The sequence below is a fragment of the Bacteroides sp. 214 genome (genome assembly GCF_010501015.1).
Classification (GTDB): Bacteria; Bacteroidota; Bacteroidia; order Bacteroidales; family Bacteroidaceae; genus Bacteroides.
The window spans coordinates 57,672-115,342 of sequence record NZ_QVML01000006.1 but is presented as its reverse complement, the minus strand read 5'-3'; the positions used below and the strand labels follow the sequence as shown (position 1 = coordinate 115,342).

Here is a 57,671-nt window from a genome sequence, read left to right as displayed (position 1 = left end):
CGTTGTACAGGAATAAGATCAATAATATCGCCAAAATCAATGTCCGAACGTGATAGTGCCAGCTCAGAAAGTTCCTTTTGTCCATATTCTACTTTCCAACGGTAGAAATGAGTTGTTTCCTGATCATAGTTATTCAATACTTGCGAAAGCGTTTTCTTATCAGTGGTATTGCAAAATGCTTCGGGCGAAGTTCTTATCCATTTATCAGCAGTAGCCTCGTCGGTTAAGTCGGGAATATCAGTGATAGATTTACTATCGCGTTGTTTTGCCAAATAAGGATATCTGATCTCTTCCCAGCAATTCTGAAACTCTTCAAACACACCCCCGCAACATTTAGAGAAGCGAGCATCACAGATTTTCCCGCTGTGGCTAAGCACCTGACCAGAAGTTGCTTTCACTGCTTGTTGTACAATCTCCGTAGAAGCGCGTGTAATACCTTGATAACGTTGGCAATGGTCATCTGCACATACATCAAAGTTAGTGTGGGCATCACGCTCATACCAGCGAATAAACTCAGCCTCACCCCGACCCTCTCCAAAGGAGAGGGAGTTGGAGATAGTTTGAGTATCATTATCAATGTTCAAATTGGCATCTTTGAACTCTTTTTGGGAGAGAGAGGTGGAGATGGATTGAATAACACTATCAGTGTTGGCAATTACTTCATCATTAGTAAAACGCAGGACTTTGAACCCTAACTGATTGAGTTTATGGGTTCTTTCATTATCTTTCTCAACCTGTAAAGAGTCATCATGATATTTGCCATCTATTTCTACTATAATCTTTAAGGAAAGGCAAACAAAGTCAACAATATAATCATCAATGATATGCTGTCTTCTAAATTTATAACCTAGTTGATTATTCCTAATAAGATTCCACACAATGGTCTCCGCCTCAGTTGGCTCCCTTCTTAGCTCCTTTTGATTTTCTTTTAAAACCCCATAACTTGCACAGTTAGCAGTATGATAATGCTGATTGTCAGTCGAGCTATCTTCATCCCCCTCTCCTTTGGAGAGGGCTGGGGTGAGGCTCTTTGGGGTAAGTCCCGCCAACAACCAACTCCTCGAAATAACCGCATGTGCTTTCAGCAGTTCAAGCGAAGCAGTTGCACTCATCTCGGAAGATATTACACTTGTCAGGTAGTCTTCTACTCCAATAATGTTGATACCTGTTAACTTCTTATCTTCAACAATTATTTTCAGAGATCCCTTAAAGCGTTGGTCTTCTTTGCGTTCCCAGTGGAAATTGATACCAATTGTTACATCCAATATTTCAAATCCACCGGCTGTATCATCTACCGGTTCAAAATAGAGCTCTTTATACGTTTCTCCACGCCACAATACGTTCCCGTTACTATAGCTAACTTTGTGTTCTCCGGTAACTTCCTCACCATTCATTAAGAAAGGTGCATGCAACACGAAAATAATTTCCGGTTCAAACAAAATACCAACATCTACTTTAGGTTCTTTCATAACTGTTCTTTTATTTTTCGTCTGAGTTCTTTAAATGCAATTGCTCCAAGGCAAACCTCGTCCAATATCAGAGCGACATCGGTAGCTGTTATTTTTAGAAAATCTTTCTCAACCGGCATGATAAACACGCCACCCAAATCTACCGAAGCCGGACTGCTCAACAAGTTCTTTTCACCTTCTGCAAAGAAACAGTCAGGTCTATGCTTTTCACGGGGAAACACACAAACCATCCATTTACCCGTTTCATACCATGCCAATACATTCATCATCGGTTCATAGGAATCGGAGGGTATTGTCATGGCGTTGTAAACCACTTGAAACAAGGAAACAGCGTCTTGCTTATCAGCAGATTCAATAAATAACATGGAGCGTGGGTCATTAGTCAGGTAGTATAAGGATGCCTTACCATGCGATATTATTTCTTCTTTTTTAGCATGTTTCAATTCTTCTTCCACTGGTAAAAAGCCTTTATTGCCTGCCTGAAAGTGCATATGATCGGGAGCAGAAGCGCCACATTTTGGTCCATTGTAGAATAGTATATATTCGTTTAATTCCTCCGCCAAGTCCAACATATCTTCCATGCGGTTTGCGCCTATACACTGTTGGGTATGGTTTACATCAGGAATGGTTAGATGCCTTGGGAAAATCGGGAATGGATTAACCAATAACTGATAATGCTCTTTGAATGGAATAGCTTTCTGTTGTTCCGGCAAATTTGCTCCACACAAGAAACATTTGCGCTCCTGAATACTCTTCGTATCAATCTTAGCTGCCGAAGAGGTAATACGTGCCGGATTAAACTGCACCCTAAACAAGTAGCCGCCTATCTGAAGCGATTTCTCTTTCACTTGAGAGAGGGCAGCATAGTTAACCCTTGCCTGCTCCCATGATGTGAGTTGCTCCTCAAACAACCGATTTATTTGACTGTTCAGATTCAATGTGTTCTCTCCTATTTTTTATTTAGAGCAATACGTGCCTGCAACTCCCATGTACGGATTCTATCTTTATATGTATTGTGGTTGTTCATTTTTACCACATCGAGCGAAGCATCCGAGTTATCGTCCCAACGGCGACACATATACACCACATCGTACACACGACCAATCTGATATTGACGCGAGAAGTTCAATCCTAACGCATAATCTTCTCCATAGCTTGTATTGGGTACTTTTACCTCACGAAGTACAGGAGTATAGAAAGCACGGGGCGCTCCCAAACCATTGATGCGCAGCGCATTGTTTCTACCATTCTCCGGAGTCCATTCTTTATGATCAATAATACCGGGAGGTATCATCTCCAAGTCAAAGTTTGTCATCATGTAGGTACCTACCACCATAGCGCAGTTTTGCTCGTAGAATGCGTTCACCATTGTTTGCAACGTATTTTCGTCTTTATAGATATCATCGCTATCCAACTGCACAGCAAATTTACCACACTTTGCATGATGAACACCCATATTCCAACAGCCGCCAATGCCAAGATCGCCACGTTCGGGGATAATATGAATAAGACGCTCGTCGTGCGCATATTTCTGAATAGCTTCGGTTGTGCCATCAGTAGAATGATTATCAATCACAATCAAATTAAATTTGAATTGAGTTTTCTGTGTCAATACCGAGCGAATAGCATCTTCAATCGTACAAATACGGTTACGTACCGGAATTATTACCGAAGCCTCAAACTCGAAATTTCCTGCGCTAAATTCTATTTTTTTGAACTTAGGCTCAAGATAGCCTCCTATTTCTTTCAAATGCTCGGTACAAGCTTTCTCCATCTCTATTTGTACACCTCTGTTCTTGGGGTCTACATAATCGAATATCTTTTCGCCACTCTTGCGAGTATCCAATTCCACTTCCGAGTAGAGATACTCATTGATGTGTACTAATGACTCTTTCTGCGAAAGTTTAAGACGCAAGTCATATAAGCCTGCAAATTGATAATCGGCTTTCATTTTACTTACAGCCTCCTTGAAAGCAGCCGCTTTATACAACAATACAGAGCCGAAGTTAAAATCATCGCGCAAACTACCAAATTGGTAATCAATAACAGGGGCGTTTTTCTTTTCGTCGCCAACGATTTGATAATGGTCGGCATATACCATTCCCGAAGCGCCATCTTCCAACAGTTGAACCATGCGTTCCAAAGCGAAATAGCCTAATTCCAATGTAGAATATTTCGTATACAACAAAATATATTCATCCGTTGCCTTTTCGGCTATGGCTTTCATTGTAGTACTTGCGTTCAGACTTTGTATGTTTATAACCTCATATCCGTCAACGCTTTTCTCTTTACTTTCGGTTGCCAATAAATAGACTTTATTAACCAACCCTGCACTCTTCAATCCAATCAATGTTTGTTCAGCTTGTGCCATTTCTGTGAATGGAATGAAGCAACTTATTTTCTTTTCCATATTCTATTTTTTATTTATTTCAAATTATCTGTTATTCGCAACAATCCAACTTCGCCCCCTGTTGCCGTATAGAGAACCTCAGTACTACTTAACGGCACAACGGTGCTAATGAGCGAGTTGCCTACTTTATACTTCCACAACACTTTCCCGCTAAGTGCATCCAGTCCAAACATTAATCCATTTTTGGTGCTACCAAACACTACCCCATCTTTTTCTTGCGGCATGGAGGGTGCGTGCTCATAACCAAAACCAACATTTGAATTCCACACTTGCTTGGGTTCGTTGGTTCGCGCATCAAAACAAACAACACTGTCGTTCATTGTTTTGCTATAAATACGTTCTTTATCTTCGGAAAGGCCAATCGTTTCGCGCACAACAGATTGGAACGTGCGGTATATTGTTTCACCGGTATTAATATCAATGGCAGTCAATGCCCGTTGCGGATCGGCAATAAACACCTTACCGTGTGCAACTACCGGCCATACCTGTGCCGGTGAGTAGTGCATCCGTGTTAAACCACCTGTCCACTTCCAACAAGGAATACCGGTTGTTTTATTCAAACAATATAGCGTATTGCCCCACGAACCAAAGATTACTTTATCACCTTCAATCAATGGTTTGGTCACGATGTATCCTTTTACATCACTGTATTCCCAAACAATGGCTCCTGTATGAATATTTATAGCGCGGAATGTCTGGTCGCTTGCACCCACATAGGCTATTCCATCACTAATTGAGACAGCACCCAATACCGGTTCATTGGCTGCAACCTGCCATAACAATTTACCATTTATGGCATCCAAGCCATAGATATATTTGTCGGCAGATCCAAAAACAACAACGCCATCCGCAACAGCGGGAGTCCCTACAATTCGGTGGTTTGCTTTGTATTGCCACTGCTTTTTTCCATTCTTACTATTGTAGCAAGTTAAGTAGCCCATATCGTCACCTACATAGACACTCTCATTGTAATAAACCGGTGAAGAATAAATGCCTACACCTGTTTGCAACGTCCATGCTTCTTTTACTTGGGGATACTCTTTGTTCACAGAAAAATCCGGGTATTTATCTTTAGCACCTTCTTTGGCATCGTAGTATTTCTTTGTGAGCGACAAAGAAGCCCATTGTTCACGTTCGCCTCCTATTTTTTGTTCGCATACCAAGATAGAATCCGGGGTAACAGTATATACACAGTATCCACCTACCGCGTCTTTTGCCCGAAGCGTGGAACGATTCAGGAAACCGGGTATGCCGTCGTATTCATAAGAGCGATTGGAGTGATAATGCCCACCCACAAACATGCGGATGTTATACGGACGAACAGCATCGGTCACATCGTACCAGTTATCCACATCGCCATCTTTGAGTGGGTAGTGCGTTACAAGGATTACCGGTTTCTTTTTGCCATATTCTTTTAGTTCTTTCTTCAACCAGGCAATGTCTTGCGGCACCACATGCCCATCTGCCATGCGAATAAACGGGCCGGTGTTGAATCCTAAAAACAAGAAGCCGTTGTACTCAAATTGAACACGTTCACTACCAAAAACATCACCAAAGGCAGTCATACCCGACTCGCTCCAGGTTGTTTCATGATTACCCAATACGGCATAGTACTTCACGTTCAATTTATCCAAAACATTCTTGGCTTTCTGCAAAGATCCCCTATCGCCTTCTTCGGTAATATCGCCGGTAACCAAAACAAAATCAATGTCTTTACTCGCGTTTATTTGTTCTACCGCACGTAGTAAATCTTCTTCTGCCGTTCCTGCATGGGTTACATGCAAATCGGTCAGTAATGCAAACTTAAACTCCTGAGCATACAGCCAGGAAGCAAAGCAAAGTAAAACAACAATTACAGACAGTCTCTTCATGTTCTAAATTAGATCAGGTTACAAATCTAAGCTATTCTTTTGTTATCTTGTTTCAAAGAAAGTTAGTATGGCTTTCATTAGGTTTTCTTTCTCTTTTTTTGTTTTTACCGTTTCAAAAGGAAAACCTAATATACATGTTTTATAACTACCTTTATGAGCAACTCCCGCACTTAGATTATTCTCGCTGTAGCGAAACACAGTGAAGCTATTCTCACCCACAGGTTCTATTGCATCGGGCGATTCAACTACATAAGAGTCTGCATTCAGCTCATCATAATAAGAATAATTACCGGTCAAAGCTGTAAAAGGTGAAGGTACACTTTTCACCGCTCCATTACGAGCTGCCTGATTAACACGCCATTTGTACTTCAACACATTCATGGCAAAGTCTTTATCTTCCTGCTTAGGTTCATCGGCATCCCACAAATCTGTCCCTACAAAAGCACCCGACACGAATATGTTGCCACCAGCTTCGCAATAGGCGGCAATGGCTGTTTGCATGGCATCTGTGAAAGTTTTATATTGTAACGGCATCACTCCGCCTCTACCCATCTTGGTCTGACGTTCTTTACCAAGTATCAGGTCAACTATTTTATATTGTTTCAGGTCGACCAAGCTCTGTTCTACCGCCTCATCGCTACATGATGTAAAGGAATATCCTGCCTTTAGAATCGCTTCGCCATGCACAGCAGGATAATCGAACGAATTACCCGCAATCACCATCGTTTCATAGTCGCCATAACTGTCGCCAAAACCCGATGCGTCATCGTCCATCCATGGAACGGAACGGCGAAACTCTTTCATGCTTCCAATGAAACTAATATCTTCTTTATAAGGAACACCATGATCGAGCATATCTAAGAACCCTGCTACGCCATCGCTAACAAAATCGGCAGGGGCACTAATACGGTCAAATCCATTTACAACCAACACGGTACCTTTTTCATTGAGAGCGCTACCAGCCGATAAAATCTCGGATGGGAAACTCTCGCCACCTTCGTTCAAGGCAGTTACCTTATAGCTATATACAAGTCCAGGCGATTGTACGACACGGTATTTGTTTTCTTTCACCACTACCCCATGATTAAAATCAGCATCGCCAATACGGGTATAAACAATGTATCGTTCTGCTTGTGCAGTAGGTTCAAGCGGGTCTTCCACTGGTTGCCAGGTTAGTTCTACCTCGTTGGCTTTAGTAAAACGCAACGCCATGTGGTCTACCGGTAAGGGTTGTACTACATATTTTTGATTGTGCTGCGCACAAATAAACTGTAGCATCCCTTTATAAATAGCACGGCTTACCGTAAAGCGGAAACGTGGATCAAGTCCGTATCGCATATCGGCAAAGTTCTGATGCGAAAGGAGTTCGAGTAGTAACGCCGGTACTTGAGGCACACGTGCCTCAAAATATGATTGATTCCACATACCTCGTCTACTCCAATTGGGCTCATATAGAGCACGAATATCATTTACAATATGCGAATCGACCATGTCGGTAAGATCGCGTGCCAAATAACGAGAAGCCCCGTTGGCATACTGTCCCTCTTTTCCATTGGTAAAATAGATACCCAGCGTACCTATAATGGAGTCGTTCTGTGTGGTGCCTGCATCAGTATGAAATGCCAGCGACAAGTCAATCGGTATATGCAAACCTTCGGCACCTGGATTTACTTCCGAACCACCGGCAAGGTAATTCACCCAAAGACCTCTCGATTTATAATCGTCGGTATAGTCATTTACTCCCTTACTCTCCGAGTAGACACTATCGGGTATTCCTGCCCACTGCATCCAGTAACGGGCTCCTTCGGTAAAACGAGGATAACCACTCACTTCATAAGGGTAGTCTATTGGGGGAAGCTCACGAACTACAGTAGCTTGTTGCTCAGAGCTTTTCATGTTTTCGGTTACAACGCCACCGCGGATAATGCCACGTGCTATATTTCCATAGCCACCACCTATTTTTACCGCATCGGCAGTAACGATACGTCCCGCCTTTGCCGATTTGTTACTCAAAACCACCTTAGCTGTTTCGCGTTTGCCGGCATCAAAATTGAAATGCCCCAGATAAATCCACGTGCCACTGCCCATTTGCTGGTTGACCAGAAATTGCGACATACCACCTTTATGATACACGGTGTATAGTGCATCGGTAGTGCTATTTTGTACTGTTTTGTAAGATACATACACAGCATACTTTCCGCTTTGTGGAATATCGGGCACCCATTGGGCAAAACTCTCGTTACCTTTCTTTATAGTCTCGGTCAGACGGTAGGTTCCTTCGCGAAAAGGATTCTCAAAATCAACATATTGGTCGCGTAAATGAGCAAATCCTTCATCTGTTCCTGTACTCCATGCTTTTTCCGCAGTTATTTCGGTATAGTAAGATTCATTACGACAACCGTCGTTATCAATCACCACTTCATGGATTTGGGTATCCCTTTCGCGTGGCATTAATACGTTAGCACCTGCATTTTCGAGCATGGGCACCAAGAAGGGCAATACATAACTCTGGGTATATAAATCTTCTACCGTTTGAAAGATTCGTGCCCGTTGCCATTCCCAACGCGTTAGTTTGGGTTCGTAATAATAACCGTGACTTTGCCACATGGCAATATGCTTGTTGCTTAACCCATATTTGAGCGAATAAGGGGTAGAGAGGTTAGTTACCAACGGAGCTTCTGCCTTAGGGGTAAAGGTTTTGAATTTCTTATCACGCTTAGTGCGCATACCGAAAGGTATCAATTCTTCAATCGGGTGATTGTCGGTTAATAAAGCAACCTTGTATTGCTTAAACTCATAGGGAAGAAGTTCCTGAATGTTTGCATAAATCGCAGCTACATTCTCTTCTCTGAAAGGAATATATGCGCAATTCCGATTGGCAAATAGTTGTAGTTCATTCCCCACCACCGCAACGGAATCAATGCGTATCCGCCCAACGGCAATCTCTTGCCGTGCAAGCTCGGTAAGCATTGTACCGAGTTTCTCTCTGTCCTCGGGAGAGAGGTCTTGTGCCATTGCAGCCTGTGGGGGCAGGCTGAACAATGTCACAATCAAGCATAGACGAAAGAATTTAATCATGATGTGTTAAGTTATGATTTCTTTTTTACTATCAACATAGAAAGCCCCACAAAGGTAAAGAAGGCATTCAGCAACAATAATTCATAGCCCAGCTGGTAACCATTGAACCATGCTTCCGAATTCTTTTGCAGAATGAAACAAAGTATGGGCGACATCAATGCCACATAGGGCACATACTTATCGCGCACTTGCTGTTTCATCGTAATACCAAATACAAACATTCCCAATATAGGTCCGTAGGAGTAGCTGGCTATGATATACACCGCGTCAATTACACTGGTGTTGTTCAACGCCTTAAACACGAAGATGAGCAGACCCATACAAACAGCCATACCAATATGTACACGTTTGCGAATTTTCACCACTTCTTCTTCTTTTTTCTTCTTGGCATCCAATATGTCCAACGTGAACGAGGTGGTAAGCGCTGTCATAGCCGAACCGGCTGCCGAGTAGGACGACGAAACGAGCCCAATGACAAACAGTATACCTACTATAACAGGGAAATAACCACCCGTTGCAATGTCCGAGAATACCTTGTCACTTTGCTGAGTTCCATTAATTACATCTTGTGGAGTAAATAGCCCATTCTGCGCGGCAAATGTATAAAGCAATACACCCAGCATAAGGAACATCATGATAATTACAATCTGCATCACCCCACTGGTAATCATATTTTTTTGCGCATCCTTAGGGTTCTTACAGCTCAGGTTGCGTTGCATAAAATCTTGATCAAGTCCGGTCATGGCAATTACGGTAAACACACCCGCCAGAAATTGCTTGAAGAAGAAACGCTTATCATTGGCATCATCAAAGTAGAAAGCCCGGGATAAGTCGCTATCAGTAATGGTAGCAACCATCCCGGAGAAATTTAGATTGAGGTTTGAAGCAATATAATATATACATAATACAACGGAAGATATCAGACAGAAAGTCTTGAACGAGTCTGTCCAAATCAACGTTTTAACTCCCCCCTGAAAGGTATAGAGCCATACCAACAGCATGGTGATAATCGCATTCAGGATAAAGGGAACACCCAGTGGGTCGAAAACAAGCCACTGAAGGATGATAGCTACCAGAAATACACGCACCGACGCGCCAAGTATTTTTGAGATAAAGAAGAACCAAGCACCCGTGCGGTAGGAGGATAGCCCGAAACGGTTTTCCAAATACTCATAGATAGATACCACATTCATCCGGTAGAAGAGTGGAATCAACACAAAGGCAATGAGAACTTGTCCTACGGCAAAACCAATCACCATCTGTATATACGAAAAACCACTTACTGCCACCATACCGGGAACAGAAACGAACGTTACCCCCGATATACTGGAACCTATCATGGCAAAAGCAACCACATACCAAGCAGATTTGCGGTTTCCAACAAAAAACCCTTGGTTGTCTGCTTTACGACCGGCAAGGTATGAGATAAAAAACAAGACAGCAAAATAGATGGCTATCGTTATAATTACGGCTACTGGACTCATTGTATTATTTTATTAAATGATTGTTATATCTATTCTTATTCTTCGTACAGCAAATAGGGTCTGCGCTGCACCTTGAACTTTTCCACGTCTTCTTTCCACATTTCTTTGATTTCATCGGCACTTTTACCCTCCTTGATCATCTTGCGCACGTAGTCGGTACCCATTAAAAGCTCAAAGAACGAACGGAAGAAGTGATCGCCCATATTGAGATTGCGGTAGGCATCTATCACATATTCCAGATTGATTCCCTTTCGCCAGATTTCTTCATCGCTCAGGTGACTAAGGTCTACACCGTAGCATTTTTTATTAAGTTGTGGAGGATTCTTCGCGCCGGGAATGCTGCGAGGAGTAAAGTCGAAGCTATAACCCGTCATATTAGGATGCCCGTATACCTGGAAAGGCAAGGAAGTACCACGCCCCAAGCTCACCGGAGTTGCCTCAAAGTAGCAGGTAGAGGGATAAAGATAGACGGATGTCATGTTGGGTAAGTTGGGCGAAGGAGGAATGGGCAAGCGATAAAGTGTCTGGTGGGTATAGTTCTTACACTTAATAACGGTAAGATCGCACACGCGGGAGGCAGGTAGCCACCGTTCGCCATTTACCATTAATGCCAGTTCGCCCAGCGTCATGCCATGTACCACAGGAATAGGCAACCAACCCACACCCGATTTATATTTCATATCCAAAATAGGACCATCTACATAATGTCCGTTAGGATTGGGGCGATCCAGAATTAAAACCTTACGATTAAATTCGGCACAGGCATCCATCAGCCGCACCATCGACGCGTAATAGGTATAAAAACGCAAACCCACGTCTTGTATGTCAACAACAAGAATGTCGAATTTACGCATATTGGCTTCGCTGGGTCTGCCCAAATTACCGTCATACAGAGAAAGGATGGGCACACCGGTTTTCTCATCTACCGAGCTCGACACGTGTTCGCCTGCATCGGCACTACCACGGAATCCATGCTCCGGCGAGAAAATCGCGACTACATTCAGTTTGTTCTCCACCAGCACATCCAATAAATGCTTATCGCCTACCATACCTGTATGGTTAGAGAAAATAGCAATACGTTTGTTCTTTAAGATAGAGAAATACTCATTTGTTTGCTCGGCACCAACCACAACATGGTTTTGCCCGTAGGATAAGGTTGTCAGAAATGCGATTACCAACAGAAAGATCGTTTTTTTCATTATTTCTTAGCTATTTATTTCACAAAACACTCAAACAAGGGTTCCGCAGGGGGCTACCCAACAGGGGTACGGATTATGTACTACAAATATAGTATTTGTTTTTATATCAAAAACATATTTTTTGTTTTGTTTTGTTTTATATTTAATTTTTCACTTGAAGCTATTTTAGCAAGCACTAAGCAAAGAACAACCCCGCAAAGCATATAATCTTTTAAGAACCAGCGAATAAGTAGCAATAAGATGTATAAAAAGAGAATGAAAATGTAAAAAAGACTTCTTTTTTCTTCTAAAAATGTGTTACTCTTACAAAATAATTATATATTTGTAGAACAAACAATCGACTAATAGAATGAAACTTATAGCAGAAAGCGGTTCAACAAGAACAGAATGGGCTTTAGTAGAAGATAGCCACCTCATACAGCGTGTATTTACCGAAGGGTTAAATCCATTCTTCCAAACACGAAGAGAGATTAGTAGGAATGTGCGCCTAGGGCTACCCGAGACCTTCTTCAGGCGTAAGTTGGAGCAAGTTTATTTCTATGGAGCCGGTTGCTCATCCAACGAAAAGAAAAACATTGTAGGTGCTTCCCTGGTTGCTCAATTCAAAACCCCCATTCAGGTAGAAAGCGATTTGCTGGCAGCAGCTCGCGGATTGTTTAAAACCGAAGAGGGAATTGCGTGCATTCTTGGCACAGGTTCCAACTCTTGTTTCTATAATGGCAAAATCATTGTACGCAATGTTCGCCCCGGCGGATATATATTGGGCGACGAAGGTAGTGGTGCCGCACTGGGTAAGTTCTTCCTTTCGGATATACTGAAGGGGTTGGCTCCGAAGAGCCTTACAGAGGCTTTCCTCGAAAAATTCCGCATTACACCCAATGAGATCATGGAGTCGGTTTATAACCATCCATTTCCCAATCGTTTCCTCGCCACAACGTCGTACTTCCTTGCCGATTACATGAACAATGATTACGCCATGAATCTGGTAACGAATAACTTCCGCAACTTCTTCAAGCGCAATGTATGCCAATACGATTATCAGAACCACCCCATCCGGTTTGTAGGTTCGGTAGCACACCATTTTTCGCCCACATTATGCGAAATAGGAAAAGAGTTTGGCATAACCATTGATTCCATCGAAGAAACACCTATGTCGGGGCTGATTGAGTTCCATGCACTCCCCATAATAGAAGAGAACTAACTACAAGGGATATTCATAACATACCCTTCACCCTTCATTTTTTAAGTTACCCGGCTCATTCTCAAGTGAGTTGGGGTGATTGCTAGTAGGGTTCACCGCCCTATAGCCCAACTACACACGTTCATTTACCCCAAATCATGAAACAGTGCAATCTTACCTTTATTTCACTGCAATGTTTGTTGTTTTGTTGTGTCATTATTATCTCTTCACATATGTGATGATATATCTTCACAATTGTGACGAGATATCTTCACAGCTGTGAAGAGATATCATCACAGTTGTGAAGAGGTATAAGAGAAACTGCAAAACACATTACTTTGCACTGCAAAAATGGTAAGAACACACTGTCTTTTCATTACCCTCAAATAATCTCATTTTCGTTGCCATAATAGTTGCAAAGGGGTATTTCGGCATGGTACATTTGCTCAAAACAACATCAAAATTATACGTATGTACAACAAAAACATTTTATCAAAAATCATCGAATGGGTAGTGCGAAGAGTGACGAAACCCCAAGTTAGCAATCGACTAAAACAGTACTCAGCAGTAACAAACAGAACTGGTAACCAGACAGTTAGTATGCAGAAATATTTAGCAAAAACGTACGAATTCCGATTTAACAAGCTGACGGACGAAAATGAGTTCAGGCGTCGTACAGATGAAGATTTCCAAAACACGAAACAACAAGAGAACCTGCGCCCGTTTATTCCGCTTAACACGCGGGAGACGAACAGTATTTGCATGGAGCTCCACGAGAAAGGGATAAACTGCTGGGACAGGGATTTATCGCGCTACCTCAACTCCACCTTTATAGAAAGCTATCATCCTTTTCTGCAATACTTAGAAAACTTACCCGTATGGGACGGAGAAGACCGGGTGACAAGCCTTGCCCAACGGGTATCCACCAACGCACTATGGGTAAGATGTTTTCATACGTGGATGCTGGGGATGGTAAACCAGTGGCGGGGCACAGCAAACCAGCATGCCAACAGTCTCGCACCGATTCTTATCAGCGCAGAACAGGGCAAGCAAAAATCCACCTTCTGCAAATCGCTCATTCCGCCTGCGCTGCAACACTACTACATAGATCATGTAGAATTAACCTCGCAAGGACAAATGGACCGCAAACTCTCGGAGCTGGGATTAATAAATCTCGATGAATTCGATAAATTCTCACCCAAGAAGATGGCATTGTTGAAGAACGTAATGCAAATGACCGCCTTACATATACGCATGCCACACCAAAAGGTATTTCAAACAGTGCCTCGCTTATCCTCTTTCATAGGCACCTCCAACCGAAGGGATTTGCTTACCGACCCCACAGGCAGTCGCCGCTTTATCTGCATTGAGGTACGGGACACGATAGCGTGTACAAACATAGACCATGCACAAATTTACGCCCAACTCATGGCCGAACTGAATGCAGGAAAACCCCATTGGCTCAATAGCTTAGAGGAACGGGAGTTGCAAAAACACAACAAAGCATACTATCGCGAATCGCCCATGCGCGATGTGTTGTACGCTTGCTTTCGTCCGGCAAAACAAGATGAAGAGTGCCTACAACTAACCGCAGCAGAGATTTTCAGAACGCTAAAAATAAAGAATAGCGCAGCGATGGTAGGCAGTAATCCGGTGGCATTTGGGCAGTTATTGGTAGCCTCGGGACTGGAAAGGAAACACACAAAGAGAGGGAATGTGTATAGGGTGGTGAAAGTAGAGTGAAGGAGGGTAAGATTCACCTGATATGCACTAAGGGTGAGAAGGTTAGGGCAAGAGATGAAGGGTGAAGGAGGGATAAAAAATTTGCCTGAGAGTGAGGACTCTCAGGCAAATTGGGTTATTTATATGTTTTTATTCAAAACATTATGCTATGGTTGAGTAGAATCCCACCAAACATTGATAGTCCAAACATCTTTTTCTGTGTTCCACATTTTGGACGTTGTATCTGCACCAGGAACTTCCGCACCTATAGCGCGCAAGTTTGCAGCGTTATAGTTATATTCGTGCGAGCATTGTTGCCAGCGACGGTAATATTTGCCATTAGGAATACCTTGTTGAGCACCTTCATTAACAGCATGGTATGCAGGAATACCCCATCCCAAGAAGAGCTCAGGATTAAAGTCGTAGCGACGCATATCATTCCATATTTCTACAGAGAAGTGCAACGCAATACGTTTTTGGGTAAGAATTTTGCCTAATGTCAAATCAGCTGCTGTACCGATACCATCCTTCAAGAAGCTATCAATATCCTCTTTTGTCATTGGAGTAAAAGACGGACAATCTTTCAATGAAGCATCTTCGTTACACCATGTATTCAGCTTGTCATTCATACTGTTAATACTTGCCTCAATACCATTTTTATAGGCTGTAAACGCACCGGTCTTATCACCTTGATTAAAGAGAACTTCTGCTTTGATGAAACAAGCTTCAGCATAAGTACCTACATACGTTGGTGAAGATACACGTGTATAGAATGTGCCCGATTCCTTAGACTCATCCGTTCCATTTCTTCTGTAAAGCAAGTCAACTTTCGCTGCATACCCCTTACTTTCACTTGTACACTCTACGTAGATTGTATCACCTTTACGAGCTTCAGCTTCAGAGTCAATCCACCAGCCACCTTTGGCAGGATCGAATCCGGCTCTCAATGGACCACTTGTAAGGTTAGGCGCATTGTTAGATACCATATCTACACCCATAGAACGACGCCATGGACCATCAAACTTCACGCCTTCTGGTGTGTTAGCAGATTTCTTTGACCAAGCCCAAGGGATAATCTTGTCAGCACGTGGATCTTCTACTCCATTACCAGCAAAGTTTGTTAAGTTGTCGTACAACATTTTAGTAACCATATAACCAGCATTCATTCCACATACCGAATACAACGGAGAATAGTCAACCGGTTCATTCCAACCAAGCACGTCGTGAGTAGTACCATTATCATCCGTATGATTAATAACTGTATTATCAGCATTACTTTGTTGAGCTTTTGATAAACAGTCGAGGATTGTAGCAGCATCAAATTTACCGTCTTTATAACTACCGGCTTCTTTCTTAGAAAGTTTGTTACAATAACGAGCTTTCAACAAGTAAGCCAATTTCATCCATTTATTAGCATCGCCATTGTTCCAGAAGTCTCCTTCTGCCAATGAAGGAAGTATAGGATCCTGACCTCGGCTTAGCAATTCAATACCTTCATCCAATTCGGCTAAACAACCCAGATAGATTGTTTTACCATTATCATAAGCAGGTGTTGCATCTGGCCCTACAGCTTCTGTATAAGGCATTTCACCATAAAGGTCGGTCATCAGCATAAAGCCATAGGCATTTATTATCCTTGCTACACCTGCATAGTGGTACGCACCAGCAGACATGGCTTTCTTATACATATCTTCTATATTACTGGCTGCACCAACAAAAAACCACTGATAAGAAGTAGTAACAGCACCGGTTTGTGGATTCCAGTAAGACATATGCCAATAGGTACCCCCATTGTAATATCTTGTCCAATCACCCATGGACATCGATGTACGCCAAGCCGCAAACTGGTTAGCGCTATTTGTGTAAAACTCGATATGCGCCAGACGTGTCTGGTAAGTTGCACTCTCTGAAGAGGGATTTTCCGGATCAATATTCACATCCAGCCAATCACTACAAGAGCCCAAAGAGAGTGTCAGTAAAGTCGCTCCACACAGTATTAATGTTCTTATAGATTTCATATATTCTTTGTTTTATTGTTCAACAAATTAAAAAGTCAAATTCAAACCAAATGACATGCTAGACGTAGCAGGAACACCACAATAGTCAAAACCTACTGAAGACGAACCACCTACACCGGCACCAGCAGCAGCCACTTCCGGGTCACCATCATAATTGGTAAAGAGCATCAAGTTACTAGCAGTAACTGAAACTGAAGCACGCTTGATAAATCCTGTCTTGCGAAGCAAATCACTAGGTAATTGATAAGCAAGAGAAACAGTACGAAGTCTCAAAGAATTTACTTTTGTAATATAATTTTTTGTTTCTTTTGGGTAGTAATTTTGATAATAATCTTTGATTATATTATAACCACTCTTTTCTACTCCATTAAACACATACGTCTTATTAGCTTCCCAAGTATTAGTTACAGCATTACCGTTAGCATCTACACCTGTTACAGTTAAAGGTTCGTTACGGAAATCACCCGAGAATTTACTAACACCCGAAGCATCCATACTATATTTGGTTCCATTAATTACATCACCACCTACTCTGAATTCCCACAACATATTAAATGTAAATCCTTTCCAACTGAGGGTATTGTTCAAACCACCTGTAAACTTCGATTCACGATTACCAACAGAAGAGAGTGCAGAAACATAAGTTGGCATACCATTACCGTCTAAGATAACTTGGCCATCATCGTTTCTCTTCCATTGTGTACCGGCAATAGCCATAAAGTTACCACCGTTAAAAGAGGCAGCTTGTGCACCTGCATACTGAACATCTGTTACATACATCACTTCCATTCCATCGGGTAGTCCGTCCAAAGTACCACGGTTACCTGCCATATTGAAGCCAACATCCCAAGTGAAGTCCTTTGTTTGGATAGGAGTACCCGAAATAGTTAACTCCATACCTTTGTTGTATACATTACCTGCATTGATAGAGCAGAAAATATAACCGGTAGATTGAGGTCCACGTGGAGAAAGAATCTGGTTATACGAGTCATTGGTATAGTATGCATAGTCAACATGCAAACGGTTATTGAGGAAACTCAATTCAAAACCAATTTCTGTTGATTTTGTCATCTCAGGCTTCAAATACGGATTACCACGTGTCCAAGAGTTACCTACACCAATAACACCACCCAGATATTCTCCTACCGGCCAAAGAGCAGTAGCAGTTTCATAAACACCTGTATCTTTACCTACTTTTGCCCAAGATGCACGGATCTTACCAAAGTTCAATATACTGTCAGACATCCAACCCATCTTTTGGAACAATTCAGTAAACACAAACGCGCCACTTACAGATGGATAGAAATAAGAGCGATGTTCGATTGGTAAAGTAGAGGTCCAGTCATTACGTCCCGTAACGGTCAAATACAACATATTCTTCCAAGATGCGCGGAACTCACCAAACAAACCTACCAGTCTCTTTTTAGTAGCAGCATGAGAGAATTGCTTATGGGCTTGAGGCGCATTGGCATACGAGAAGAAATCGGGTACTGAGAAGTTATAGGCCATCATATAGTTACGATCTGTCTTTGTTTCGTCAAACGTTGAACCTAACAATAAGTTAAGATCAAAATCGCCAAATCTCTTCGACATATTCGACATAAAGTCGTGTGACATATAACGGAAACGCATAGTATTGTCACTCATCATACCTTTTTGCCAAACTTGCTTAAGCACACCACCAGCGGCTAGTCTATTGGAAGCCGTCTGTGTATATTGGTCTAAACCCACTTTGTAAGAAACAAACCACCATTTAGCAATATCAGCCTTGATACCAATCGTACCTGTAAAACGGTCTGTATCATCGTACATACGGTTTTTGTTTACCACCCAATATGGGTTATCGCGTTCATCCCATGGATCAAGACGATCACCAAACATGCGATAACGACTGCCATCTTCGTTCAGATAATGTTTCATATCGTCAAATGGCGACCAATTATAAACGCCAAACAAAGCACCATTACCAGATGAGCCATAAAGACCGGCACCAGTCAACGTTTTGTCAGTGTGAGCATCAGAGAATGCCGCACTAGCGTTGAATGTAAAGATACCCACCTTTTGTTCGCCGTTAAAGCGGAATGCGTATTTGTTGTAACCAGTTTCGGGTACTACACCAGCTTGGTCATAGTACGAACCCGACAGATAGAAACTACCGGTCTTTGTACCACCGGATACACTCACACTCTCGTCGAAAATATTTCCGTGCTCAAAGAAGTTACCAATGTTATCATAGGTCTTAGCATTTGATTTCTCGCCCCAAGAAGTATAAGCATAGTCATTAAACTCTGTACCAATATAATTTTTGTTCGCATCGTATTGATCATCCATAAATCCTCTGGTATACTGTTTCTGGGTTTTTGGCAAATTCTTTACCCACGAACTTGTAAATCTGGAGTTGATATTTATTTCAACAACACCCTCTTTACCTTTCTTGGTAGTAATCAAGATTACACCATTCGCAGCACGTGAGCCATAAAGTGAAGCTGCAGCAGGACCCTTCAAGATAGACATACTTTCAATATCTTCGGGGTTAATGTCCATTACACGGTTAGAAGTAGTAGTAGCCGAACGAGTAGAACCGTCGAAAGCCGAGTTACCTACTACTGAAGAGGAGTTGTCATAAATTACTCCGTCCACTACGAATAACGGTTGGTTATCCTTACCTTCCGAACCAGATGTACCACCACGAAGAATAATCTGTGCACCAGAACCGGCAGCACCAGAAGATTGAGTAACGTTTACACCGGCAATTTTACCAGAAAGTGAAGAAATAGGATTGGCAGTCTTTATTTTCATCAATTCTTCAGACTTCACATCCTCCATGGCATAACCTAACGCCTTCTTTTCTTTTTTAATACCCATCGCCGTTATAACAACTTCTTCCAGAATTTGTGTATCCTCTACTAAAATTATGTTATAACTATTTGCAGCTCCAATAGCAACTTCTTTAGGGGTGTATCCCACAAAAGAAACAATCAAAGTACTACCGCTTTGAACTGCATTGAGATTAAAAACTCCATCTAGATTAGTAATTGCACCATTACTAGTGCCTTTTACCAACACACTAGCCCCGATTATCGGTTCGCCTTGCGCATCTACCACCTTACCGGTGATACTTTTCGATTGCTGTAAAGTGTTTGCTACACCATCAGCTGCATTTACAGGAGTCGACATAGGTATGCCAACCATCGTAAACGCCATCAGTAATAAACAACATCTTTTTTTCATAAGCATTTAGAGTGAATAAAATTTGTACTCATATTTAAGACTATTTATAATCAACTAAGGTTAAAACTGTTTTCAACAAACGACAATACCATTAATAAGCACCTAAATCAAGAATACTGACGTCTCCGAAACTCAACAAAGCTACATATTTATTTTATATCATCAACAATAATTGATTGTTTTTTATATTTATTCTCTCATTTTCACATTTATTTAATACTTGTTATTCTAAAAGATTGCTGCTATATCTTAATTCACGTCAAAAAATGAGAGAATGCATTCTAAATAAATTATAATATTTGTCCTTAATCAAAAATAACAGAATGGAGTTTCATTGCAGGAAACGCTTAAGATAGTTATTCCGAACATACACTAAACAGTTATGAAATCAGTATAGTCGCAGCACAAAAAGAAAATACCCGAAGCGTCAAGTATTTATTCTCAAAGCGTTGAGTATTCATTCTCAACGGGGCGAGAGCAATTAAGGAAAACAAAAAAAAATCCCCCTTAGCGACTATTCACTAAGGAGGATTTATACTATTCTTTCTAACGCAGTGGTTATTTCACTTCACCAGCCTTAATCAGCCATTCGGCTATCTGTACAGCATTGAGAGCGGCACCTTTCTTTATCTGGTCGCTTACTGTCCAGAAGGTTAGTCCGTTGTCATTTGCCAAATCTTTCCGGATACGTCCTACATAAACGGGGTCTTTACCAGAAAGGAACAATGGCATCGGGTATACCTTGTTGGCTGGGTCGTCCATCACAACAACTCCATCCGCTTTTTCGAATGCTTCGCGAGCCTCTTCCACAGAGATGGAGCGTTCTGTTTCTACCCAAATGCTTTCCGAGTGCGCACGAAGGGCGGGAACACGAACACAAGTAGCACTAACCTTCGCATCGGTGTGCATTATCTTTTTCGTTTCGTGATACATCTTCATTTCCTCTTTGGTATAGCCGTTCTCCATGAACACATCTACCTGAGGTATTAAATTGTAAGCCAACTGATAGGCAAATTTTTCTACCACAACATCTTCGCCTACTACGATTTGACGGTACTGCTCATGCAATTCGTCCATCGCCGCAGCACCCGCACCACTAGCTGCCTGATATGTAGACACATGCACACTCTTGATATGCGATAGATTTTCGATAGCCTTCAAGGCTACTACCATCTGAATCGTTGTACAGTTAGGGTTGGCAATTACACCACGTGGACGCTGTTTTGCATCTTCTGCATTTACTTCGGGTACTACCAATGGTACGTCATTGTCCATGCGGAAAGCACTCGAGTTATCTATCATTATCGCTCCATGTTTGGTAATGGTTTGCTCAAATTCTTTTGAAGTACCTGCCCCAGCTGAGGTGAAAGCAATATCTATTCCTTTGAAATCATCATTGTGTTGAAGTAATTTTACCTCGAGCTGTTTACCGCGAAATGTATATTTAGTTCCGGCACTACGTTTAGAACCGAATAAAACCAATTCATCCATCGGGAAATTTCTCTCATCGAGCACACGTAGGAACTCCTGTCCTACTGCTCCGCTTACGCCAACAATAGCTACTTTCATCTTTTTCTTTCTTTTAGTAAATAATTGGCTGCAAAAATACAACAAAATGTCAAATCAACACCTAATGAACAGGACATTTATTTATCGCACATAAAGATAGAATTCTCTTTTTTTCGTATTTTTGCCAAGAACTTTAACCTCAAGCGTATGAATTGGTTAGGTATTGACTTCAATTTACCCATTACAGATGCTACCTGGATATTCTTCTTGGTACTCATCATCATACTCTTTGCTCCGATTTTGTTGGGAAGACTGCGCATTCCTCATATTATAGGGATGATACTTGCAGGTATCCTTATTGGTGAGCATGGATTCAATATATTAGAACGCGATAGTAGTTTTGAACTCTTCGGCAAGGTAGGACTTTACTATATTATGTTCCTTGCGGGTTTGGAAATGGACTTGGAAGACTTTAAGAAGAACCAAATCAAGGCACTTTTCTTCGGACTCTTTACATTCCTTATCCCAATGGTATTCGGGGTGTGGAGCTCTATGACACTACTTGAATATAACGTTACCACCTCTATACTTCTTGCCAGTATGTATGCTTCGCACACACTGATTGCTTATCCAATAATAGGAAGATATGGACTGGCGCGTACACGAAGCGTTAGTATTACTATTGGCGGAACAGCTATTACCGTAGCACTCGCATTGTTGATACTGGCAGTTATTTCGGGTATGTATAAAGGTACGATTGACGAATGGTTCTGGATATTACTCACAGGCAAGGTGGTGCTCGTCTCTTTCCTTATTATATACTTCTTCCCACGTATCGGTCGATGGTTCTTCCGCAAGTACGAAGATAGCATCATGCAGTTTACCTTTGTATTGGCAATGGTGTTCCTTGGAGCAGGCTTGCAAGAGTTGGCAGGGATGGAAGGAATTCTTGGAGCATTCTTGGTGGGGTTGGTACTCAACAGACTCATTCCGCACCTTTCGCCATTGATGAATCGTATTGAGTTTATTGGCAACGCTTTGTTTATCCCCTACTTCTTAATTGGGGTGGGAATGATTATCGACATTCGTTCCCTATTCGCAAGTGGCGAAGCATTAAAAGTAGCGGTTGTTATGACGGTTGTTGCCACTTTCAGCAAGTGGGCGGCGGCATGGTTAACCCAAAAGACCTTCCGCATGAAAAAGACCGAGCGCAAGATGATGTTTGGTTTGAGTAACGCACAAGCAGCAGCTACGCTAGCAGCTGTTTTGGTAGGTAATGGTATAGAAGTAGCACCCGGAGTTCCGCTGCTGAATGATGATGTCTTAAATGGAACGGTAGTGATGATACTCTTCACTTGCATCATCAGTTCTGTGGTTACCGAGCAAGCCGCGCGCAAAATGACGGTAGAAGAAATAGCAAATGAAGATACGGACAAACCTAAGGAAGAAGAAAATATCATCATCCCTGTAGCAAATCCCGAAACGGTAGAGAATCTTGTGAACATGGCGTTATTGATGAAAGATCCGAAGCGAAAGAATGGTCTTGTAGCGCTCAATGTTATCAATGACAATAATGCCTCGGAAGCCAAGATAGCACAAGGAAAACGCTACCTGGAACGCGCCGCCATGATTGCTGCGGCTGCAGATGTACGCATGGAAACAGTAAGCCGCTTCGACCTGAATATTGCTTCGGGAATTATTCATACGCTTAGAGAGCATAATGCTTCGGAGGTAGTTATCGGATTACACTACAAAGTAACCTTGGTTGACTCTTTTTTAGGAAGGCTTACCGAGAATCTACTCAACGGAACCTATCGGCAGGTAATGATTATCAAATCACTAATGCCCGCAAACACGCTTCGCAGGGTTGTAGTAGCAGTACCGCCAAAAGCAGAATATGAAATAGGTTTCGCCAAATGGCTGGAGCGGTTGTGCCGCATGGGTACACAATTGGGTTGCCGTATGCAGTTCTTCTCGCACCCTGATACTCGTAAACATATCGAAGGGTATATCATTCAAAAACATAAAGGTCTTCGGCGCGAACACTCTGTATTGGAGAGTTGGGACGACTTATTGTTGGTTACAGGACATGTAAGTTTTGATCACCTCTTGGTTATTGTTAGCGCCCGACGCGGATTTATTTCGTACGACCCTGCATTTGAAAAACTCCCCACACAGATATCTAAATACCTTAACAATAGCAGCTTGATGGTGCTCTACCCAGACCAATATGGAGACCCACAGGAAACTGTTTCATTCAGTGAGCCATTGCATCATAGCGAACATAAGAGCTATGACAGCGTGGCTAAGTGGCTATATAAATGGTTCAAAAAGAAATAATGGAAGAGTGGAAACAACGTACCCAACTGTTATTGGGCGAAGACAAAATAAACCGCATGAAGCAAGCGCATGTGTTGGTTGTAGGTTTGGGCGGCGTGGGAGCTTATGCCGCCGAGATGATTTGTAGAGCAGGCGTTGGTAAAATGACAATTATAGATGCCGATACCGTGCAACCAAGCAATATAAATCGTCAACTTGTTGCTTTACACTCCACCATTGGTAAAGAAAAGGCGGAAGTACTTGCCCAAAGACTACGTGACATCAACCCGGAGATATCATTAAAGGTACTCCCTATCTTCCTGAAAGATGAGAGCATCCCCGAACTGCTCGATTCGGATAAATATGATTTTGTTATTGATGCCATAGACACGCTTAGTCCCAAATGTTTCTTGATAGCTCACGCGTTAAAGAGAAAAATAAAAATCGTATCGAGCATGGGTGCAGGTGCTAAGAGCGACATTACCCAGATTCGTTTTGCCGATATACACGACACCTATCACTGTGGATTAAGCAAAGCTGTGCGCAAACGTCTGCAGAAATTGGGCATCAAGCAAAAGCTACCTGTTGTCTTTAGCACCGAGCAAGCAGATACTAAGGCGGTACTGCTAACAGAAGACGAACAATATAAAAAATCCACCTGTGGCACCATAAGCTATATGCCTGCTGTCTTTGGTTGCTACTTAGCCGAATACGTCATTAGAAAACTATAATCCATGATACAATTAACAGGAATAACCAAGAGCTTTGGCTCGCTGCAAGTGCTGAAAGGCATTGACCTTACTATTAATAAAGGAGAAATTGTGAGCATCGTAGGGCCAAGTGGCGCAGGAAAAACCACACTATTACAAATCATGGGAACACTCGACAAGCCCGATAACGGCAAGGTTTTCATTGACGGAACTAATGTGAGCAACATGAAAGAGAAAGAACTTTCTGCCTTTCGTAATACACACATTGGTTTTGTGTTTCAATTTCACCAGTTACTACCCGAGTTTACAGCAATAGAGAATGTGATGATTCCGGCGTTCATTGCTGGTGTATCGAGCAAAAAAGCACAAGAAGAAGCAAGCCGGTTATTGGAATTTATGGGAATGGCAGACCGTGCTACACATAAACCGAACGAATTATCGGGTGGCGAAAAACAACGCATTGCCGTAGCCCGCTCGCTTATAAACAATCCGGCTGTTATCCTTGCCGATGAGCCTTCGGGCAGTTTGGATACACAAAACAAAGAAGAACTGCATAAATTGTTTTTTGATCTGCGCGACCGTTTAGGACAAACCTTCGTTATTGTAACACACGATGAGGGACTGGCAAGTACCACAGACAGGACAATTCACATGATAGACGGATTAATAAAACAATAAACCCGAAGCACTTGTAGGCACCTCAGGTTTATTGGGTTATTTCATTTCATCTTGTTTATCTGCCCGATGAGCGAGTAGAAGAACCTCCGCTGCTCCGTGAGGAGGAAGAACGGGTAGAGCCCGATGAAGAGGATTTAGATCTTCTGCTTGAATTATTACGAACGCTACTGCTACTACTTTCGCTATTCTTGTTATCCGAGTTACTTCTGGAAGTTGCTGTAGTTTCCTTTTTCCTATCACTACGACTACTGTTTGTATCCGTACTACTCTTGGTAGTAGTGGTAGAGTTACTCTTTGTAGTCGTTGTTGTTCTGGTAGATTCTCTATTCGTACGTGTAGACCCTCTATCCGACTTTGTAGATTCTCTATTGTTGCTACTACTGCGACTACTATTTGTACCCGAATCATTACTACCCGATCTACGTGGTGTTAAATCCGAAGCCTTTACACTGCTTGAGCCTGTGTTTCTGTTTGAGCTCCGTGTAGTACTACTCGAAGAAGAACGCAGTGTTGTAGCTCTACTTGTAGAAGGCCTTTCCGTATTTGGACGAATATTTACCGAACTAAAGTCCGACCTGCGAGTTGCTTTGTACGAGTTACTGTTACGCGTGTACACCGGTCTTGAATAATGAGTGTGCGAATAGCGTCCTTTGTAATAACTTATGTCATTATAGTGATGGCGATAGTGTCCACCTTTATAAGAAACATAGATAGAAGGTTTGCCAAAGTAGAAATAGTTGCGGTTTGTGTACGTAATATACACTCTGAACTGCCACTTGTTACCACTTGTATAGATAGGGCGATAGAAGTAGTTGACATTCATAAACCGACGATATTGCCAATCACTCAACACATATCTGAGGTCATCGTTGCGCAAGTCGAGCAAGTAGTAATATTCATCCATAGCCCAACCGTATCCACTTACAAGTTCATCCATTACATAACGGGCAGAGCTTATAAAGTCATAATTAATCTCGTACACATCATTATATTGCATGGCGTTCAGGTTCAACTCATACGCCATCTTATCTGTGAGGAAACGGGTTTCTTTACGTACTTTATTGGTACTCATTGCTGCCACACTCGTACCGCACATGGCAGTAAATCCGATGGCTATTAGGGTTATCATTATTCGTTTCATAGCTTTACTTTTTTAATTAAACATTTGGTATTTCTTTTGTTTGATACAAAAATAGGGCGAGGAAATTCCCCACCCTAATGATTCTTACTATTATTGAATAGGGAAATCCCTATTTTCTAAAATCATCCAATCTGTTGCTTAGATAAAACTTATCGCTCTTCGGACTACGCTGCCCACCGTAAACAACATGTTTATACTTCCCACGATAAGCACTCTCACTATTTCCCTCGCGATAGTTAGCACCTTTGTACTTGCTCATTGTTTTGGGTTTTCCTTCGTAGAATTTCTTTGCATTGGTATATTTGGTGTATACTCTGTTGAACCATTTGCCTCCTTCGGTGCAGAATGGGCGATATAGATATTCGATATCGAGCAGTTTTAAGAACTTATCTTGTGGCATAATCCAGCGCAAGTCACCATTGCGAATAGCCAATAAGCGATAATATTCCCTGATGGCGTTATCGTCATTCTCTGCCAATTTATCCAATATAGGATATACTCTCACCAAAAAATCGTAATTGATATCAAAAGCATCTGCCAGCTGATTTTTATCCAAATCCAGCTCGTAAGCAATTTTGTCGGCAAGGAAGCGTGCTTCATTACGAATTTCTTTATCACTGGCAGCCATTGCTGTAGTGCCGATTAGGCTTATAGCCAGTAAAATCATCACTATCCGTTTCATAATATTTGTTTTTTGTTAATATTTAATAGTTTTTCACTTGTAACACAAATATAGTGAGAGTTTTTCGAAAAATCCAACTCGCATACGTCCTATTTTTAGAATACGCGTATAATTTTACATCAATCACCTTGCATTTTTATTTACCAAAAGCTAAAAACCCCGCACAACATTGTATGCGGGGCTAATATATACGTGTGTATCGAACTAATTAATAACTTTCACGCGGCGCGTTCCATTTACAACAATATACACACCCTTTTCGGTTATAGGTATCAACAGTTCGGCGTTTTCAGCAGTACTTTGCCAGAAAAGTAGTATTCCCTGTGCGTTGTACGCGGCAATGCTTGTGCCGACTTCGATCCCCGTAACGAGTATGCCGTCTTTCACTGCCGTGGCCTTCAGCGTGGCGTCTTCTTCGGTCGTGCCGATGCCTGTGCTGGGGTTGACGACGATGCTCATTTCGGCAATATCCGTCGAGTTGTTGTTCGTCGACTTCACTTTGAAGGTAAATCGTCCGTCTTTGGTTGGCGTTCCTCCGATTACTCCGGTTTCGGTGCTGATGCTCAGTCCGTCAGGCAGTTTTCCTTCGGCAATGCTCCAGAAGAACGGCCCCTTTCCGGTGGCTTCGAGGGTTGTTGTGTAGCTGTCGCCTACCTTCCCGTCGGGCAATTGGGCAAGTGTGATGCCTACGCGGTTCGGGTTGGGGTAGAGGGTGACGATTGTGTAGTTGTCGATGGTCTCGGTGTCTTCGATGACGTTGCCCGCTGCGTCAGTGGTGCTTACAACGGCGTATACCGATGTTTTTTCTCTGACGGTGGGCACCTTGAAGGCGGCGATGGTGCTCGTATTAATATCGAACTCGGGATCGAGAAGTTCTGCCACGGGTATTTCCTTGACGCTGGTTCCCGGGTAGAGTTCTTTTCCGGTAGGATCCGTGTAGAGGCCCACTTTCACCTTTTCATCCTCCAATGCGAATGGTGTGGAGTTGATCACCTCGAGGATGATGCTGGTTGTTTCCTCGCCGGTGGTGTTCGAACGCTCGATGATGCCCATATCTACGATGGCGGTCGACGTCATACCCTCTGCGCGGGTGATGGTTAGCACTGGGTCGGTCATAATAGCTGTACGCGCGCGGATTCCCGAGTATCTGTCGGCCGGCATCATGGCTCTCGTCATGTTTTCGGTGGCAAAGCTGGGTACGATGTCGTAATTCATGCCCGCATTTGTTGACGGTACGCTGTAATATGCAGTGATAACGTCCTGTTCTCCCGGCATGATTTCGTGCATGACGGTGGTGGTGGTTGTTCCCACCGTCACCTCGAACTGCGTGGTGGGTGCAAAGCCCTTGTTCTCGATCATGAAGTTGACCGGTACATTAGCTCCCGGCATAAGTTGTTCCTTGAGGTAGCTCACGGCCACAATTTCGATGGAGTTTGTGAACGAGATTGATTGCTCCACTATTTCTGCGCCCGAACTTTGGTTGGCGATTACTACCGCTGCCTTGAGATCGGTGTCTTTTGTTTGGCCGTCGTACGACGAGATCCAATGGTCGGCCGGTGCCGTCAACACTTCGTATGGCGCCGAGGTAAATAACTGGCCATTCCATCTGCCGAGCCTTGCCGCGAACAGTTTATCGTGAATGGTGTACTCCTCGTTCTGCTGATTGGATAGAATCATGGCGGGTTCTGTCCACAAGACGGAGATACTGTTCACTCCTACGGGGTTATCATCCACTACGAGCTGGTATCCCTGGATGTTTCTTCCCTCCAGACCGATGTAGCCTGACAGCCCGTTCTTGTATATGCCCTCATCATCAATGGCCATGAGGAAAATGTCGAGATCTCCTGCCTTTTCCGGGTTGTAGACTCCCGTCGTATCGGGCACTTCGGTGAGGAACGTGATGATGTTCTCGTTCTTGATGCGCTTAATCTGGGGGGTTCGTCCCTTTATCTTCGTCGAGTTGATGGATGCGGTAGAGTTTACCGGCATGCACAGCGTCACGATCTCTCCTTCGGCGATGGCTGCTTTGTTGGGCGATTGATTGACGGCAACCATCAGCAATGTATCATTTATGAGGACGAGCTGCGACTCGGCTAACTGGAAATTCTCATCCATGTAGGTGATCGCCTTGGGGGCGCTCCAGTTTGTACCGTTGTAGTACGACATCAGCAGCTCTCCGCGGAGGAATTGTACGGTCATGCGGTCGTTGCCGTTCACAATGTCGTTGGTGACCATTTTCCCGCTGTTCCACACAGCCACGGCTTTGTTGCCATCTGCCGAGATGGCTACCTTCGGGCTCATGTTTGCGTAGTTGTTTGTTGTCAGGGGCGTGGTGTTCCATCCTCCTCCGTTGTTGATTACTGCTACGACTTCCGTCTTGGGTGTCAATTCGTTGAGGATATCGTACGGGTCCTTGTTGCTCATCTCTTCATTGGAGACTGTTTCTCCCTGCTGCTCGAACACGACTACAGATTTGCTGGCGGCTGTTGCCACGTCGAAGTTGTAGGCGGCTGTTGTTGCGGTTGGGGTGATGCTGGTCATCGTTTTGGCTTTGTACACTTGGATTCGGTCATCGTTGAGATCGGTCGGCACTCCTATATTGGTGAATATAAAGCCGTTGTCACCGATATACCTAGGCCTGCTGTTGGCGTACACGTTCGGGACGAGTGTTGTGAGGCTTGGTGCTGCCATGCTCAGGTTGGCGGGCATGAAGCTCTTGGACATGAGTTGCGATCTTGTCATGCTTCTCGTTCCGATGGGGTTGTTGAATGGGTTCGTTTCGTCGTTGGGCACGAGATAGTCCTTCTCTATTTTGACAAGGTTCTTGTCCCACGTGTACTCAATGAATAAAAACCATGCACGTGCATATAAGTCGATGCTCGCACCCAGGTTGAACTTAAGTCCATCTCTCTGGGCGCCGGTTGCGAGCCTTTCGAGGCGGTGCGTCATAGAGGCCCATGCCGTCCCCCGCACTCCGAGGTAGGCACCTACGAACCAGGCATCGAATCCGATCTGCGCCCACGCCTTCAACGTCAGCGAGATGGTGTTATCGAAGACGATATCTACGTTGAACGTTTCCGTGGTGTTCTGCGACTTGAAGAAATCGACGCGCGTTTTCAGTGCTCCGGTCAGGGATACACCGAATTCGCCCACGGTGAACGATTTCTTGAGCGATACGCTTGCCTCTGCTCCTATGCTGATGCCTCCCGCGGTGAAGGTTATGTTCTCTAATTCACCGGTGTCGGGGTTGTAGGTACCCTTTCCTTCCACATATCCTGCGATGGACACGTCCACGCCTGCCTTCTTGGTGGTTTTGCCGTAGTTCTCATCGTGTTTGAGGCGCTGCTTCATTTCGTTGAACTTCTCTTTGAAGTTCGTGCTCGACACCTTATTAGTCTTCGTGCCCACACTTGTCGAGAAGAGGTCGATTTCGAGTGCTCCGCGCACAATCCAATCGTTCCCTTTATTCTCCACCTGTATGCAGAACGGCAGCGACTCCAGCGTGCTGATGTTAAACTCATCGAAGTTCTGCTTCGAGTCGCCCAGGTTGGTGTCCTTGCTGGCGTCTTTTGTTTCCAGCTTCTCCACGGCCGGCGGGGCAAATTTTATTTCCGGCGGCACAGGGTTCATGTTGATGAGTCCGGGTATTTGGTACACCTTTTGAGTTCCGTTGCACAAGTACACACTTGCTGCATGCTGCGGATCCGAGAAGTTGACGTCGTTCAGTTCGCCGTCTGCTATCTCCTGTTTGGCCAGGTTGCAGTAGAGGTAAATGTATGTGTTTTCGAACCACTTGTAGTGGTTCTTATCATATTTTACGGATACGGTGGGATAGAACATGGTTGCCTTCTCGCTGTTGCTGATCAGGGTGGGTGGGTTCTCGTAGTTCCAGGTGGTGGTCATTTCGAGCACCGCTGCTTGCGTGAGCACGTTCTTGTCGTTAAACACACCAGGCAGATATGGGGTATGACTGAAGACTGATATGTCCTTCATGTCTACGCTGGGGTATTTACTGCTGGGTTGGTGCAGTTGTAGCATGCTGTACATCTTGTCGCCCTTCTTCATGATTGCCCTGTTGACCTGGTTCAGGCTGTGGTAGTACTTGCCGTCCATGTATTCGGACTCGTTACCGTTGGCTGTCCTGCACCCGCTTTCTCCCAGGTAGAAATTATACTCCTCGACTTGCGGATGGTATCCGTCTGCAACGAACTCTACATAGATTCTGTACTGGTCTCTATTACTTTCGACGGCAGACCTCAGCGGTATGGTGGCGAAGCCATCCACAAACTCCGCTGTCCCCCATTGAATGAATCCGTTATATCCGTTATTAATCATGAAGTTAACGTGACCGTTCGCCTGGATGGCTTCCCCATCCTCGTTGAGCATGTGAAGCTTCAGAGTAGGAGTTTCTGTTATGAGGGACACACTTGTGTATCGTTTATTGACTGCGTACCATGTGACGCTTAGCCACTTGTTGTTGATGTCGTGCAGTGCATAATCCATCTCTGCCTCGAACTTGGTCTGCTCCACCCTGTAGAATTCATTAGGGCGTGTAACGACGTATGCATTCTTGAAGTTTTGCTGGGGATACAGCCATATCGTATCCGACTCGGATAGCATACTGACCGGCAGCGAGATTCTGCGGCCTTGAGCGAGTGCTGTCTTTTCTCTCTTCTCTCCCTTGTATTTATAGCTCATCTTTACATTGGCGGGAAGGTTTATATAGCGGTATACCTGAAATTGGCGAATGTTCTCCAGATCATCCGGTGCCTCCCACCTGTACGTGAACGTTTTTTCGGCTTTAATATTGGGGAAACTGAGCGTAAACCTGTAGTCCATGCCCGGTTTCGGGAACTTCAGATAGATCGGCCTGACACGATTGACATCAATTGTTCTGTGGAGTTCCCCACCATCCGAATAATAGATCTTCAATACGCAGGGGCCCCATTGCTCAGGATAATTCAGTCGGTCGATGACCTTGATCTGGCTCTTCATACTAAAAACATGCAATATACTGTTGGCATCCTCAAGATACATGTTATCAAGTTGCTCCTTCACTGCCTGAAGCTCTTCGGAATTATCCTTCTTCCAGTTTTCTTCGTCCATCGGGAGCGAGTTGCCATTTCCCCACATGTGGTAGGTGATATTAACCCCTTGCGTACTGTCGAAATTGGGGTTGTAAACATGTACGCGCGAGCGTGCTGTTGCTACTCCGCGTTCTCCGGGGATGTTATGACTGCGAACATAAAGGTCGCAGATGTATTTATAGTACATACCTACCGGAACAGTAGCCGCATCAGCAAATAAAGAGTACTCGATTTCGGCGTAATAGGACTCTCCTCTGTCATCCAACTTCAACCATCGGGGTGTTCCATGTATCGGATAGTCGAAAATGGTACTATACACATCCTTAAGACTGTTCGGAACTATTTGATCGGTGAAATCATTGCACGTTACACGGGATATTTTCAGTTCCATGGTGAACTGCTTGTCCAGATTCTCTATCGTAAACTTGCTTTTGATGATATCATGATCCATTTCGTCTTTGGTACGCACGACATTGGTCTCGGAATATCCTACAATTCGTGGATATACATAAGGAAGTATGTAAACCGGGCAGGAAGCAGTCAGAGTAAGCTCGTCTTGCGTGCCATTCTCTACTACCGGTATGCTGATATCGACCGTGCAGACGGGTACGAACAAATTACCCTGCGGACTCACCGCCGAGTTCCGTCTTCTGAATGTCCTGTCATCGAAAGGAATCTCCACCTCGAACTCCCCGCTGACATCGAACTTGTCGCTCAAGTTGGGAGTGAGGGTAATCGGAGCGTACTGCGGATCGGCGTGAGTGATAGTCACCAAGCTTGGCTTATTCGCCGGAATCCAACCGCTCGCGATAATGTCCTGGGTAAACTTCGCCACAATAGATTCATGGGCAAGTTTGCGCTGCGACTCGACCTTAGCCTGAAGTTCGGGCATATTCTTCACCGTGATGGTGAACGTCTTGATTAAAACATCGTTTTTCGCAGACAAGCTGTTGCTCGTACGGTAGCCAACCTCATCACTTGTGAGCGTGATGACTGCCGTACCGGTAGCTTTGGGGATTAATTCGCCACTGCTTGTTATCTCCAGAACGTTTTCATTATTACTGCTCCATGTCGCATTGAGGAATGAGCAGTTTTCCGGCAGTACTTTATGACTTAATACGGTGTGGGGCTTCTTTCCTATGAAAATTCGGTCTCGTTCGGGCAAGCCGCTCATCGAGATAGAGGTTGTGAACACTGTCGGAGCAGTGTTTTTATTCACTTTTATAGAGGTAAAGCCGTCCTGCGGAAATGCCATATCATCCGTTTCGTAGCGACGGATGCCAATCTCGGGATAAAGAGTCGTCTCTTTCGAGGTATTACCGGGAGCATTGAAGGAAACAGACAATTTGCCCGTCTCGGCATCGTAACTCGGATGATTTGCTAAGAAACTACCGCCGCCATCGAGCGTAAAGAAGATGTGGTTCAACCAATTGTTTCCGTAAATCTTCTGATACAGCTTCGCATTAAGGAAAGGAATAGATAAAGTAACCACCTCGTTTATGTCGTAGCTACTCTTATTAGTACTGACGGGCCCAAACCGCGGGAAGAAATTGAATTTTTCATGATCGACCATGTACTGATCGGGCTCGTAATCTTCTAAATTAAGGCTAACAGCCTCCTCCACTCCGCCGGCAGGGAGAATACCCGTAATAAAGTCCGGCTTATACTGTACAACAGGGTATTTGTCTTCGTTTCCTTCCTGAAAATCGGTCACAATTGCGTTCTCCGTTATCTTGTGCAGGAATACGACAGTCGTATGCGTTGTATTTGCCAACCGCGGCGACACCATGACCTGATGCAGCGAATTAGGATTGTTCATCTCCGGTGAGCCGTAGGGCAGATTATCATGATCTACATGATACTCCGTCACCGCGAGCTTCTGATCATCGGTAATCTTGGTGAATTGCGTCTCGGCACCGTTCTGATCGAGCAGATATTCGAACTTCATTAGCGTGTACTGCCCCGTCCCGTGGTTTTGCACCAGCGGACCCGATCTGTTGCCGCCTGCAATTACCTGAGGCGTGGTGATATTTACTTCCACGGGATTGGTAAACACCAGTTCCAACACCGATTGTTGGGTCTTGCTGCGCATCAGCGGCGAGAAGAAGATGTACATCGCCTCCTTGCTGCCCTTCATCTCTCCGCCAACAGGGAAATTTACGTAGAGCATCTTCGTCATTTCACCGACGGCGAAAGTAAGCACGCCGCTGTCGTCCCCCGTATTGCCAGTATGATGCTCTTGCGTAGCAACGATGGCTGCCGTTGTACTCATCGACCCGGAATTCCATTCGTAGAACACCGACACGGGATAGTTTGCCTCCGTGCCTTTGGGCCGGCTGATCGTAATGGGATAATATTTGTTCGGAGCATTTGCACCGAGCTCGGGCACGCCCATATTTATTGTGTAAATATCGGGGTTGCCGGGATCGACGGCACCGCCTGAGAAGGTAATCACATCCCCGCTTTGAGGCACGGGATTGTCTTGAGCGACAATCGGCAAGAAGCCACCCATAAAAAGAATCAAAAATAATAGGAAATACTTTCCTGCATTCGTGGTAATGGTTCGTTTCATACTTTTATATGTTTTATCAATATTGTTTCATATTGATTGTAAAAGTAAGTTATCCCATGAATTACGTGTTGCAATCCTTGAATTGCGACAATAATTCCACGATTTAGCGCGTTTCTATGTTTTTTCTGAAATCTCCGGGCGAGAGCCCCGTAATCTTTTTAAATGCCCGGTGAAATGTAGTGCGGTCGTTGAACCCCGACTCGAACGCAATGTCGCCCATTGTCTTGTCCCGAGAGGAGGTCTCTGAGATTAAGTGTATCGCTTCTTTAATGCGGTACTCGTTGATGTAGACATTGAAGTTCTTTCCCGTACTGCGATTCAGTGCAGTGGATATGTAATAGCGATTGAAACCGACCTCTCTTGCTAGTGCATCTAATGTGAGATCCACCCTCTTGTAAAGTTTCTGCATAGTCATTGCTTGTTCAATGCAGATCATAATAACGCGATCGCCCTCTTCTACCACTACAGTAGTGTCCTCAACAGCAGGCCTCTCAGTACTTCCTATGCCAGCCCAACTCTGACTGCGCCGCACCAACTCGCGATAGGCGTTACGCTGTCTGCGGTAGAAGAATAATACCATACCCAACAACGCAAGTATAATGACGAGCGCCATTGAGACCGAAATCGCAATCTGCATATAAAATCGGCTTTGTATCTTCTCTTCATTAATCTCTTTCTCATAAATACGTTGATCGGCAAACCGAAGTTGCTGTTCCACGCGCCGTAAGACGAGTCCGCTAAAGGCTTCATTTTCCTTCTTCACACTCATGAGCGTAGAATCCAGAAAAGCGTTTGACAAAGTTTTATTGCCCAGATATGTGTAATAGCGTGATAACACATCGTACAACCGACTATCTTTTTCGGGCATTTGAGTACGTATTTGGTAATCCAGCGCTATGTCAATGTACTTCTTTGCCATCACAGGGTTATTCTTCCTGAGGTAGATATCTGCTACATTAACTGCCCGCACAGAAAGAAAAGCAAAATCATTTGGTCGTGTAATTTTTTCTATAGCAGGAATCAACCAAGCCAATGCTTCATCAAGATTGTCCCTAAGATAATAGTTGTAGCCAATATTCGCCTCAACAATGCCAGTCCACACAGCACTCTGGTCTGCATCGGATGAAACTTGCTCGCGAATGCACAAAAAGCACGAATCAGAACGTTCATAGTCCTGATAACCGTTGCGATAACACAATCCAAGCCCGTTCATAGCAGAATAAACAGGACAGTAATAGTTGTATTCGCCCGCAAAAGGATCGTCGGTCACCTTACGGAAGTAAACTGCTGCGTCTTTATACTCCTTAAAAGTGTAATGCAGTCCAGCAATTTGATTATAAATGTGAGGACGAGGCGGAAAATCGCGCGTACTGACGTTCTCAAGCTCAGCGGCAGCCTCCAGATAGCAAGCGAATGCCCGTTCGTAGTCCTGAACGAATACATTATAACCTTCGGCGGCCTGATAGAGGGCGTAAATACGAATCAATGGACAACCTTTTGCCCCCGCGCGAACGGCAATGTCTTGCATCGCCTGCGTGTAATTCTCCGCATTGTAGTAATCACGCCATACGAAACCACCTTTACGGCTATCGTAGAAGCGAACGGTGTGCTGCGCAATCTCTTCGAGGAAACGCCATTCGCCACTCTTATCGAGTGAAGCAACTTCGTCCAACATCCTAACGAGTTTAACCCGCGACAACGAATCGCCGTGCAAATGAGTGCTGAGGATAGGCATATACGCATCGTGATACTCGGCATAACTGCGGCCAACGAGCTGGAGCAATGGGTTTTCATCCTTTGCGTGAAGGCCGGTAACGGCAAGTAGTACAACTATAAATATTATGTATAGGCGTTTCATGCGCGTAAACTCATCTTTATTTTGTTTTCCGAAGCACCCGGATTCCGTCCGGTTCAATCGAAATCAGTTGCTGTCGGTATAGTGCCCCTATTGCCTTCTTAAAGGTTTTTTTGCTTACGCCAAATACTTGATAAATTAAATCCGCATCACTTTTATCGTTCAGTGAGCAATAGCCTCCCCGTTCTTTCAATAAATCGTACAAGGTTTTAGAAAAATCTTCCACCCGCTCGTAACCGGCTTTCTGCAGGTTAATGTCTATCTTCCCGTCTTCGCGGATTTGTTTAATGTAAGCTTTCCGTTTCTCGCCCGGTTCTATTTCTTCGTAACACTCATTTGCGTAAACGAGTCCGGCAAATTGGTTTTCCACAATCACTTTGTAACCAAGATCTGTTCGCTGCCAAACAAGTATCTCGACTTCTTCGCCTTGTTTATATGTGGGCTGTTCTTTTGAGAGGTAACGTTCCACCTTTGCCGAAGCCACAATGCGGTAACTTTCATCGTCAAGGTGCGCATGTATCATGTATCTCCCTCCAGGCTGCATTTTTGCTTTTTGTTCGCTAAAAGGAACAAAGAGATCTTTCATCAAGCCCCAATCCATAAACGCCCCATGTTGATTTACCCATGCTACTTCGAGTAGCGCAAACTCGCCTACCTGAACATCGGGATGCAGAGTAGTGGCAATTAATCGTTCTTCACTGTCTAAGTAGAGAAACACGTCGAGTGTATCGCCAACCTTACAATCTTCGGGCACGTAACGACTGGGTAAGAGTATTTCGCCTTGCTCATCGCCATCTAAATACATACCGAAATCAACTTCTTTCACGACTTTAAGCGTATTGTACCTACCCAATTCTATACCCATAGCAATATTTATATACATTAATAGATTACAAACGTACTCATTTTCTGGGGAATTATGAAGAGATTATTCTACCAAAACCTTACTTTTGCTATCAAGAACCAATAGATATGAAGATTACTTATATATATCACAGCGGGTTTGCCATAGAAACCGAGAGCTGCATAGTACTTATTGATTATTACAAAGATACGGATACTCTGCATGGCTATGTACACGAACAGTTACTTCGTTGTAAGAAACCGCTTTACATACTTGCTTCTCACTTCCACCCCGACCACTTCAATCGCGAGGTGCTAACGTGGAAAGAAGAGAAACCAAACATCACGTATATTTTCTCAAAAGACATACTCAAGCATAAACGTGCCAAGAAGGAAGATGGTATATTTATCCAAAAAGGCGACGTTTATAGTGATGAAATGGTGAAAATAGAGGCTTTTGGGTCTACGGATATTGGAGTTTCGTTCTTAATATACCTCGAGGGTAAAAGTATATTCCACGCCGGTGATTTAAACAATTGGCACTGGAAAGACGAATCTACCCCCGAGGAGATTGTCGCTGCAGAAACCGCTTTCCTTAAAGAACTGGAAATAATAGCCAAAGTGGCTCCACAAATAGATTTAGTGATGTTTCCTATAGACGCACGCATAGGTACAGACTACATGCGAGGTGCCGAACAATTTGTAGACAGAATAAGAACCGGTGTGTTTTTGCCGATGCACTTTGGATCTGCCTACGAAGAAGCAAATGCCTTTAAGATATACGCGGAATCAAAAAATGTCCATTTCATCGACATTATACACACCGAACAAATAATAAATACCCAATAAAAAACAATGATTATGGAAGTAAAAGCAAAATTTGATCACTTCAACATCAACGTACTTGACTTGGAGAAAAGTATGAAGTTTTATGAACAAGCTATTGGTTTTAAGGAGCATCACCGCAAAGAAGCAAAGGACGGTTCTTTTACACTTGTGTACCTCACCGACGGGCAATCGCCTTTTTTACTGGAACTAACCTGGTTAAAAGATCGCAAAGAACCTTATGAACTTGGCGATAATGAAAGCCACCTATGCGTACGCGTTCCGGGCGACTATGCTGCTGTGCGCGAATATCACCGCGAGATGGGCTGTATTGCTTACGAGAACAAGGAGATGGGCCTTTATTTCATCACCGACCCGGATGATTACTGGATAGAGATTCTTCCTTTGCAAAAGTAAAGTTCATTCGGAATATAAATAAACTTCACTTTCAAGTAAAATGAGCCTCACTTTGAGTATAAGTGAGGCTCATTTTATTACTTTATATAAAAAACAACTACATTTGTAATACATAAAATCACAATCGCCCATGAACGCCTTACGCACAAAATCACTGCAACACTACTTACTGGTAGCCCTCGCCTTTCTACCCACCACCCTTTCTTCGCAAACGGAGACAGGACTGATAACAATAGATCAGTTTGGATACAGACCCACAGCCACAAAAACAGCTGTGATAAAAAAACCGGTATTGGGTTCCGACAAGGGCACTACGTTTACACCGGGTAGCACCTATCGGGTAGTCAATGCCGACACCAAGCTCGCTGTATTGGAAGGCAGCCCCGTGGTGTTCAAAGGAGGTGCTACCGACGTTGCATCGGGCGACAAAATTTGGTGGTTCGACTTCTCCGCGCTGCAAGAACCCGGTAAGTACTATGTGCTGGATGTAGAGAGAAATGTATGCTCTTACACCTTTGCCATTGCCAACGACGTATATAACCCCATACTAAAGGCTGCCGTGAAGATGTTTTTCTACCAACGGGCAGGATGCCTTAAAACAGCTTTACATGCCGGAACAGGATGGGCCGATGGTGCCAGTCACGTAGGTGCATTGCAAGACAAAAACTGCCGCTTGTACAACAAAAAAAACGATGCCAGCACCGAACGCGACCTGCACGGCGGATGGTATGATGCCGGCGACTATAACAAATACTCCGCTTGGACAGCCAACTATGTGGAAGAGATGTTGCTGGCATACATGGAGACCCCCGATGTGTGGGCCGACGACTACAACATACCCGAATCAGGCAATGGTATAGCCGACATTCTGGACGAGGCTAAGTGGGGTATGGACTGGCTACTGAGGATGCAAGAGGCAAATGGCAGCGTACTTAGTGTTGTAGGATTGGCAGATGCATCGCCACCATCGGCTGCCACAGGACAGAGCCTATATGGTCCGGCAAACACCATAGCCACCATAACCTCGGTAAAGGCCTTCGCACTAGGTGCAGTGGTTTACCGCAACATTGGGCTTACCACCTACGCCAACCAGTTGCAAGAAGCAGCTATCAAAGCATGGCAATGGGCAGAAGCCAACCCAAACGTGTTTTTTCACAACAATAGCTCAACCAATAATTCATTGGGACTTGGCGCAGGAGACCAAGAGAGCGAAGATACACATACCCGACTGGAGAACAGAGTATTGGCAGGACTGTACATGTACGAGCTAACTGGTGAGGAAAGCTACCTTGCTGTGTTCGAAGACAACTACAAGCAGTTTCCCATGTTCCTTTGGAGCAACTTTGTAGACCAATACAGAAGCCGCCAGCACCAGATGTTCCTTAGATACATCAACGCCCCCTATGCCAAAGCAACCATAATAGCGGATATCCGTACAGCACTCATCACCTCGTTCAACAAAAGTGCCGACTATTGTGGTGCGTTGGGCACAGATGGCTACCGAGCATTCATCAAAGAGTACAATTGGGGTTCTAACCAGTATAAAAGCACGTATGGAGTAACCTTCTCCACCCTTGCAAGCGTCAATCTGGAACCAGCCAAAAGCAGCGCCTACCTTACCGCTTCCGAAGACTACCTGCACTACATACATGGCGTAAATCCCTTTGGCATGGTTTACCTTACTAACATGAGTAGCTACGGTGCCTCAAAAAGCCTGACGGAAATATACCACACTTGGTTCTCTCACTTCAGCACCTCGTGGGATAAGGTGGGCACATCTGCCTACGGTCCGGCGCCGGGTTACCTAGCGGGCGGTCCCAACAGTTCTTACACCATAGATGCTTGCTGCCCAGGCAGTTGCGGTTCTACAGCCAACAACAGTTTGTGTAGTTCTGAGTCTGTACCTAAGGGCGAACCCGCTGCTAAGATGTACAAAGACTTCAACACTTCGTGGCCACTGAACTCATGGGAAATTACCGAACCATCGGGAGGGTATCAGGTAGCATACATTAGACTGCTGTCTCGCTTTGCAGCAGCAATCACGCCTACAGGTATTGAAGAGGGTAGCACCACAGAGAAGAACCGCACAAATTATGTATTCCCTAACCCTGTGAAACGCGGAGAGTTGCTTACTATCAATCTGACAACATACTACCCCACACTATCCATTAGCATGTTCGCGTTAAGTGGTGAGCAGCTGTATAATAACAAAACAGCCGGAAGTTCTGTTACGATAGAGACTTCCGACCTACAGCCCGGCACCTACATAATTACAGTGGAAGCACCGGGAAAGAGTATCAGGGAAAAGGTGAGGGTGTATTAAACGCCCCAAATGTTTATGGATACAAATCTACATCGACAAGTGTTAAATCAAGCATCAGCACAGAATAGGCAGGAATAGCTCCTGACTCCGAAGAACCATAACCGCTTCTCCAAGGAATATAGATTTCCCAGCGCTCTCCCGGTTTCATATGCTGAAGCGCTTCTACCCAGCCATTGACAACACCAGCTACCGAGAAGAGAGTAGGTGTATCATTGAAGTCCGGAGCATTTCCTTTAAAGTTAGTATCAAATACGTCCAACGATTTATACAAACTTGTGTAGTATTTCTGACCGCCAGCAGCAAACACAGCCTCATTAATCAACATGCCACGATAGAACACAGTAACTTTACTTGTTAGAAACGGAGACTGTCCTTCGTCTACACTTACTCTTTTCTTGAAATAAACATATTGACTTTGATCGCGACTGTCTCGCAAACGAAACAACTCGGGATCGGTGTCATAAGTTCGTGCCAACGAATCGATAAAGGCTTCGTTTCTTTCCCTCCAGTTGGCATATTTGTCAACCTCCGAAGTTTCTTCACAAGAAGCAAAGAAGAGTGTAAATACGAGTAATAAGGAAAATAAACCGATTAATTTATTCATAGTGGAGTCTTGTTATACTAATGATTTCAATAGACTGGTAATACTTACGCGGTCGGCAATAATATTACTCAATTCGGAGATAGCCACACGTTCTTGTTGCATGGTATCACGATTTCGCAACGTCACGCAATTGTCCTCCAATGTTTGATGGTCAACAGTTACGCAGTAAGGTGTACCAATAGCATCTTGACGACGATATCGTTTACCGATACTATCCTTTTCGTCATATTGACAATTGAACTGGAACTTAAGCGAGTCAATGATTTCGCGCGCTTTTTCAGGAAGTCCGTCTTTCTTTACTAATGGCATCACTGCAAGTTTTACCGGCGCAAGTGGAGCAGGAAGCTTCAACACTACACGCGATTCACCATTCTCTAGAGTCTCTTCACAATACGAAGCAGAAAGTATACTTAGGAACATACGGTCTACACCAATACTTGTTTCGACTACGTATGGAGTATAGGATTCGTTCAATTCGGGGTCAAAGTACTTGATGCTCTTACCCGAGAACTTTTCGTGTTGGCTCAAGTCAAAGTCGGTACGTGAGTGAATACCTTCTACTTCTTTGAAGCCAAAAGGCATTAGGAATTCTATATCAGTAGCAGCATTTGCGTAATGTGCCAATTTATCATGGTCGTGATAGCGGTAGTGATCGTCGCCAAATCCAAGCCCTTTATGCCATTTCAAGCGCATCTCTTTCCATTTGGCAAACCACTCGAGTTCAGTACCGGGGCGTACAAAGAATTGCATTTCCATCTGTTCGAACTCGCGCATACGGAAAATAAACTGACGCGCCACAATTTCATTACGGAAAGCTTTACCTATTTGTGCAATACCAAAAGGTATTTTCATGCGACCGGTTTTCTGTACATTAAGATAGTTCACAAAAATTCCTTGTGCAGTTTCAGGACGCAGGTAAATCTTCATAGCACCATCTGCTGTTGAACCCATATCGGTGGAGAACATTAGGTTGAACTGACGAACTTCAGTCCAGTTACGTGTTCCCGATACAGGGCAAGCTATCTCTTCATCAACAATAATCTGGCGAAGCTCGTCAAGATTGTTATCGTTGAGCGCTTTTGCAAAACGTTGGTGCAAAGCTTCACGCTTGCTTTGGTTTTCCAACACACGAGCATTGGTAGCGCGAAACTGAGTTTCGTCAAAGGCTTCACCAAATCGTTTGGCAGCTTTTGCCACTTCTTTATCTATTTTCTCGTCGTACTTAGCCAGTTGGTCTTCGATAAGCACATCGGCGCGATAGCGCTTTTTAGAGTCTTTATTATCAATCAATGGATCGTTGAACGCATCCACATGACCAGATGCTTTCCATATAGTGGGATGCATGAAAATGGCGGAGTCAACTCCTACAATATTTTCGTGTAACAACACCATGCTGTCCCACCAATATTTCTTTATATTGTTTTTCAGCTCTACACCCATTTGCCCATAGTCGTAAACTGCGCTCAGCCCATCGTATATTTCACTCGACTGAAAAACAAATCCATACTCTTTACTGTGCGAAACTAATTTCTTAAAAACATCTTCTTGTGCCATATATGTCTTATTGTGAGGTATTCCTGTTTTAATTAATCTGCAAAGTAAACGCTTTTTTCAATTAAATTTGTATTTTTGCCTTTACATCTTAATATATAGCCGTGAAAAAAGATGATTTGTTGTTAAAATACGCATTAAAATAGAGATTTGAAGTTATGAGTGACGTAGATGATAAGCCAGAGGGAGTTTCAGAATACAAGCCGGCGGGCAAACAAGAAGAAAATGTAAAACACCAATTGAGTGGAATGTACCAGAATTGGTTTCTGGACTACGCTTCTTACGTAATTTTAGAGCGTGCTGTTCCGCATATCATTGATGGCTTCAAGCCAGTGCAACGTCGCATCCTTCACTCTATGAAACGATTGGATGACGGAAGATACAACAAAGTAGCCAATATCGTGGGACACACGATGCAATTCCATCCCCACGGTGATGCTTCTATTGGTGACGCGTTGGTACAACTTGGGCAAAAGGACTTACTGATAGATTGCCAAGGAAACTGGGGTAATATCCTTACCGGTGATGGTGCAGCCGCACCGCGCTACATCGAAGCACGCTTATCTAAGTTCGCTCTCGAAGTGGTATTCAACAACAAAACTACCGAATGGAAATTATCTTACGATGGCAGAAACAAAGAGCCAGTCACGTTACCTGTAAAATTCCCATTACTACTAGCACAAGGCGTAGAGGGTATTGCTGTAGGACTTTCTTCGAAAATACTACCACATAATTTCAATGAACTTTGCGATGCTTCGATAAGCTATCTTAAAGGCGAAGAAATCCAGTTATATCCCGATTTTCAGACGGGTGGCTCTATTGATGTAGGTAAATACAATGACGGCGAACGTGGAGGTAGTGTAAAGATACGTGCCAAGATAGACAAGGTAGATAATAAGACATTAGCAATCCGTGAGATTCCGTACGGGAAAACAACATCCAGCGTGATTGAGTCTATACTCCGTGCTGTAGAAAAAGGAAAGATTAAAGTACGCAAAGTAGATGACAATACTTCTGCCGAAGTAGAAATCCTGGTACATCTGGCTCCGGGTGTTTCGTCAGATAAAACCATTGACGCGCTTTATGCATTTACCGACTGCGAAGTAAGCATCTCGCCTAATTGCTGTATCATTGATGATCAGAAACCTCATTTCCTTAAAATCAGTGATGTACTTAAACGATCAACCGACAGCACCTTGCAACTACTCCGCAGTGAACTGGAAATACAAAAAGCAGAGATAGAAGAAGCACTTCACTTTTCGTCACTTGAAAAAATATTCATCGAAGAACGTATCTACAAAGATAAACAGTTTGAAGAGGCAAAGAATATGGATGCTGCTTGCGAACACATCGACGAGCGACTAACCCCCTACTACCCTACTTTTATTCGCGAGGTAACTAAAGAAGATATTTTGCGACTGATGGAAATTAAGATGGGGCGTATCTTGAAATTCAATTCCGAAAAAGCAGACGAGGCTATTGCGCGCATGAAAGGAGAGATAGAACAAATAGAGCATCACCTGGCAAATATTGTAAAATATACCATTAAGTGGTTTACCAATCTGAAAAATAAATATGGTAAAGACTTTCCACGCAGAACAGAACTTCGCAACTTCGACACCATTGAAGCTGCAAAGGTTGTAGAAGCCAATGAAAAGCTCTATATCAATCGCAAAGAAGGATTCATAGGAACTTCTCTCAAAAAAGACGAATTCATCGACAACTGTTCCGATCTGGACGATGTAATTATCTTCTATCAAGATGGCAAATATGTCATTACCGGTGTTGCCGAAAAGAGGTTTGTAGGCAAGAACATTTTACATATTAGTATATTCAAGAAGAACGACAGTCGCACCATTTATAATGTAGCCTATAAGGATGGCGAAGGAGGAGCACACTATGTTAAGCGATTCTCTGTAACGTCGATGATACGCGACCGTGAATATGATGTTACACAAGGCAAAAAAGGCTCGCGAATTTCTTACTTCTCTGCCAATCCCAACGGTGAGGCGGAAATTATTAAAGTGACGCTGAAGCCTATTCCGCGTTTACGTCAGATATTCCTGGAGAAAGACTTTGCTAAAGTGCCCATTAAGGGAAGAAATTCAAGAGGTAACACCCTCACAAGAAACGAAGTACACAAAATAACGCTAAAACAGCGAGGAGGCTCTACGCTGGGTGGTCGTAAAGTGTGGTTTGACCGGGATGTGTTCCGCCTCAACTATGATGGGCGCGGCGACTACTTAGGAGAGTTCAACACAAGCGACAGTATCTTAGTAATCGATAACAATGGTGATTTCTACACCACTAATTTCGAGTTGAGTAACCATTATGACAGTTCGCTGCGTATTATCGAAAAATACAATTCGAATAAAGTATGGACTGCTGCGCTTTATGATGCTGATCAGAAGAAGCTTCCGTATCTTAAGCGATTTGTATTGGATGCCACTTCCCGCAAGAACAATTACATTGGCGAAAACAAAAACAGCAAACTTATTTGTCTGACAGAAGTGTATTACCCACGTTTTGAAGTGATATTCGGTGGTAATGATAGCTTCCGCGAACCATTGATTATTGACGCCGACGAATTTACTCCAATAAGAAGCTTCAAGGCAAAGGGCAAGCGCATGACTACCTTTAAGGTAAAGGCCATCAACGAACTCGAACCTATCCGTTTCCCTGAGGTACCCAAAGAAACAACACCTCCTGAAGATGAACCGGAAATCTTAGATCCCGATGACGGCAAGAGCGACAATGACATTATTGACGAGATTACCGGACAAATGCGATTGTTCTAAACGCCTATAGTATATGAAACTGTACATAGCAACGGTTGGATTCTTTTTCCTCTCTTGGGTAGTTCCAACTACGCTATATGCGCAGGCTATTACTTCAAGTACAGATTATCAGATTCGCACCAAATCTTACGGAATTGGCTATGCCAGTGTGTTCGACACATACCTTTCCCCGCAAGAGTACAAAGGTATAGACTTTCGTATGATGAGCGAAACGATGCGAATGACGAAACTATTCGATGGAAATGTTTCGCTACAAAGCCTTTTTCAGGCAAATGTTGGCTATACGCACAACCGTGCAGACAACAACAACACTTTCTCGGGGCTATTTAATTGGAACTATGGGCTGCATTATCAGTTTCGTGTAACAAACAACTTCAAGATACTAACCGGAGGATTGGGCGATTTCAATGGAGGGTTTGTTTATAACCTACACAATTCCAACAACCCTGCCTCTGTGCGAGCTTATATCAATCTGGATGCTTCGGTTATGCTTATTTGGCACTTAAAGATAAAGAAAAAGCCTATCACGCTACGCTATCAAGCCAATTCGCCCGTTGCCGGATTTATGTTTTCACCCCATTACGGACAGTCGTACTATGAGATATTTACGCTAGGCAATACCGATGGTATTATTCGCTTTGTTTCCTTACATAATCAACCATCCATCCGTCAGCTACTCTCTGCCGACATTCCATTGGGAAACTCCACATTGCGATTTAGCTATTTGTGGGATGTGCAGCAATCAAGCATCAATCATATCAGAACACACACCTATAGCCATACTTTCATGGTAGGTTTTGTGAAAGAGTTGTATCGCATTCGTCGTAAAAACAACTTGCTTCCCACACCATCTTCTGTTTATTGAGTGCTATGAGAAGGTTTTGTCACATATCACTTGCTTGCGCCTTGCTATACCTTATTAATATGTCGGGCTGCATCGGCGAAACAGAATTTCCAAATACGCCCCAAGGTAACTTCGAACAACTATGGAAAATCATTGATGAACGCTACTGCTTTCATGGAAGAAGAGAGGTAGACTGGAATGAAATCTACGAAAAATACCAAGCAATAATAACTCCCAACATGTATAAGTCCGACCTCTTTTACCGATTCAGCGATATGCTTAATGAGCTACAAGACGGACATGTCAATCTTTACGGGTATGACAACCAATCTAGTTGCTGGGATTGGTATAGCAACTATCCCAGTAATTTTAATGAAATGCTGATACGAAAATATATGGGAAGTGGGGTGCGCTCATTAGGAGACATCTCGTACGCTATTCTGGAAGGCAATATTGGCTATATCTACGTAGGAAGCTTTGCTTATGATGTAGAAACCAAGGAGCTAGATGCTATGTTCCATATTCTACAACGCTGTAAGGGGATTATTGTGGATGTGCGCAACAATGGCGGAGGTTCAATCAGTATAGACAGACGACTTGCAGCGCGTTTTGCCAACAGAAAAACGCTAACCGGATATCTGCGTCACAAAACCGGCAAAGGGCACAATGATTTCTCCAGCCCTACTGCTATATACATTGAGCCAAGCAAAAACGTACGGTTCGAGGAGAAGGTAGTTGTACTTACCAACCGCAAAACCTATAGTGCCGCCAACGACTTTGTAAACAACATGAGATGCCTACCACAAGTAACTACTGTAGGCGGAATAACTGGTGGCGGATCAGGACTCCCCTTCACTTCCGAGCTCCCCAACGGTTGGTCGGTTCGTTTTTCGGCAAGTCCCCACTATGGTCTAAACATGGAATGTATTGAAGATGGTATAGAGCCGGATGTACTTATCAATCTGTTGGGTGGCGATGAAAGTAAGGGAATTGATACACTTATAGAAAAAGCTATTTTATTACTTTCAACACCGACTCCCAATTAGCAAGATATCCTCCTGGTTTTCAATTTTCACGAAATAGGTCTTCACATTCACATATCACTGTAATTAGATGATTGTAAACGAGTTACGCGTGAAGGCCCCCTCTTTTATCCTTCACAGGGTCTTCACAACCAATTTCTGACTGTTTTTGTGTTAAGAAAACAGTCAGAAACTAATCGGAAAACAGTCAGATGTGATACAGAAAACAGTCGCAAAAAACATTACTTAAAGGCAACGTTTTATTTAAATGCATTTGTCGGCTATAATCACACAAAGGCTGCGCATAACTCAATGCTTTATGACGATAACTCCTGAAGTTGTCGTCATAAAGCATTGAGTTATATCCATAAAGCGTTGAGTTATATCTATATGTTTATAGAAAAAAATCACGAAAAGAAGAAGCTGAAAGAGCTATTGTACCCAATAATACTGAAAAAAACAGAGAGTGTCTCATTGGCAAAAACAGAACCTCCATAAAGCTTTCATTGTTTTTCAACTTACTTTATCTCAAAATTAATTTGTCGGATAAGAAAAACTTTCTATCTTTGCATCGCTATAGAAAAAACCACGCGGCTGTGGTGTAATTGGTAGCCACGCCAGACTTAGGATCTGGTGCCGAGAGGCGTGGGGGTTCGAGTCCCTTCAGCCGCACAAAGACGTTATTTTGAAAGTTCAAGGTAACGTCTTTCTTTCCCAAAATTGAGCTATTATGTAGCTGATTTACAAGGAGTTGTAAATTGCAACGCAAACTTTTAGAGGTTACTCATTTGCGGCTATATAATCAGCATGGGTTGAAACTGTTAGTTATTTTGTGCAGTCATTTTGTGCAGTCGTTTTGTGCAGTTTCAACTAAGATTCCATTTTTTTTATTTTAATTCCTATAAAAATGGAACACATCAAACTTTCTTTTTCTTTTAAAGACAGTCGTTTTTCTTTATGTGCGACACTCAAAGGAACTTCTACAAGATGTTACAAAGAAGTTCAAGGTCTAACCAATCCTAATTGGAGCAGCTGGGAGAAGAAGCTACAATGCTTCAACGAACCCACCGAGCAAGCAATACAGAACAACAATGTATTGCAGTTAATGAAAGAACACTATCAACGATTGATTGATACGTGCAAGCCAACAACCCCAAAAGAGTTATTTAGTGACAGCCTCAACGAAACAGCCGCTAAGGTTGAGGCTAAATGTACTGAAAGGGTGCTAACTTTTGGAGAGTACCTTAATGTTTTGATTGAAGAGCTAAAGAACTCTAAAGACGGTTTACCGTCCACTAACTACCGGCTATACATTACCTTGCTGAATAAGTTAAAAAGCGAGGGAAGTATTATCAATGTTCCTATTGCGAGTATTTCGGATGAACATTTTGAAGCATTTGGCTCGTATATCAACGACAAATTGAACGGTGTTAATTACGTGCCGTTAATGAAACGCTTTAAGACTACAACCCGATACTACAACGAAACTCTAAAAAAGGATATGCCACGCATTAAATTAACCTACCCATATATGAGAAGTATAAAGGGTTCGTTTCAAGCACACGAAAGAGCCAAACAAAAAAAATTGTGTGCTGCTTTATCTATGAAAGAGTATCAACGGTTTGTTGATTTAGATTTATCTTTAATTGCGTGGGCTGGAAGTAACTCAACGTATTATAAAGAACTATATCGTGACTTTTGTATTTTCATGTATGAGATGATGATACGCCCTTGTGATGTTGTTGTTTTGAAAAAGAAAGATATTGTAATAGATAATGGAGAAAGATGTATTCTATATATTCCGATAAAGAAGAAGAACTATAAAGGCGACAAGTTAGAAAATGCAGTTGTAAACGTTCCAATAACTAAAACGGCACAATCAATAATCAACAAGTATGCTGGTAAATCTACTAAAGGCTATATATTCCCCTTTGCTATCAATCAAAGAGACTGGCAAATGGATGATGTAGATAGCTTCAATAAATGGTATCTACGCAAACAACGATTGATTGAGAAAATAGACAATTTTTTATCTAAGGTTCAAGACGTAATTAAGCCACAAGAAATAGACAAGCTGACTACCTACGTATTTAGACGCTCTACATTTACGCATAAAGTTAACGCCAAAGGAACGAATATTATCGAATTAGCCAAACACGGTGGCACGTCCGTAAAGATGTTAGAAAAACATTATTATAACGCAAATAAGAAGTAATATGAAAATTGAAACGATTATAGAAAGCTCTTTTAAGGGCGTTTTTGCTGATATTGAAGATGTATCGGTGTTCTGTTTGGTTGAGCATGAAGCAAGCTACAATGAACCTCTAATAGAATTTATAATTGATATGGAAGTAAAGTACAACAAGCCCGTGAAGGTGTACGGTGTAGATGACTATATAGACGAACTGGAGGCATACCCACTATTTAAGAAGCTGTTTGTAGACACTGTATGCCTTTTAATGGATTATAACTATGTATTAAATGTTTGGGATGATGTTGATGATGATTGTAAAAAAGAGTTGTTGCAAGAACTCTAACCGAAAGGCTTTATAGGTAAATAATAGATACGCCTCTTTACTGTTTGAGCAAGGAGGCGTTTTATTTGCGTTTTAAGACACTTTCTTTTTTTAACTGGGAAAGCTACCCTTTTATAGAGAAAGTGCCTAATTTCCGAAACAGTGAAGCTAAAAGCTGTTGTTAAAATAATTCATTGCTTGTTGCTTGCTTCTTGTGCATTTTGCCACGCAGATAGGGTTCTATGTATCTTGTTGTAGCCTGTTCTTAATTATGCTTTTTCCTACAATACGGTTTAATGCGGTTTCGGCTGATATTATTTGTTTAGTCTTTTTTTTACGTCCTGTTATTATTGTACGCTCTTGTTTCTTTGCTTTATTAATTAGTGAACGGTACTCTTTTACGTTAAATTGGTATGTAGCGCACTCTCCGTATTTATTTGATATTTCGGATATAATTTTAAGTGTACACAGTTTGTCTATAGCTGATACCACCGTATTAGGAGAAAAGCCTAAAAATGACTTTATGTAATTTTGCTGTAGTGTGAATTTTGGCTCTTCTTTTTGACTTGATGATGATTTTATTTTCTCTCTAATGTGATGTATTAGTTGCAGGGTCGTGTATTCCTGTGCTGTTAGGACTGATAGTAATATGATGTCGTTATTCATTAATTTTTTATTTTTATGTTGCTATCATTTAGTAGTAACATTGGTTTGTGTTTATGTTTGATGTTGCTATCATTTAGTAGTAACATTTGAGGGCTTTTTTGCCGTTTTCCGTATAGATATGATGTCTCTATGTCGCTACTAAATGATAGACTATATTTTTAGGTATTTATTATACTATTATATATAATAAATACCAGTCACTTGCTACATTGCCTTTTCAACCACACAAAAAGAATTGCTATTGCGTCCGTTATATTGTCGGATTGAATACATGTTCTTAGCCTTTTATTGATGTAGTCTTTTATTTTGTCTTTGCTTGCGAACGGGTCTCTTATTAATGCTCGTTTCCATTCTGTAGGCTGATAGCCTTTTGTTATTAGTTCTATGTTGTGTAACTGGCAATAAAGATTTAATACACCGTGATAGTTTGCAAGCCGTTGGAATGTCTTCACATTTTTAGATAAAAATATGCTTTCAGCTACTATTCGGGTAACTTTGTATTTTGCTGTTATGTTACTGAGAAACTTCCATAAATCTAATTCTCCTTGTTTTAGCTTAATTTCGCCCCACTCGGTTACTCTTGTTTCAACTGCAACACACCAACCCGTTAATGTTGCACAATCCAATGACAATGTATTGTTTGATGTTTTTTCACTCATTAATCTTCATAATTTTGAAATTTGTCCGTAAAGATGTACATTTGCCTGTGAGTACCTTTGTTTTCAATTCTGATGTACCCCAGTTGTTCTAATTGATACAAATACGTTTTAACGGTTACGTGGCTTAATCCCTCAATATCGGTAGCGATTGACCGATATGATTTGTTAATGGTGTAGCCGTACTTTTTCTTCAATTCGCTAACAAACGACCGTAGTCTAAAATTTAATGTCTTCATTGTTCTAAATATTTTAATTTTTAATTCGTTTATGAATAGAAAATTTCGCTTACATAGGTTTGAAATTTTAACATATTCCACTACCTTTGCAGAGCCTCAACGATGAGGTGTATTTACTTAGTAAGCGTTTAGATATTATCTTATATCAGGAATCTGGACAATTCCAAACAACAAAGATGATAACGAACGGCTTACGTCCAGTTGTATATTTCAAATATACGATAAGGGCGTGGGCTGTTGTTATTGCTTGTTGTTGGGCAGTCCAGAGCCTCTGATAAAGTGATGGCTACAGTTCCCACGCTTTCATTATTTATTAAAGCTCACTTGGGAACAGTGGGTCTTTAAATGATATGGATATTATAGATTTATTGCTTATTGTTTTTGTTTTTGTTGTTGTAATAACCTTAGTTCATTTGTTTGCATCTTATGATAAGGATGCAGTTCTAAAAAAGGAAGAAAAGCAGAAGAAAGCAGAAGAAAGGAAGAAAAGAATAGAAATGCGAAAAGAAGCATGGGCTAAAGAAATTATGGAAAGAGAAAGCCAGTTTGGTAAGCTCACGAAAACAATAAACTTTACTATTGGCGAAGAAGACCAAATATATGTATATGAGAAAGGTCGAGTAGTGTTCATCTATAACGAAAGATATTCTTTTGATGACATTATTTCTTGTAAAATAGAAACAAAAACAATTAGAGGAGCTGAGAAACACATAACAAAACCAGATGAATACGAATTAGCAGAGGAGCAGATTTTGTGGGGAATGGGGAAAAAATATAATGTCAAAACCACAACTCAAGTGCTTAGAGAGCCTGATAGGACAACATATACCGTATATGTCGGGATAAATAGTATAGCAACTCCACAAGTCGGTCTTAATTTAGGAAGCAATGCGTCAAAAGCAAATGAAATAAATTCGTTGATGAATGCTATAATACATTCCAATAGCAAAGAATAAGAAATGGACGATAACAACGACTGGGAAGACTTCGACTACCACCAGAATACAAATGAACTAACGGATTGGTTTGAGGATGAGGATGAAGATGAGGATGACCCTAAAAAGGCTGAAATGTCTTCAAATGGCGGTTGCTTTTCTGTGCTTTTGGTTATCGGTTGGCTCGTTTTTGATACCATTTTTTTGCGATGAAAATCTATCTAAAAAAACGAAATTCAGAAAAAACGGGTGGAATTTATATATAGTATCCGTACTGGAGGAAGTACCCACCCTCTTATTTTTTTCTTTATGTTGGCTGGGTGGCTTTGATTTGCTTTGTTTGTTTGTTCTGTAATTTGTGCAGTTAGTTTGTGGTTTTGAAAGTAATTACCTCCAAATTTTTCAAAAATTCTTCTATCTTACTGATATTTATTTTCTTGCGAATGATTGTTTGTTTTCAAATTTAGTTGCATATTTGCCCCAACAAAAATCAATAATCGTTCTTTGGAATCAGCTGTTTTGTGCAGTCATTTTGTGCAGTCTCATTGTCGAGCAATATACAATTAACTGAAAATCAGCTACATAGGCTAAATAACGGTTGAGTCCCTTCAGCCGCACAAAGAAGACCTTCGGAAGTTCCGAGGGTCTTTTTGTTTGTGTGTAATTGAAATGTATGGTGCGGATTATCAGATAGTTAATGAAAATCGATACCAAAATCAGATTAATTAATTTATACTTCCAAAGAAAGAGTTTGGGTAGCAATTTATAGTTAATTGACTTTGCCACCAATTTAACATCTAAAACTGCAAAAATTATGGCAAAAACAACATTTAAAGTAAACTTCCAATTAAGAAAAGATAAAATGGTGAACTACCTATTGCAATAAGAATAACTCTTAATGGAGATAGGACTGAATTTACCTCAAGACATAATGCTCGTCCAGACTTATGGAGTATGAAAACCAATAGAGCAGTGGGTTTGTCACCGATTTGGATATATTTTGGTTTGGTTTAGCAATTTTTGCGCAGTTATTCTTTTTTTATTCAACTAAGTGTGCAAAAATTACTATATTTGTTCGTCAATTACGCATGAAATATGGAAGAATTAGAACAATTAGGCATAATACCGGTTGACTATGCGGTATTACGTTCGCTGTTTGTAGGTTATCATTCCCCCCGAAACAAGATTGCCAATCTTGAACAGGCAGGAAAGATAATCCGACTGAAAAGAGGAATGTATGTTGTATCACCCGAAGTAAGCAAGCAACTGTTATCCCTAGAACTGATTGCGAATCATATATATGGTCCATCTTATGTTTCTATGGAGAGTGCTTTGCGCTATTACGGATTGATTCCTGAACAAGTATATACTGTTCGCTCCTTGACAACCAATCGCTCAAAGTCCTTTGAGAATTCGATAGCCAATTTCGAATACATAACAACAAACGATGCTTATTACGCCATTGGCATAAAGCAGGAAACAATTGAAAACAGATATACTTTCCTGATAGCGACCCCCGAAAAGGCTTTATGTGATATGATTACCACAACGCCACACTTGCGAATACAGTCAGAAAAAGCTTTAGTGGCTTACTTAAAAGAAGATTTGCGGTTTGATATGTCCAGCTTAGAGGTGATAGATTTTAATATTGTAAAAGAGTGTTTAGAAGTCGGGAAGAAAAAGGAAGCATTACAAATCTTATTAAATTTCTTAGAATCATGAACATATTTGAACAAATGCTCTCGAGATACGAGATAAAAACTAATGAGCAAAAGAGAAATGCAATACACGAAGTAATGCAAGAAATAACGCTTGCGGGATTATACCGTGGAGGATTCTTCGATAAGGCGGCTTTTTATGGAGGTACTTGCTTGAGAATCTTTCATGAGCTTCCTCGATTCAGCGAAGATATGGATTTCTCTCTTGTCGGAAAAGATGAGACGTTTGATCTGGAAAGCTATTTTCCTGCTATTATAGATGAATTCAAAGCAGCAGGTCGTGATATTGTTATTACTCGCAAGGAAAAGAAGAAAGAAACAAAAGTTGAATCGGCCTTTTTAAAGGATGACACGGCAATATATGACGTTAAGTTCAAAACGGAAAAAGATTTAAAAATCAAGATAGAGGTTGATATTGATCCACCTCTTGGGTTTACTACAGAGCAGAAACTGTCGTTGATGCCTTTTTCATTTATGACCCGTTGTTTTACTCTTCCCGATTTATATGCAGGAAAGATGCACGCTTTGTTATTTCGTAATTGGAAAACTCGGGTAAAAGGTCGAGACTGGTACGATTTTGAATGGTATGTACGGCATAATGTTTCACTCGATTTTGCCCATCTACAAATCAGAGCCAAAGAGTTTAACGGTATGGATATGGATAAGAAGGACTTTACCACTATGCTAAAAGAAAGACTTTCTTCTACTGACATTGCTATGGTGAAACGTGATGTACTTCCATTTATTCAGAATCCCAAAGAATTGGATATCTGGTCGAATGATTATTTTCTGCAGTTAGCTGATAGGGTTAAGTTCTTGTAAGTGATGTGAAAAACAAGTCCGATAGCCCAGCAACTGAAAAACTATGCTGTGAAGTATGGACTGAATGAGAAAGTAGTATATCCACATTCATTTCGTCACCGTTTTGCTAAATTTTTTTTGGAAAAATTCAATGACATTTCTCTGTTAGCAGATTTAATGGGACATGAGAGTATTGAGACAACTCGCATCTATCTTAGACGCACAGTATCTGAGCAACAAGAGATTGTAGATAAGGTTATAACTTGGTAGTCAAAAGAAAGAGGGTGTGTCACTTCAAATATGACATACCCTTATGTCATGAATTGTAATAGATTCAAGTACAGTCTGCGAGGTCTAATTATGCTGCGAGGCAAGAGTCAGGGCAAGACCTTAGGCCAGAGCAGAGAGAGTTAAATACCCCCACAATGTATTCTGAAATTCCTAATAAAGAGAATGAAATTGCCTCTTCCTAAAAAAGAAGCTTCTGAGGCATTTTATCGAAAGCGAGTTTGCCCTCATTCTATACCCAAAGTATAGAATAGCAAAACAAACTCAACCATGCTTTGGTGGTTTATGTAGAAAACCATAACTTTGAAGTTGAATTTAATTCGCAATTATAAACCATGAGTGTAGAAAACAAAAATAAAATCAACCAACTATTGCAAAAGAGCAATCCTGAAGAGTTGTACTTTTCTTCATGGTTAAAGGAAAACGGATATTCCGATCAACTTGTGAAGAAATACAGAGATTCCGGTTGGTTATCCTCATTGTCTAAAGGTGTGATGTATCGTACAGGCGATAAGCCAACCCTATTTGGTGCTTTAGAGAGTTATAACAGACAGTTAAATAAGAATTTCCATATAGGTGCTCTTTCTGCTTTTGAACTAACAGGTCATGCTCACTATATTCCTATGGGAAGAGCTACAATAACCATCATACATCCGAAACAAGAAGTTGTTCCTGATTGGCTAAAAAGCTATGATTTCGGTTATACATTAGAGTTTTTCTCGACAGAATCACTTCCTAAGCCGAAATTAATGAACTACAAACCGGAGTATCCAAACACACAGGTATCTTCGCATGAGCAAGCCTTTTTTGAGTGTTTGTTGATAGCTCCCAAACGGTATTCATATATGGATTTATACCATGTGATGGAAAACCTGACCACACTCCGTCCTAAAGTATTGCAAAAGTTATTGGAGAACACAGATAATTTAAGAGTCAAACGAATGTTTCTATACATGGCAGAAAAAGCCGATCATCAATGGTTTGAATATCTTAATTTAAACACAATAGAGCTCGGAACTTCAAAACTTCAACTGGTGAAAAATGGGGGTTATGTTCCTAAGTATAGGATTACTGTTCCTATAGAATTGCAAGAGTATGAATAAGATGCAGAAGATATGCTATATTTTATCAACTTGGATAATCCCTGTTACAATAAATAGTATAATAATTTAATAAAAAGAAAAATGGCAACAAAAAATTTATTAGGAACAAGAACAGTTAGTCTAAATGACATTTTTAATAGCAGTAATATATATCGTGTTCCGCAATTTCAAAGAGATTATTCTTGGACTCAGGATAACTGGGAAGATCTATGGAATGATATTGAGATCGCTGTTGAATCCAAACAAATGCATTATATGGGTTCAATCGTCCTACAAAGTAATGACAGTAAAGATTTTCTGATTATAGATGGGCAGCAACGATTTACCACATTAAGTATTTTAGTCCTTGCAATAATAAGTGAGATAGAACTACTTGTTGAAAATAAAATTGAGGAAAATGAAAATAAGGAAAGAGTAAATTTGTTAATGACTCAATATATCGGCCAGAAAGACCCATCTTCTCTTTCATATTCCAGCAAATTGTTTTTGAATGAAAATAATGATTCATTCTATCAAAGTAGATTGCTGAAGTTTAAAAAGCCATTAAATATTAGTAAGCTTTCTGATTCTGAAAAATTAATGTGGAATGCATTTGTTTTTTTTAAAGATAGGGTTTCAAAACATTTCAAAGATATATCAGGAGCAAAACTAGCCTCATTTTTGAATAATGATATAGGTGAGCTTATGATGTTTATTCAAATAACTGTTGAAGATGAACTAAATGCTTATACTGTTTTTGAAACTTTAAATTCAAGAGGTGTAGAATTGACCTCTACAGACTTATTAAAAAATTATTTATTTTCTTTAGTAGCAAAAAGTGATATAGATCTTCAACAGGTAAAAAATCAATGGAAGAGGATAATCGATGTTGTTGGTTTAAAAGATTTTCCAGCTTTCTTGCGTTACTATTTAGTTGCTACACGCAAACAAATATCAAAAGAATATCTCTTCAAAGAGATAAAAAATTATGTTAAGTTGGATAAAGCAGTATTTGAACTATTAGATAGATTGGAGTTCTATGCATATAATTATATGGCTTTAGCGGCTCCAGGTGATGAATTATGGAATACTGATAAAGATAATCACACTGCAATAATCATATTAAAAACGTTTAGAGTGACTCAATGGAAACCACTATTAATGGTTGCTTGTGAAAAATTTGAAGTGGGTAGTAATGATTTTAAACGTTTGCTCCAGGCTATTGTTGTTATTTCTTATAGATATAATGTCATTGCAAAATTACAAACTAATGAGATGGAGAAAGTCTATAGCAGAGCAGCGATTAACCTTTATAGAAATCCTAAGCC

At 42.1% G+C, this 57,671-nt stretch carries 39 protein-coding genes, 1 tRNA gene and 2 pseudogenes (2 of these 42 cut by a window edge); 22 read left to right on the top strand and 20 right to left on the bottom strand.

The window, feature by feature from the left end:
- The 7 genes in view from D0T50_RS06360 to D0T50_RS06330 are tightly spaced (at most 42 nt apart) and all read right to left on the bottom strand, a layout consistent with a single transcriptional unit that may run on beyond the window.
- Window positions 1-1,469: the 5' portion of a SpoIID/LytB domain-containing protein gene (locus D0T50_RS06360; RefSeq protein WP_163222674.1), read on the bottom strand. It extends 298 nt beyond the left edge of the window; 1,469 of the gene's 1,767 nt are visible here — the first part of the coding sequence; the start codon lies at window positions 1,467-1,469; its stop codon lies off the left edge, out of view.
- Complete coding sequence (locus tag D0T50_RS06355; protein ID WP_163222803.1) at window positions 1,466-2,401, bottom strand: DUF4922 domain-containing protein; 936 nt, start codon at window positions 2,399-2,401, stop codon at window positions 1,466-1,468. The genes D0T50_RS06360 and D0T50_RS06355 overlap by 4 nt, the downstream gene beginning before the upstream one ends.
- Window positions 2,402-2,418: 17 nt before the next feature.
- Window positions 2,419-3,879 (bottom strand): glycosyltransferase family A protein, encoded by a 1,461-nt coding sequence (locus tag D0T50_RS06350; RefSeq protein ID WP_163222673.1) that lies wholly within the window; start codon window positions 3,877-3,879, stop codon window positions 2,419-2,421.
- Window positions 3,880-3,893: 14 nt separating this feature from the next.
- A complete protein-coding gene (locus tag D0T50_RS06345; protein WP_163222672.1) occupies window positions 3,894-5,750 on the bottom strand; it encodes a PQQ-binding-like beta-propeller repeat protein in 1,857 nt (618 codons plus the stop codon).
- Between the two features lie 42 nt (window positions 5,751-5,792).
- Window positions 5,793-8,828, bottom strand: coding sequence for a xanthan lyase (locus tag D0T50_RS06340; protein ID WP_163222671.1), 3,036 nt, complete (start codon window positions 8,826-8,828; stop codon window positions 5,793-5,795).
- Between the two features lie 11 nt (window positions 8,829-8,839).
- On the bottom strand, window positions 8,840-10,312 hold the full coding sequence (locus tag D0T50_RS06335; protein ID WP_163222670.1) for a sodium:solute symporter: 1,473 nt from the start codon (window positions 10,310-10,312) through the stop codon (window positions 8,840-8,842).
- 35 nt (window positions 10,313-10,347) lie between these two features.
- Complete coding sequence (locus tag D0T50_RS06330) at window positions 10,348-11,511, bottom strand: exo-beta-N-acetylmuramidase NamZ domain-containing protein (protein ID WP_163222669.1); 1,164 nt, start codon at window positions 11,509-11,511, stop codon at window positions 10,348-10,350.
- Between the two features lie 349 nt (window positions 11,512-11,860).
- Between D0T50_RS06330 and D0T50_RS06325 the strand changes: the two genes are divergently transcribed.
- Both D0T50_RS06325 and D0T50_RS06320 read left to right on the top strand, forming a co-directional pair.
- Window positions 11,861-12,712, top strand: a complete 852-nt coding sequence (locus tag D0T50_RS06325) for a hypothetical protein (RefSeq protein WP_163222668.1) — start codon at window positions 11,861-11,863, stop codon at window positions 12,710-12,712.
- Between the two features lie 579 nt (window positions 12,713-13,291).
- The gene (locus D0T50_RS06320) at window positions 13,292-14,434 is read left to right on the top strand and encodes a VapE domain-containing protein (RefSeq protein WP_239058222.1); all 1,143 of its coding nucleotides are present in this window, start codon (window positions 13,292-13,294) and stop codon (window positions 14,432-14,434) included.
- A 146-nt stretch (window positions 14,435-14,580) separates the two neighbouring features.
- Here the strand turns inward: D0T50_RS06320 and D0T50_RS06315 are convergent, their stop codons facing one another.
- The 3 genes from D0T50_RS06315 to D0T50_RS06305 all read right to left on the bottom strand — a co-directional run bounded on the left by D0T50_RS06315 (window position 14,581) and on the right by D0T50_RS06305 (window position 21,231).
- Complete coding sequence (locus D0T50_RS06315; RefSeq protein ID WP_163222666.1) at window positions 14,581-16,431, bottom strand: SusD/RagB family nutrient-binding outer membrane lipoprotein; 1,851 nt, start codon at window positions 16,429-16,431, stop codon at window positions 14,581-14,583.
- Between the two features lie 27 nt (window positions 16,432-16,458).
- Window positions 16,459-19,608, bottom strand: coding sequence for a SusC/RagA family TonB-linked outer membrane protein (locus D0T50_RS06310; protein WP_370520893.1), 3,150 nt, complete (start codon window positions 19,606-19,608; stop codon window positions 16,459-16,461).
- Between the two features lie 612 nt (window positions 19,609-20,220).
- A complete protein-coding gene (locus tag D0T50_RS06305) occupies window positions 20,221-21,231 on the bottom strand; it encodes an aspartate-semialdehyde dehydrogenase (protein WP_163222664.1) in 1,011 nt (336 codons plus the stop codon).
- 147 nt (window positions 21,232-21,378) lie between these two features.
- Between D0T50_RS06305 and D0T50_RS06300 the strand changes: the two genes are divergently transcribed.
- The 3 genes from D0T50_RS06300 to D0T50_RS06290 are packed head-to-tail and all read left to right on the top strand — an operon-like array spanning window position 21,379 to window position 24,878.
- Window positions 21,379-23,511 carry a cation:proton antiporter gene (locus D0T50_RS06300; RefSeq protein WP_163222663.1) on the top strand — a complete coding sequence of 711 codons (2,133 nt, stop codon included), beginning with the start codon at window positions 21,379-21,381 and terminating at the stop codon, window positions 23,509-23,511.
- The gene (locus tag D0T50_RS06295) at window positions 23,511-24,221 is read left to right on the top strand and encodes a ThiF family adenylyltransferase (RefSeq protein WP_163222662.1); all 711 of its coding nucleotides are present in this window, start codon (window positions 23,511-23,513) and stop codon (window positions 24,219-24,221) included. The genes D0T50_RS06300 and D0T50_RS06295 overlap by 1 nt, the downstream gene beginning before the upstream one ends.
- Window positions 24,222-24,224: 3 nt before the next feature.
- The gene (locus D0T50_RS06290; protein ID WP_163222661.1) at window positions 24,225-24,878 is read left to right on the top strand and encodes an ABC transporter ATP-binding protein; all 654 of its coding nucleotides are present in this window, start codon (window positions 24,225-24,227) and stop codon (window positions 24,876-24,878) included.
- Between the two features lie 55 nt (window positions 24,879-24,933).
- On the opposite strand, the gene D0T50_RS06285 is transcribed toward D0T50_RS06290, so the two are convergent.
- The 5 genes from D0T50_RS06285 to D0T50_RS06265 all read right to left on the bottom strand — a co-directional run bounded on the left by D0T50_RS06285 (window position 24,934) and on the right by D0T50_RS06265 (window position 37,080).
- Window positions 24,934-26,019 carry a hypothetical protein gene (locus D0T50_RS06285; RefSeq protein ID WP_163222660.1) on the bottom strand — a complete coding sequence of 362 codons (1,086 nt, stop codon included), beginning with the start codon at window positions 26,017-26,019 and terminating at the stop codon, window positions 24,934-24,936.
- 109 nt (window positions 26,020-26,128) lie between these two features.
- On the bottom strand, window positions 26,129-26,701 hold the full coding sequence (locus D0T50_RS06280) for a hypothetical protein (protein WP_163222659.1): 573 nt from the start codon (window positions 26,699-26,701) through the stop codon (window positions 26,129-26,131).
- Window positions 26,702-26,905: 204 nt separating this feature from the next.
- Window positions 26,906-34,360 (bottom strand): Ig domain-containing protein, encoded by a 7,455-nt coding sequence (locus tag D0T50_RS06275; RefSeq protein ID WP_163222658.1) that lies wholly within the window; start codon window positions 34,358-34,360, stop codon window positions 26,906-26,908.
- A gap of 103 nt (window positions 34,361-34,463) precedes the next feature.
- Window positions 34,464-36,218 (bottom strand): helix-turn-helix domain-containing protein, encoded by a 1,755-nt coding sequence (locus D0T50_RS06270; protein WP_163222657.1) that lies wholly within the window; start codon window positions 36,216-36,218, stop codon window positions 34,464-34,466.
- 16 nt (window positions 36,219-36,234) lie between these two features.
- A complete protein-coding gene (locus D0T50_RS06265; protein ID WP_163222656.1) occupies window positions 36,235-37,080 on the bottom strand; it encodes a S1 RNA-binding domain-containing protein in 846 nt (281 codons plus the stop codon).
- A gap of 107 nt (window positions 37,081-37,187) precedes the next feature.
- On the opposite strand from D0T50_RS06265, the gene D0T50_RS06260 reads away from it, so the two are divergent.
- From D0T50_RS06260 to D0T50_RS06250, 3 genes are all read left to right on the top strand, one after another.
- Entirely contained in the window at window positions 37,188-37,907 is a 720-nt protein-coding gene (locus D0T50_RS06260; protein ID WP_163222655.1) for an MBL fold metallo-hydrolase, read from the top strand.
- Between the two features lie 12 nt (window positions 37,908-37,919).
- A complete protein-coding gene (locus tag D0T50_RS06255; protein ID WP_163222654.1) occupies window positions 37,920-38,300 on the top strand; it encodes a VOC family protein in 381 nt (126 codons plus the stop codon).
- A gap of 130 nt (window positions 38,301-38,430) precedes the next feature.
- A complete protein-coding gene (locus D0T50_RS06250) occupies window positions 38,431-40,623 on the top strand; it encodes a glycoside hydrolase family 9 protein (RefSeq protein WP_163222653.1) in 2,193 nt (730 codons plus the stop codon).
- A gap of 13 nt (window positions 40,624-40,636) precedes the next feature.
- On the opposite strand, the gene D0T50_RS06245 is transcribed toward D0T50_RS06250, so the two are convergent.
- Both D0T50_RS06245 and D0T50_RS06240 read right to left on the bottom strand, forming a co-directional pair.
- Window positions 40,637-41,227 carry an FKBP-type peptidyl-prolyl cis-trans isomerase gene (locus tag D0T50_RS06245; protein ID WP_163222652.1) on the bottom strand — a complete coding sequence of 197 codons (591 nt, stop codon included), beginning with the start codon at window positions 41,225-41,227 and terminating at the stop codon, window positions 40,637-40,639.
- 12 nt (window positions 41,228-41,239) lie between these two features.
- Window positions 41,240-42,781, bottom strand: a complete 1,542-nt coding sequence (locus tag D0T50_RS06240) for a glycine--tRNA ligase (RefSeq protein WP_163222651.1) — start codon at window positions 42,779-42,781, stop codon at window positions 41,240-41,242.
- Window positions 42,782-42,936: 155 nt separating this feature from the next.
- Between D0T50_RS06240 and D0T50_RS06235 the strand changes: the two genes are divergently transcribed.
- The 6 genes from D0T50_RS06235 (at window position 42,937) to D0T50_RS06210 (ending at window position 49,979) form a co-directional block, all read left to right on the top strand.
- The gene (locus D0T50_RS06235; protein WP_163222650.1) at window positions 42,937-45,576 is read left to right on the top strand and encodes a DNA gyrase/topoisomerase IV subunit A; all 2,640 of its coding nucleotides are present in this window, start codon (window positions 42,937-42,939) and stop codon (window positions 45,574-45,576) included.
- A 13-nt stretch (window positions 45,577-45,589) separates the two neighbouring features.
- The gene (locus D0T50_RS06230; RefSeq protein ID WP_163222649.1) at window positions 45,590-46,441 is read left to right on the top strand and encodes a DUF3316 domain-containing protein; all 852 of its coding nucleotides are present in this window, start codon (window positions 45,590-45,592) and stop codon (window positions 46,439-46,441) included.
- A 59-nt stretch (window positions 46,442-46,500) separates the two neighbouring features.
- Window positions 46,501-47,466, top strand: a complete 966-nt coding sequence (locus D0T50_RS06225; RefSeq protein ID WP_239058221.1) for a S41 family peptidase — start codon at window positions 46,501-46,503, stop codon at window positions 47,464-47,466.
- A 566-nt stretch (window positions 47,467-48,032) separates the two neighbouring features.
- Window positions 48,033-48,114, top strand: a tRNA-Leu gene (locus tag D0T50_RS06220).
- A gap of 235 nt (window positions 48,115-48,349) precedes the next feature.
- The gene (locus tag D0T50_RS06215; RefSeq protein ID WP_163222647.1) at window positions 48,350-49,657 is read left to right on the top strand and encodes a hypothetical protein; all 1,308 of its coding nucleotides are present in this window, start codon (window positions 48,350-48,352) and stop codon (window positions 49,655-49,657) included.
- Window position 49,658: 1 nt separating this feature from the next.
- Window positions 49,659-49,979, top strand: coding sequence for a hypothetical protein (locus D0T50_RS06210; protein ID WP_163222646.1), 321 nt, complete (start codon window positions 49,659-49,661; stop codon window positions 49,977-49,979).
- Between the two features lie 219 nt (window positions 49,980-50,198).
- On the opposite strand, the gene D0T50_RS06205 is transcribed toward D0T50_RS06210, so the two are convergent.
- The 3 genes from D0T50_RS06205 to D0T50_RS06195 all read right to left on the bottom strand — a co-directional run bounded on the left by D0T50_RS06205 (window position 50,199) and on the right by D0T50_RS06195 (window position 51,519).
- On the bottom strand, window positions 50,199-50,624 hold the full coding sequence (locus D0T50_RS06205) for a hypothetical protein (RefSeq protein WP_163222645.1): 426 nt from the start codon (window positions 50,622-50,624) through the stop codon (window positions 50,199-50,201).
- A 197-nt stretch (window positions 50,625-50,821) separates the two neighbouring features.
- Complete coding sequence (locus tag D0T50_RS06200; RefSeq protein ID WP_163222644.1) at window positions 50,822-51,283, bottom strand: crossover junction endodeoxyribonuclease RuvC; 462 nt, start codon at window positions 51,281-51,283, stop codon at window positions 50,822-50,824.
- Window positions 51,283-51,519 carry a helix-turn-helix transcriptional regulator gene (locus D0T50_RS06195; protein WP_163222643.1) on the bottom strand — a complete coding sequence of 79 codons (237 nt, stop codon included), beginning with the start codon at window positions 51,517-51,519 and terminating at the stop codon, window positions 51,283-51,285. Before D0T50_RS06195 ends, D0T50_RS06200 begins: the two co-directional genes overlap by 1 nt.
- A 350-nt stretch (window positions 51,520-51,869) precedes the next feature.
- Here D0T50_RS06195 and D0T50_RS06190 point away from each other — a divergent pair, with 350 nt between their 5' ends.
- From D0T50_RS06190 to D0T50_RS06160, 8 genes and pseudogenes are all read left to right on the top strand, one after another.
- Window positions 51,870-52,475 (top strand): hypothetical protein, encoded by a 606-nt coding sequence (locus D0T50_RS06190; protein ID WP_163222642.1) that lies wholly within the window; start codon window positions 51,870-51,872, stop codon window positions 52,473-52,475.
- A gap of 3 nt (window positions 52,476-52,478) precedes the next feature.
- Window positions 52,479-52,667, top strand: a complete 189-nt coding sequence (locus D0T50_RS06185) for a hypothetical protein (RefSeq protein ID WP_163222641.1) — start codon at window positions 52,479-52,481, stop codon at window positions 52,665-52,667.
- Window positions 52,668-53,327: 660 nt separating this feature from the next.
- Window positions 53,328-53,468, top strand: a pseudogene (locus D0T50_RS13975) (hypothetical protein); the annotation flags it as partial.
- Window positions 53,469-53,549: 81 nt separating this feature from the next.
- Window positions 53,550-54,176, top strand: coding sequence for a hypothetical protein (locus tag D0T50_RS06180; protein WP_163222640.1), 627 nt, complete (start codon window positions 53,550-53,552; stop codon window positions 54,174-54,176).
- Complete coding sequence (locus D0T50_RS06175; protein ID WP_370520890.1) at window positions 54,173-54,994, top strand: nucleotidyl transferase AbiEii/AbiGii toxin family protein; 822 nt, start codon at window positions 54,173-54,175, stop codon at window positions 54,992-54,994. Before D0T50_RS06180 ends, D0T50_RS06175 begins: the two co-directional genes overlap by 4 nt.
- Window positions 54,995-55,006: 12 nt before the next feature.
- Window positions 55,007-55,243 (top strand): annotated as a pseudogene (locus D0T50_RS06170) (tyrosine-type recombinase/integrase); the annotation flags it as partial.
- A 353-nt stretch (window positions 55,244-55,596) separates the two neighbouring features.
- A complete protein-coding gene (locus D0T50_RS06165) occupies window positions 55,597-56,364 on the top strand; it encodes a type IV toxin-antitoxin system AbiEi family antitoxin (protein WP_163222639.1) in 768 nt (255 codons plus the stop codon).
- Between the two features lie 81 nt (window positions 56,365-56,445).
- Window positions 56,446-57,671 carry the 5' portion of a DUF262 domain-containing protein gene (locus D0T50_RS06160; protein WP_163222638.1) on the top strand. The gene runs 484 nt beyond the window's last position, so only the first 1,226 of its 1,710 coding nucleotides appear in the window; the start codon lies at window positions 56,446-56,448; its stop codon lies beyond the right edge, outside the window.

Coding starts and splice junctions, on each gene's coding strand:
- D0T50_RS06350 (WP_163222673.1), bottom strand. CDS start 3,879: ATGGAAAAGAAAATAAGTTGCTTCATTCCATTCACAGAAATGGCACAA.
- D0T50_RS06345 (WP_163222672.1), bottom strand. CDS start 5,750: ATGAAGAGACTGTCTGTAATTGTTGTTTTACTTTGCTTTGCTTCCTGG.
- D0T50_RS06340 (WP_163222671.1), bottom strand. CDS start 8,828: ATGATTAAATTCTTTCGTCTATGCTTGATTGTGACATTGTTCAGCCTG.
- D0T50_RS06335 (WP_163222670.1), bottom strand. CDS start 10,312: ATGAGTCCAGTAGCCGTAATTATAACGATAGCCATCTATTTTGCTGTC.
- D0T50_RS06330 (WP_163222669.1), bottom strand. CDS start 11,511: ATGAAAAAAACGATCTTTCTGTTGGTAATCGCATTTCTGACAACCTTA.
- D0T50_RS06325 (WP_163222668.1), top strand. CDS start 11,861: ATGAAACTTATAGCAGAAAGCGGTTCAACAAGAACAGAATGGGCTTTA.
- D0T50_RS06320 (WP_239058222.1), top strand. CDS start 13,292: ATGCAGAAATATTTAGCAAAAACGTACGAATTCCGATTTAACAAGCTG.
- D0T50_RS06315 (WP_163222666.1), bottom strand. CDS start 16,431: ATGAAATCTATAAGAACATTAATACTGTGTGGAGCGACTTTACTGACA.
- D0T50_RS06310 (WP_370520893.1), bottom strand. CDS start 19,608: ATGTCGACTCCTGTAAATGCAGCTGATGGTGTAGCAAACACTTTACAG.
- D0T50_RS06305 (WP_163222664.1), bottom strand. CDS start 21,231: ATGAAAGTAGCTATTGTTGGCGTAAGCGGAGCAGTAGGACAGGAGTTC.
- D0T50_RS06300 (WP_163222663.1), top strand. CDS start 21,379: ATGAATTGGTTAGGTATTGACTTCAATTTACCCATTACAGATGCTACC.
- D0T50_RS06295 (WP_163222662.1), top strand. CDS start 23,511: ATGGAAGAGTGGAAACAACGTACCCAACTGTTATTGGGCGAAGACAAA.
- D0T50_RS06290 (WP_163222661.1), top strand. CDS start 24,225: ATGATACAATTAACAGGAATAACCAAGAGCTTTGGCTCGCTGCAAGTG.
- D0T50_RS06285 (WP_163222660.1), bottom strand. CDS start 26,019: ATGAAACGAATAATGATAACCCTAATAGCCATCGGATTTACTGCCATG.
- D0T50_RS06280 (WP_163222659.1), bottom strand. CDS start 26,701: ATGAAACGGATAGTGATGATTTTACTGGCTATAAGCCTAATCGGCACT.
- D0T50_RS06275 (WP_163222658.1), bottom strand. CDS start 34,360: ATGAAACGAACCATTACCACGAATGCAGGAAAGTATTTCCTATTATTT.
- D0T50_RS06270 (WP_163222657.1), bottom strand. CDS start 36,218: ATGAAACGCCTATACATAATATTTATAGTTGTACTACTTGCCGTTACC.
- D0T50_RS06265 (WP_163222656.1), bottom strand. CDS start 37,080: ATGGGTATAGAATTGGGTAGGTACAATACGCTTAAAGTCGTGAAAGAA.
- D0T50_RS06260 (WP_163222655.1), top strand. CDS start 37,188: ATGAAGATTACTTATATATATCACAGCGGGTTTGCCATAGAAACCGAG.
- D0T50_RS06255 (WP_163222654.1), top strand. CDS start 37,920: ATGGAAGTAAAAGCAAAATTTGATCACTTCAACATCAACGTACTTGAC.
- D0T50_RS06250 (WP_163222653.1), top strand. CDS start 38,431: ATGAACGCCTTACGCACAAAATCACTGCAACACTACTTACTGGTAGCC.
- D0T50_RS06245 (WP_163222652.1), bottom strand. CDS start 41,227: ATGAATAAATTAATCGGTTTATTTTCCTTATTACTCGTATTTACACTC.
- D0T50_RS06240 (WP_163222651.1), bottom strand. CDS start 42,781: ATGGCACAAGAAGATGTTTTTAAGAAATTAGTTTCGCACAGTAAAGAG.
- D0T50_RS06235 (WP_163222650.1), top strand. CDS start 42,937: ATGAGTGACGTAGATGATAAGCCAGAGGGAGTTTCAGAATACAAGCCG.
- D0T50_RS06230 (WP_163222649.1), top strand. CDS start 45,590: ATGAAACTGTACATAGCAACGGTTGGATTCTTTTTCCTCTCTTGGGTA.
- D0T50_RS06225 (WP_239058221.1), top strand. CDS start 46,501: ATGTCGGGCTGCATCGGCGAAACAGAATTTCCAAATACGCCCCAAGGT.
- D0T50_RS06215 (WP_163222647.1), top strand. CDS start 48,350: ATGGAACACATCAAACTTTCTTTTTCTTTTAAAGACAGTCGTTTTTCT.
- D0T50_RS06210 (WP_163222646.1), top strand. CDS start 49,659: ATGAAAATTGAAACGATTATAGAAAGCTCTTTTAAGGGCGTTTTTGCT.
- D0T50_RS06205 (WP_163222645.1), bottom strand. CDS start 50,624: ATGAATAACGACATCATATTACTATCAGTCCTAACAGCACAGGAATAC.
- D0T50_RS06200 (WP_163222644.1), bottom strand. CDS start 51,283: ATGAGTGAAAAAACATCAAACAATACATTGTCATTGGATTGTGCAACA.
- D0T50_RS06195 (WP_163222643.1), bottom strand. CDS start 51,519: ATGAAGACATTAAATTTTAGACTACGGTCGTTTGTTAGCGAATTGAAG.
- D0T50_RS06190 (WP_163222642.1), top strand. CDS start 51,870: ATGGATATTATAGATTTATTGCTTATTGTTTTTGTTTTTGTTGTTGTA.
- D0T50_RS06185 (WP_163222641.1), top strand. CDS start 52,479: ATGGACGATAACAACGACTGGGAAGACTTCGACTACCACCAGAATACA.
- D0T50_RS06180 (WP_163222640.1), top strand. CDS start 53,550: ATGGAAGAATTAGAACAATTAGGCATAATACCGGTTGACTATGCGGTA.
- D0T50_RS06175 (WP_370520890.1), top strand. CDS start 54,173: ATGAACATATTTGAACAAATGCTCTCGAGATACGAGATAAAAACTAAT.
- D0T50_RS06165 (WP_163222639.1), top strand. CDS start 55,597: ATGAGTGTAGAAAACAAAAATAAAATCAACCAACTATTGCAAAAGAGC.